Source organism: Limnohabitans sp. Rim28 (genome assembly GCF_000293865.2).
Classification (GTDB): Bacteria; Pseudomonadota; Gammaproteobacteria; order Burkholderiales; family Burkholderiaceae_C; genus Limnohabitans_A.
Genome location: NZ_ALKN02000003.1, coordinates 165,214 through 221,233, shown reverse-complemented (window position 1 = coordinate 221,233; position 56,020 = coordinate 165,214). Strand labels below are relative to the sequence as shown.

General features: G+C 60.4%; 58 protein-coding genes (2 of these 58 running past the window's edge). 23 read left to right on the top strand and 35 right to left on the bottom strand.

Translation table 11 applies throughout. From position 1 onward, the window contains the following. Together B472_RS05505 and B472_RS05500 are read right to left on the bottom strand one after the other, a co-directional pair. On the bottom strand, nt 1–851 hold the 5' portion of the coding sequence (locus B472_RS05505) for an ABC transporter permease (protein ID WP_019425970.1). 103 nt of this gene lie to the left of the window's left edge; the window shows 851 of its 954 coding nt (coding positions 1–851); the start codon lies at nt 849–851; the stop codon falls past the left edge of the window. Between the two features lie 96 nt (nt 852–947). Continuing rightward, nucleotides 948–2,564: an ABC transporter substrate-binding protein gene (locus B472_RS05500; protein WP_116798596.1), complete on the bottom strand. Its 1,617-nt coding sequence runs from the start codon at nt 2,562–2,564 to the stop codon at nt 948–950. Between the two features lie 509 nt (nt 2,565–3,073). Here B472_RS05500 and B472_RS05495 point away from each other — a divergent pair. Beyond that, entirely contained in the window at nt 3,074–3,835 is a 762-nt protein-coding gene (locus B472_RS05495) for an aspartate/glutamate racemase family protein (protein WP_019425966.1), read from the top strand. A gap of 685 nt (nt 3,836–4,520) precedes the next feature. Then, entirely contained in the window at nt 4,521–4,814 is a 294-nt protein-coding gene (locus B472_RS05485) for an RNA-binding protein (protein WP_019425964.1), read from the top strand. Nucleotides 4,815–5,028: 214 nt separating this feature from the next. Here B472_RS05485 and B472_RS05480 read toward each other — a convergent pair whose 3' ends face one another. The 18 genes from B472_RS05480 to B472_RS05395 all read right to left on the bottom strand — a co-directional run bounded on the left by B472_RS05480 (nt 5,029) and on the right by B472_RS05395 (nt 21,224). Further along, a complete protein-coding gene (locus tag B472_RS05480) occupies nt 5,029–6,411 on the bottom strand; it encodes a PucC family protein (protein ID WP_019425963.1) in 1,383 nt (460 codons plus the stop codon). Nucleotides 6,412–6,462: 51 nt separating this feature from the next. Beyond that, nucleotides 6,463–6,654, bottom strand: a complete 192-nt coding sequence (locus tag B472_RS05475; protein ID WP_019425962.1) for a light-harvesting protein — start codon at nt 6,652–6,654, stop codon at nt 6,463–6,465. A gap of 12 nt (nt 6,655–6,666) precedes the next feature. Then, the gene (pufB, locus tag B472_RS05470) at nt 6,667–6,819 is read right to left on the bottom strand and encodes a light-harvesting antenna LH1, beta subunit (RefSeq protein ID WP_026039355.1); all 153 of its coding nucleotides are present in this window, start codon (nt 6,817–6,819) and stop codon (nt 6,667–6,669) included. 104 nt (nt 6,820–6,923) lie between these two features. Further along, nucleotides 6,924–7,787 (bottom strand): carotenoid 1,2-hydratase, encoded by an 864-nt coding sequence (locus B472_RS05465; RefSeq protein ID WP_019425960.1) that lies wholly within the window; start codon nt 7,785–7,787, stop codon nt 6,924–6,926. Continuing rightward, nucleotides 7,784–9,316: a 1-hydroxycarotenoid 3,4-desaturase CrtD gene (gene crtD / locus B472_RS05460; protein WP_019425959.1), complete on the bottom strand. Its 1,533-nt coding sequence runs from the start codon at nt 9,314–9,316 to the stop codon at nt 7,784–7,786. Before crtD ends, B472_RS05465 begins: the two co-directional genes overlap by 4 nt. Then, the gene (locus B472_RS05455) at nt 9,309–10,121 is read right to left on the bottom strand and encodes a hypothetical protein (protein ID WP_019425958.1); all 813 of its coding nucleotides are present in this window, start codon (nt 10,119–10,121) and stop codon (nt 9,309–9,311) included. Before B472_RS05455 ends, crtD begins: the two co-directional genes overlap by 8 nt. A gap of 29 nt (nt 10,122–10,150) precedes the next feature. Further along, the gene (gene pufC, locus B472_RS05450) at nt 10,151–11,212 is read right to left on the bottom strand and encodes a photosynthetic reaction center cytochrome PufC (RefSeq protein WP_026039354.1); all 1,062 of its coding nucleotides are present in this window, start codon (nt 11,210–11,212) and stop codon (nt 10,151–10,153) included. Further along, nucleotides 11,209–12,186 (bottom strand): photosynthetic reaction center subunit M, encoded by a 978-nt coding sequence (gene pufM / locus B472_RS05445; RefSeq protein ID WP_019425956.1) that lies wholly within the window; start codon nt 12,184–12,186, stop codon nt 11,209–11,211. The genes pufC and pufM overlap by 4 nt, the downstream gene beginning before the upstream one ends. A 51-nt stretch (nt 12,187–12,237) precedes the next feature. After that, complete coding sequence (gene pufL / locus B472_RS05440; protein WP_019425955.1) at nt 12,238–13,074, bottom strand: photosynthetic reaction center subunit L; 837 nt, start codon at nt 13,072–13,074, stop codon at nt 12,238–12,240. 84 nt (nt 13,075–13,158) lie between these two features. Then, nucleotides 13,159–13,368 (bottom strand): light-harvesting antenna LH1, alpha subunit, encoded by a 210-nt coding sequence (gene pufA, locus B472_RS05435; RefSeq protein ID WP_019425954.1) that lies wholly within the window; start codon nt 13,366–13,368, stop codon nt 13,159–13,161. A 10-nt stretch (nt 13,369–13,378) separates the two neighbouring features. Beyond that, complete coding sequence (locus B472_RS05430) at nt 13,379–13,603, bottom strand: hypothetical protein (RefSeq protein ID WP_019425953.1); 225 nt, start codon at nt 13,601–13,603, stop codon at nt 13,379–13,381. 44 nt (nt 13,604–13,647) lie between these two features. Further along, nucleotides 13,648–13,791: a light-harvesting antenna LH1, beta subunit gene (pufB, locus tag B472_RS05425; protein ID WP_019425952.1), complete on the bottom strand. Its 144-nt coding sequence runs from the start codon at nt 13,789–13,791 to the stop codon at nt 13,648–13,650. Nucleotides 13,792–13,931: 140 nt separating this feature from the next. Further along, nucleotides 13,932–15,458: a chlorophyllide a reductase subunit Z gene (gene bchZ / locus B472_RS05420; RefSeq protein ID WP_019425951.1), complete on the bottom strand. Its 1,527-nt coding sequence runs from the start codon at nt 15,456–15,458 to the stop codon at nt 13,932–13,934. After that, nucleotides 15,455–17,017 carry a chlorophyllide a reductase subunit Y gene (bchY, locus tag B472_RS05415; protein WP_019425950.1) on the bottom strand — a complete coding sequence of 521 codons (1,563 nt, stop codon included), beginning with the start codon at nt 17,015–17,017 and terminating at the stop codon, nt 15,455–15,457. The genes bchZ and bchY overlap by 4 nt, the downstream gene beginning before the upstream one ends. Before the next feature lie 53 nt (nt 17,018–17,070). After that, entirely contained in the window at nt 17,071–18,075 is a 1,005-nt protein-coding gene (locus B472_RS05410; protein ID WP_019425949.1) for a chlorophyllide a reductase iron protein subunit X, read from the bottom strand. Beyond that, nucleotides 18,072–19,025, bottom strand: a complete 954-nt coding sequence (gene bchC, locus B472_RS05405; protein WP_019425948.1) for a chlorophyll synthesis pathway protein BchC — start codon at nt 19,023–19,025, stop codon at nt 18,072–18,074. Before bchC ends, B472_RS05410 begins: the two co-directional genes overlap by 4 nt. 37 nt (nt 19,026–19,062) lie before the next feature. Beyond that, nucleotides 19,063–20,277: a methyltransferase gene (locus tag B472_RS05400; RefSeq protein ID WP_019425947.1), complete on the bottom strand. Its 1,215-nt coding sequence runs from the start codon at nt 20,275–20,277 to the stop codon at nt 19,063–19,065. A gap of 32 nt (nt 20,278–20,309) precedes the next feature. After that, the gene (locus B472_RS05395) at nt 20,310–21,224 is read right to left on the bottom strand and encodes a polyprenyl synthetase family protein (protein WP_019425946.1); all 915 of its coding nucleotides are present in this window, start codon (nt 21,222–21,224) and stop codon (nt 20,310–20,312) included. Nucleotides 21,225–21,338: 114 nt separating this feature from the next. On the opposite strand from B472_RS05395, the gene B472_RS05390 reads away from it, so the two are divergent. Both B472_RS05390 and B472_RS05385 read left to right on the top strand, forming a co-directional pair. Beyond that, on the top strand, nt 21,339–21,536 hold the full coding sequence (locus B472_RS05390; RefSeq protein ID WP_019425945.1) for a hypothetical protein: 198 nt from the start codon (nt 21,339–21,341) through the stop codon (nt 21,534–21,536). Between the two features lie 325 nt (nt 21,537–21,861). Next, entirely contained in the window at nt 21,862–22,239 is a 378-nt protein-coding gene (locus B472_RS05385) for a transposase (protein WP_202862773.1), read from the top strand. Between the two features lie 139 nt (nt 22,240–22,378). On the opposite strand, the gene B472_RS05380 is transcribed toward B472_RS05385, so the two are convergent. After that, nucleotides 22,379–24,130 carry an ABC transporter transmembrane domain-containing protein gene (locus B472_RS05380; RefSeq protein WP_019425943.1) on the bottom strand — a complete coding sequence of 584 codons (1,752 nt, stop codon included), beginning with the start codon at nt 24,128–24,130 and terminating at the stop codon, nt 22,379–22,381. Between the two features lie 112 nt (nt 24,131–24,242). Next, entirely contained in the window at nt 24,243–25,229 is a 987-nt protein-coding gene (locus B472_RS05375; protein ID WP_026039351.1) for an NADPH:quinone reductase, read from the bottom strand. 182 nt (nt 25,230–25,411) lie between these two features. Here B472_RS05375 and B472_RS05370 point away from each other — a divergent pair, with 182 nt between their 5' ends. Further along, nucleotides 25,412–25,786: a DUF2237 family protein gene (locus B472_RS05370; RefSeq protein WP_019425941.1), complete on the top strand. Its 375-nt coding sequence runs from the start codon at nt 25,412–25,414 to the stop codon at nt 25,784–25,786. A 12-nt stretch (nt 25,787–25,798) separates the two neighbouring features. Here B472_RS05370 and B472_RS05365 read toward each other — a convergent pair whose 3' ends face one another. Continuing rightward, nucleotides 25,799–26,293, bottom strand: a complete 495-nt coding sequence (locus B472_RS05365; protein ID WP_040505812.1) for an Rrf2 family transcriptional regulator — start codon at nt 26,291–26,293, stop codon at nt 25,799–25,801. A 159-nt stretch (nt 26,294–26,452) separates the two neighbouring features. On the opposite strand from B472_RS05365, the gene B472_RS05360 reads away from it, so the two are divergent. The 8 genes from B472_RS05360 to B472_RS05325 all read left to right on the top strand — a co-directional run bounded on the left by B472_RS05360 (nt 26,453) and on the right by B472_RS05325 (nt 34,912). Beyond that, the gene (locus B472_RS05360) at nt 26,453–27,019 is read left to right on the top strand and encodes a hypothetical protein (protein WP_019425939.1); all 567 of its coding nucleotides are present in this window, start codon (nt 26,453–26,455) and stop codon (nt 27,017–27,019) included. Next, entirely contained in the window at nt 27,016–28,614 is a 1,599-nt protein-coding gene (locus tag B472_RS05355; protein WP_019425938.1) for an FAD-binding domain-containing protein, read from the top strand. Before B472_RS05360 ends, B472_RS05355 begins: the two co-directional genes overlap by 4 nt. A gap of 3 nt (nt 28,615–28,617) precedes the next feature. Then, entirely contained in the window at nt 28,618–29,949 is a 1,332-nt protein-coding gene (locus B472_RS05350; RefSeq protein WP_019425937.1) for a DASH family cryptochrome, read from the top strand. A gap of 98 nt (nt 29,950–30,047) precedes the next feature. Then, a complete protein-coding gene (locus tag B472_RS05345; protein WP_019425936.1) occupies nt 30,048–31,001 on the top strand; it encodes a DMT family transporter in 954 nt (317 codons plus the stop codon). A 231-nt stretch (nt 31,002–31,232) separates the two neighbouring features. Then, nucleotides 31,233–32,267, top strand: coding sequence for an ABC transporter substrate-binding protein (locus B472_RS05340; RefSeq protein ID WP_019425935.1), 1,035 nt, complete (start codon nt 31,233–31,235; stop codon nt 32,265–32,267). A 159-nt stretch (nt 32,268–32,426) separates the two neighbouring features. Next, nucleotides 32,427–33,245, top strand: a complete 819-nt coding sequence (locus tag B472_RS05335) for an ABC transporter ATP-binding protein (RefSeq protein ID WP_019425934.1) — start codon at nt 32,427–32,429, stop codon at nt 33,243–33,245. A gap of 13 nt (nt 33,246–33,258) precedes the next feature. After that, the gene (locus B472_RS05330; protein WP_019425933.1) at nt 33,259–34,026 is read left to right on the top strand and encodes an ABC transporter permease; all 768 of its coding nucleotides are present in this window, start codon (nt 33,259–33,261) and stop codon (nt 34,024–34,026) included. Between the two features lie 43 nt (nt 34,027–34,069). Further along, nucleotides 34,070–34,912 (top strand): urease accessory protein UreD, encoded by an 843-nt coding sequence (locus tag B472_RS05325; RefSeq protein WP_026039350.1) that lies wholly within the window; start codon nt 34,070–34,072, stop codon nt 34,910–34,912. Here the strand turns inward: B472_RS05325 and B472_RS05320 are convergent. The 4 genes from B472_RS05320 to B472_RS05305 are packed head-to-tail and all read right to left on the bottom strand — an operon-like array spanning nt 34,909 to nt 38,920. Beyond that, nucleotides 34,909–35,892, bottom strand: coding sequence for an FAD:protein FMN transferase (locus B472_RS05320; RefSeq protein WP_026039349.1), 984 nt, complete (start codon nt 35,890–35,892; stop codon nt 34,909–34,911). The two genes, B472_RS05325 and B472_RS05320, sit on opposite strands and share 4 nt — an antisense overlap. Continuing rightward, nucleotides 35,873–38,080, bottom strand: coding sequence for a PepSY domain-containing protein (locus B472_RS05315; RefSeq protein WP_019425930.1), 2,208 nt, complete (start codon nt 38,078–38,080; stop codon nt 35,873–35,875). Before B472_RS05315 ends, B472_RS05320 begins: the two co-directional genes overlap by 20 nt. A gap of 10 nt (nt 38,081–38,090) precedes the next feature. Continuing rightward, nucleotides 38,091–38,567, bottom strand: a complete 477-nt coding sequence (locus B472_RS05310; RefSeq protein WP_026039348.1) for a DUF2271 domain-containing protein — start codon at nt 38,565–38,567, stop codon at nt 38,091–38,093. Between the two features lie 35 nt (nt 38,568–38,602). Further along, nucleotides 38,603–38,920 carry a PepSY domain-containing protein gene (locus tag B472_RS05305; RefSeq protein ID WP_050995416.1) on the bottom strand — a complete coding sequence of 106 codons (318 nt, stop codon included), beginning with the start codon at nt 38,918–38,920 and terminating at the stop codon, nt 38,603–38,605. Between the two features lie 205 nt (nt 38,921–39,125). On the opposite strand from B472_RS05305, the gene B472_RS05300 reads away from it, so the two are divergent. From B472_RS05300 to B472_RS05285, 4 genes are all read left to right on the top strand, one after another. Continuing rightward, the gene (locus tag B472_RS05300) at nt 39,126–40,352 is read left to right on the top strand and encodes an MgtC/SapB family protein (RefSeq protein ID WP_019425927.1); all 1,227 of its coding nucleotides are present in this window, start codon (nt 39,126–39,128) and stop codon (nt 40,350–40,352) included. A gap of 268 nt (nt 40,353–40,620) precedes the next feature. After that, nucleotides 40,621–42,066, top strand: coding sequence for a permease (locus B472_RS05295; protein ID WP_019425926.1), 1,446 nt, complete (start codon nt 40,621–40,623; stop codon nt 42,064–42,066). 27 nt (nt 42,067–42,093) lie between these two features. Further along, nucleotides 42,094–42,330 (top strand): thioredoxin family protein, encoded by a 237-nt coding sequence (locus B472_RS05290; RefSeq protein ID WP_019425925.1) that lies wholly within the window; start codon nt 42,094–42,096, stop codon nt 42,328–42,330. A 267-nt stretch (nt 42,331–42,597) separates the two neighbouring features. Further along, nucleotides 42,598–43,185, top strand: a complete 588-nt coding sequence (locus B472_RS05285; RefSeq protein WP_026039346.1) for a Spy/CpxP family protein refolding chaperone — start codon at nt 42,598–42,600, stop codon at nt 43,183–43,185. A 232-nt stretch (nt 43,186–43,417) separates the two neighbouring features. On the opposite strand, the gene B472_RS05280 is transcribed toward B472_RS05285, so the two are convergent. From B472_RS05280 to B472_RS05265, 4 genes are read right to left on the bottom strand one after another with little or no spacing between them, the layout of a single operon-like run. Further along, a complete protein-coding gene (locus B472_RS05280; protein WP_019425923.1) occupies nt 43,418–44,731 on the bottom strand; it encodes a sulfatase in 1,314 nt (437 codons plus the stop codon). Between the two features lie 13 nt (nt 44,732–44,744). Beyond that, nucleotides 44,745–45,119, bottom strand: coding sequence for a nuclear transport factor 2 family protein (locus B472_RS05275; RefSeq protein ID WP_026039345.1), 375 nt, complete (start codon nt 45,117–45,119; stop codon nt 44,745–44,747). A 5-nt stretch (nt 45,120–45,124) separates the two neighbouring features. After that, nucleotides 45,125–46,096 (bottom strand): tripartite tricarboxylate transporter substrate binding protein, encoded by a 972-nt coding sequence (locus tag B472_RS05270; RefSeq protein WP_019425921.1) that lies wholly within the window; start codon nt 46,094–46,096, stop codon nt 45,125–45,127. 3 nt (nt 46,097–46,099) lie between these two features. Continuing rightward, nucleotides 46,100–47,080, bottom strand: a complete 981-nt coding sequence (locus tag B472_RS05265) for a tripartite tricarboxylate transporter substrate binding protein (protein ID WP_040505810.1) — start codon at nt 47,078–47,080, stop codon at nt 46,100–46,102. 143 nt (nt 47,081–47,223) lie between these two features. Between B472_RS05265 and B472_RS05260 the strand changes: the two genes are divergently transcribed. From B472_RS05260 to B472_RS05235, 6 genes are read left to right on the top strand one after another with little or no spacing between them, the layout of a single operon-like run. After that, a complete protein-coding gene (locus tag B472_RS05260) occupies nt 47,224–47,790 on the top strand; it encodes a VOC family protein (RefSeq protein WP_019425919.1) in 567 nt (188 codons plus the stop codon). Continuing rightward, nucleotides 47,787–49,298, top strand: coding sequence for a bifunctional 3-(3-hydroxy-phenyl)propionate/3-hydroxycinnamic acid hydroxylase (locus tag B472_RS05255; RefSeq protein WP_019425918.1), 1,512 nt, complete (start codon nt 47,787–47,789; stop codon nt 49,296–49,298). Before B472_RS05260 ends, B472_RS05255 begins: the two co-directional genes overlap by 4 nt. A 12-nt stretch (nt 49,299–49,310) precedes the next feature. Beyond that, nucleotides 49,311–50,063, top strand: a complete 753-nt coding sequence (locus B472_RS05250; protein WP_019425917.1) for an IclR family transcriptional regulator — start codon at nt 49,311–49,313, stop codon at nt 50,061–50,063. 36 nt (nt 50,064–50,099) lie between these two features. Then, nucleotides 50,100–50,951 carry a fumarylacetoacetate hydrolase family protein gene (locus tag B472_RS05245; protein WP_019425916.1) on the top strand — a complete coding sequence of 284 codons (852 nt, stop codon included), beginning with the start codon at nt 50,100–50,102 and terminating at the stop codon, nt 50,949–50,951. After that, nucleotides 50,948–51,391 (top strand): PaaI family thioesterase, encoded by a 444-nt coding sequence (locus B472_RS05240; RefSeq protein ID WP_019425915.1) that lies wholly within the window; start codon nt 50,948–50,950, stop codon nt 51,389–51,391. The genes B472_RS05245 and B472_RS05240 overlap by 4 nt, the downstream gene beginning before the upstream one ends. A gap of 24 nt (nt 51,392–51,415) precedes the next feature. Then, nucleotides 51,416–52,390, top strand: a complete 975-nt coding sequence (locus B472_RS05235) for a tripartite tricarboxylate transporter substrate binding protein (protein ID WP_019425914.1) — start codon at nt 51,416–51,418, stop codon at nt 52,388–52,390. 236 nt (nt 52,391–52,626) lie between these two features. Here B472_RS05235 and urtE read toward each other — a convergent pair whose 3' ends face one another. The 4 genes in view from urtE to urtB are tightly spaced (at most 2 nt apart) and all read right to left on the bottom strand, a layout consistent with a single transcriptional unit that may run on beyond the window. Continuing rightward, complete coding sequence (gene urtE, locus B472_RS05230; protein WP_019425913.1) at nt 52,627–53,331, bottom strand: urea ABC transporter ATP-binding subunit UrtE; 705 nt, start codon at nt 53,329–53,331, stop codon at nt 52,627–52,629. A 2-nt stretch (nt 53,332–53,333) separates the two neighbouring features. Then, entirely contained in the window at nt 53,334–54,209 is an 876-nt protein-coding gene (gene urtD, locus B472_RS05225) for an urea ABC transporter ATP-binding protein UrtD (protein ID WP_019425912.1), read from the bottom strand. After that, entirely contained in the window at nt 54,206–55,369 is a 1,164-nt protein-coding gene (gene urtC / locus B472_RS05220; RefSeq protein ID WP_019425911.1) for an urea ABC transporter permease subunit UrtC, read from the bottom strand. Before urtC ends, urtD begins: the two co-directional genes overlap by 4 nt. Before the next feature lie 2 nt (nt 55,370–55,371). Then, nucleotides 55,372–56,020 carry the 3' portion of an urea ABC transporter permease subunit UrtB gene (gene urtB / locus B472_RS05215; protein ID WP_116798594.1) on the bottom strand. Its footprint extends 935 nt past the window's final position, so 649 of the gene's 1,584 nt are visible here — the last part of the coding sequence; its start codon lies off the right edge, out of view; its stop codon occupies nt 55,372–55,374.

Here is a 56,020-nt window from a genome sequence, read left to right as displayed (position 1 = left end):
AAAGGCAAGTCGCGCTGGAAGATGGCCGAGTTCAGCAAGAAGCCCGTGCCTGGCCAGGAAAACACCGTCTCGATCAGGATCGAGCCCCCGAGCAAGTAACCCAGCTGCAAGCCCATCACCGCCAAGGCCGTGGGGGCGGCGTTTTTGACCACATGCCAAAAAATACCCAAATTGGTCAATCCCTTGGCGCGCAAACCCACAATGAACTCCTGCGCCAAGATGTCGGCCACCAAGGCCCGCACCGTGCGCGCAATGATGCCCATCGGGATCACGCTCATGGTGATGGCAGGCAAGAGCATGTGCTTGACGTGCTCCCAGTCCCAAACCCACTGGCTGGAACCCCCCGGCCCAGCGCCACCCGGCGGCAGCCACATCAGGATCGAAGAAAACACAATCACCAAGACCATGCCCAGCCAGTAGTGCGGGACGCTGACGCCCAGCACTGAGAGCAAAGAAGCGAACTTGTCCAGCCAGGAGTTCTGGAAGTACCCAGCGACAAAACCAAAGAAACAACCCAGCACAAAGCCGATCAACGTGGCCAGCATGGCCAATCGCAGGGTGTTGCCCACGGCGGTCATGACCTCGGTCGCCACCGGTCGGTTGCTGGCAATCGATGTCCCCAGATCACCCTGCAAGGCACGCCAAACCCAAGTCACAAATTGCTCAGGATAGGAACGGTTGAAGCCGTACAACTCGATCAACTGCGCCTGCAAGTCGGCCGATGCGTCCGGCGGCAAAATCGACACCAGAGGATCACCCGGTGCCAAGTGCACCAAGCCAAAACACACCAGCGCCACCCCCAACATGATGGGCAAGGAATAAATCAGACGCCGCAACAAAAAGCCGAGCATGCCATCACTCCAAAACTGCAATCAAAACGATGCGCAGCCAAGCATGGCCTGGCTGCGCACCCTGGGGTGTGGGCCTGAAGGCCCACACCGGGACCATCAGTCCATCGACACGGGCGCCAAATCGACAAACCAGCTGCGGGGTTGCACGAAGCCTTTGACTTTGGCGCTCATGGCGCGGGGACCCACGTCATGGGCGATCCAGACAAAAGGTGCCTCTTCGACAATGCGCGCGTGCAACCTGGCCAGCGCATCGTCGCGCCGCTTGTCGTCAAACTGTGTGCGGGCATCGGCAATCAGCTTTTCAAACTCTGGGTTGCCAAAGTAACCCCAGTTGTTGGACACCGGTGGGAAGGTGCCTGTGCTGGTGAAGCGCACCATGCCAAAGAAGGGGTCCATGGCCGAGTAACTCACGTTGATGGCGTCAGCACCGTTGGCTGTTGGGTCTTTGGCGCCACGACGCCAGTTGGTGAACAAGGTGTTCCATTCGATCACGTCGAACTGCACATCAAAGAAGCACTGTTTGAGCGACTGCTGAACAAACTCGTTCATGGGCAAAGGCTGCATCTGGCCTGAACCCGACGCCGAAATTTGCACCTTGACTTTGAGGGGTTTGGCGGCGCTGTGGCCCGCTTGCGTCATCAAGGCCTTGGCCGCGTTCACGTCGTACTTGATGTCAAATTTGGGGTTGCCCCACCAAGGGTGACCCGGAGGCACGGTGCCTTTGGGGGCCGCCATCATGCCGCCCAAGAGGGTTTTCAGACCTTCCCGGTCAACACACAGGTTGGCCGCATGGCGTACCCGTCTGTCCAACCAGGGTGAGCCTTCTGCAAAGGACAACTGCCAAGGCCAGACATGGGGCTGGGCATTGCTTTCAATCCTGAAACCACGCTGGCGAATTTGCGGCATGGCATCGGGGGCGGGGGCCTCGATCCAGTCGACCTGACCCCCGAGCAAAGCAGCGGTGCGGGCATTGGCCTCAGGAATGGGGACCAGCACCACGCGGTCGACCTTGGGCATGCGCTTGGGATCCCAATAGGTCTTATTGGCCACCATTTCCAAACGCTCACGCGGCACGAATCGGGCCATCTTGAAGGGGCCGGAGCCAGAGGCATCTGCGGCAAATGCAGTCCAGGCTGCCCTGGATTTGTCGGCAGGCGTGGCGCCCGCAGCGGCATCAAATTTCTTTTGCCAATGGCTGGGGGAAGCAATGAACAAATTGGTCAAGTTGATGGGCAAGAAAGCATCGGGCTCACTGGTGGTCAGTTCCACCGTCAGGTCGTCGATTTTTCGAGCGCTGCGCAGTGTGGGCATGCGCGAAGCGGTCACGCCCACCTGGCTGGCGTCAAAGTGGACGGCGTCTTTGTCCAAGACCTTGCGCACGTTCCAAACAATGGCATCGGCGTTGACCGCCGAGCCATCGTGGAACTTGATGTTAGGGCGCAGTTTGAAGGTCCATTTGGTTTTGTCGGTCGCACCCACCGTCCATGAGGTGGCCAAGCCTGGTCCGACCACACTGGGCGCATCGGCTTTGGACAAGTCCCAGTGGGTCAAGGCGTCGTACATCGGGATGCCGGTGAACCGGTTGCCCTCAAAGCCTTGGTCAGGCTGCCCCAGCGTTCGGGGAATGTCCGCCGCCGTCATGGCAATGCGCAAGACTTTTTCTTGCGCCTGAACGGCCATGGAGATGGCGCTGAGCCCCATCCCGACAGCCATGGTGAACGCCCAAGATGTGGGCAAACGAGTGGAAAGGATAGACCGCTTCATCATCAAGACTCCAGAAAAAAGTGCGTTGAAAAATTGAGCACCAGACCTAAGGAACCAACAGATCGGTCCCGTAAACTAACATAAGCTTCAAAAGTCTGGCAAGCACTTTTTGTATGCAATCGCCGTGCCCGTTATGACGGTCAAACCATCCGTCTGTCGAATGAAGCCAAAGCATTCAAAGGTCCATTTAGCTGTGAAAATAAAGCACAAAAATGGTGTTTTCTGGCACCATTCTGGTTTGCACCTATGGAGTCACACCCCAATTTGGTGTTTTCTTTGTATGCAATGAAACCCGCTTCCATCGTCCAAACGCCAGCACCATGACCCATCATCCATCGGCCCCATACCCCTGGCATACGGACTTCAGGCAGGGTGAATGGTTTGACCCCGAGCCTTTGCGGACACCACACCCAAAGGCCGCCAACCCTGCGCACGGGCAGTGAAAAGGAATATGCACCATGGACACCACCGCACAACGCCGTTTTTTGTTGATCAACCCCAACACCAACCCCTTGACCACCCAACGTCTGCAGGAGGTCTTACAACCGCTGCTGCCTTTGAACGTTCAGCTGCGAGTGCAGACGGCCCGATTTGGCGCGCCCTACATTGCCTGTGAAGCCAGCCATGCGGTGGCGGCTCATGCTTGCCTGGATGTGTGGACCACGGAACGGGGTTCGCCACAGGCGCCCTTGAACGGCGTGCTGATTGGCTGCTTTGGCGACCCGGGTTTGTTCGCCCTGCGCGAGGTCAGTGCTTGTCCGGTCACCGGCCTGGCCGAAGCCTCTTTCATTCAGGCCGCTGCGCTTGGGCCCTTTGCCATCGTCACTGGCGGCGAACGCTGGAAGCCCATGCTGCAGCGGCTGGCCAACGGGCTGGGTTATGGTGACTTGCTGCGGCACATTGAAACCGTGGCCCCCACCGGAGCAGCGCTGCAGGCCGACCCAGACATGGCACTTCGCTGCCTCGGACAAGCTTGCCAAAACGCGGCGCAGACTGGCGTGTCCAGCATCATTTTGGGTGGCGCAGGTCTTGCCGGTTACGCCCGGTTGCTGCAAGACCACTGCACGCTGCCCCTGATCGACAGCGCCCAAGCCGGTTGGGAGGTCTTGCTGCAGCAGCAGCAAGTCATCGCTGGGCCGACAGCCCATGATGGTTTTTACGCCCCATGGGTGGGCCTGCCCGAAGCCTTTTCGCAGGTGCCACCCAAGGGCCATGGGTGAGCCAAAACGGCACAATTCCCCCTGTCGAATTCTTTCGCGCTTTGAAGCGCCCACCGCATGCGTGTGCTGTCAACAGTTGGAGATGCTCCAACCTCCTTCAAACTGATTGAAATAAAAAATTTGACTTTTATTTCATTTTGGAATATAGTCACCGTTTGTTCTGCACCACCCGCATGAACAACACGCAGAAGGCTCACAAGGCGTCTGCATTGGCATCGATTGACTTCGAACACCGTCTCCTGTTGAGCTGCAGGCCTCGGCATTTTTCTCACAGCTCTGCGCAAGCCCCTGGATGGTTTGCGATCCAATTGATTTTGATCTCCCCGATAAACACCCGCACGGGCTCCCCGGTCGCTTCGCCCTCGACACACCCTTTTTGCACCGGCCTTGGCCGAACCACAACTGCCAGGGCTTTGCGCCAGGCCCGCCCTGCTCTGCAAGGCCTGGACCTGACAGCCGCCCAGCATCGCTCGGCTTGTGCTTTCACCCAACATGCTGCGCGCCGTGTCCTCGACACCACGCGCGACTGGCTGCAAAACAGCCCCTGCCCCGAACAAATGCGCTAAGGCCTCAAGGTCTCCGGCGCGTTTCCCTGCGGCTTCTGGGCATCTGCCAAGAATCCGCTTTTTCCTGCATGTCGGCTTCGTTTTGAAACCGCCACGCCACCTCTCTGAAAGGCTCAACCATGAGCAGCAAAATTTACGTGGGCAACTTGCCCTACACCATCGACGACGCCAGCTTGCGTCAAAACTTTTCTGAATTTGGCGGCGTCTTGTCGGCCAAAGTCATGATGGACCGCGACACTGGCCGCTCCAAAGGTTTCGCCTTTGTGGAAATGTCCAGCGCCGAAGAAGCCCAAGCCGCTATCACCGGCCTGAACGGCATGTCGGTCAGCGGTCGCTCGATCGTGGTGAACATCTCCAAGCCCAAAGAGCCGAGCACCGGCTATGGCAGCGGTTACCGCGACACGCGCAACTGAACCGATTCAGTCGCCCACAAAAAAGCCACCGCAAGGTGGCTTTTTTTTGGGGGAATCACCCCGTGACCGAGGCGGGGTTTACTTGCGGGGGCGGTTGAACCAGTTGGCCAGCATGAACAGGCAGAAAACCGCGAACATGATGATGAGGATGTGTTTGATTTCCATGGTGAGTCCTTGGGTGGTGGGTCGAGGTGAGGGATTGAAAAGAAGTTGATTATGCAGAGTTGGGTTGGGGTCGCACAGCAGAGCGCATCAAAGGTCCCATCGCCCACAAGGTCAGCGCCAGCAACACGATTTCAATCAGGTACACCGCCGAGTAACCCATGACCGGGCTGCTGACCATGGCCACGGCGTCGCGCACGATGCCGCCAATGGCCATGCCCACGCCCGCGGCCGTCGCTTGCACGGCGCCCCAAGCCCCCATGGCCAAACCGACCTGACCGGGTGGCGCCAACTGCATGCTGGCTGTGAGGGTGCCGTGCGCGAACAAGCCGCCACCCAAGCCAATCAAAAAGATGCCCAACACAAACACCGTGGGAGAGGCCAAGGGGGCCGCGCCGATGACAGCCACAAAAGCCGGCAAGCCGATCCAAGCACCCCAACCCGACATGCGGTAGGCATCGCCTCCCCGTCCCAACACACGAGAGGCCCAGGCAAATCCCAGCAAACCGCCCAAGGCCAGCGTGGCCGACAGCAAGGTGGTGCTGGACACGCTCATGTGCAAAATCTCACCGCCATAAGGTTCGAGCAACACATCTTCCATGGTGAAGGCCATGGTGCCCAGGCCCACCGCGAGCAATCGCCGGACGGTGTTGGGGCCTTGGCAAAACAACTGCCAGGCTTGGGCGAAGGTGTGCTCGATGGGCGTGCCAGGTTTGCGCAAGCGGCTGCGCGGCTCTTGCTTCCACAGCGCGATCACGTTCAAGACCAGTGTGGTCACCGCCACAGCCTGCACCACACGAATGAGTTGGCCGGGACTGTAGTCGTGCAGCAAATAGCCCAGCATCAAGGCGCTGCCAATCATGCCGATCAGTTGCATGACGTACATCAGGCCCACCACTTGGGGTTGACGCTCTGGCGGGGCCAAGTCGGTGGCCAGCGCCAGACCGGCGGTTTGTACGGTGTGCATGCCCAGGCCCACCAAAAGGAAGGCCCCTGCCGCACCCACTTGGCCCACCCACGCCGGGGCCTGGCTGGACTGACCCGCACCCGCCAGGACCAAGAGGGCAAAAGGCATGATGGAGAACCCACCAAACTGCAGCAAGCTGCCCATCCATATATAGGGCACCCGGCGCCAACCCAGCTGCGAGCGGTGGTTGTCAGAGCGAAAGCCGATCAGCGCACGCAAGGGGGCAATGAGCAGGGGCAGCGCCACCATGAAGGACACCAGCGTGGCGGAGACTTTGAGCTCCACAATCATCACGCGGTTGAGGGTGCCCACGAGCATGACCATGGCCATGCCCACAGAAATTTGAAACAGCGACAGACGCAGCAAACGCGACAGTGGCAAATCTTCACTGGCGGCGTCGGCAAAAGGCAAAAAGCGTGGCCCCAAATTGGCCAGCGATTGCGTCCACGATGTGTTGGTTTTGTTCATAAAGGAAGGACCAGGCGCTCGCGCGCCTGGCCTTTCGGCGGGGCAAGCCCCTTACTTTTTCGCCGCAGCATCCGCCGGAGCGGTTGCAACGACTTTGGCGCCGCCATTGAGGAAGCCCTTCACCCACGTGGTGTTCATGGTCAAAGCCAGGTGCACGCTGAACGAGGCAATTGCCACGGCCGCAATGAACACTGGAATGCCCACAGAAGGTTTCACCACCAACCACATTTTCGAATAGATCATGAGTTGTCCCCTTTACTTGAGCCAGGGTGAATAGATGTAGGCCAACAGGTGAGCAAATGCGGCAATCATGCCGAAAATCTGCGTACCCTGGATGAGATTACGGTGAATCTCTTCCGATTCGGCCTGGGTCAGTCCCGTTGGCCAGACTTTGTCTGAGTTAGACATAGTTTTCTCCTTGCAGAAGACGTGCACGGCCCGCACGAGGGCTATTCTTGGCCACCACGGCCAGGAATGGGGTTGCCTTGACATCACGTTCAAGGGTGTTCATCTCAAGCCCGCCTTGGCATGCGAAAGGGCAGCATGGCTTGAACCACCGGTGACACCAAACGTGGCACCGACAGGGTTTCGTGGAAGGCAAGCAAAGGCTCACCCGCGTGATCAAATTGCAGCAAGGCACGCTGGTAAAACGGCGTGTCTTCGAGTTGTTCGTGCACGCGCACGGCTTGCGTGCTGCGCATGCGGCGATCGATGCGCCAACCGGTCTTGGACAAGTTCTGCACGGGCGGCGTGGCCATGGGCTCGACCGTGCCCTTGGGGCTAAAACGCAGCGACAGCACACGGTCTTCGGTGCCAGGTGCTTGCATGTCGTAGAACACCACCGTGCTGCCATCGCGCATGCGGGCACGTGACCAATCCCAAGTGTGAAAGCCCTGCTCTACAGGTTCATCGCCCTCGTTGGAGTCCAGATAAGCATGGCCTTGCCACTTCAGATCGGGGGCACTCAAATTGACCTCGATGCGAGAGGATGGCGCCAAAGGCCCCCAGCGGTGGCGACCACCCACGTCCAGCGGTGTCGAATAGGCAAACAACTGCTGAGGCCACAATTTGATGCGGCCCCGAATGCGTCGCGGAATGGGCACACAGACTTCGTCGATGTCAATGTTCAGGCAATCACCGTCCCAGCTCATTTGACTGGGACCGATCGTGAACTGGCGCTCGGTGCGCGAACAGTGGCGTTTACCCCGCTCTGTCATGGCCCAACGGCCTTGGCCTTTGCTGTAGATGGCCACATTCAGGGCGCAGTGGTTGTCGGGATTGGCCCGGCCACGTCGACGCGCCCAGGCGTAGTAAGGCGAAAACACACTGCCGACAAAGGCAATGAGGGTGATGCCGTGTTGACCGTCGTCACTCATGGCGTCGACATACCACCAAAGGTAGCCCCCGTCTGGAACGTTTTGGTTGAAGCGAGGCTCGCCATCACAGCCTCGGCCGCCCGTTGCCCGGACAAGGCTGCCATCGGCACGCCCGGCCCCGGATGCACGCTGCCCCCCGCCAGATACAGGCCCTGCAGGGGTGTGGTGGAGCCAGGTCTGCTGAAGATGCTGGTCCAGCCGTGCGTCGCCTGCCCGTACAGCGCCCCCCCGCTCGCCGGAAAACGCCGATGGAAATCCTGCGGTGTCGTCCGAAGGCTGTTGGCCGGCGTGGGCTGCAGTGACAGACCCAGCTGCTGAAGGTGCTGAAAGGTGCGGGTTTGGCATTGTTCAATGGCCTCCTCGGTGATGCCGTTGCCATCACCGCAGGCGGGGGCGTTGACCAAACAAAAAATACGCTCGGCCAGGCCGGGCGCCAGCTGCGCGGGCCGGTCTTGCGCGCACACATAGACCGTGGGGCTGTGCGGCAGGCGCTGGCGTTCGAAGATGTCCTCGAACTCGCTGGCGTAGGTGCTTTGAAAAAACACGTTGTGGCGGTCCAGCTTGACGCCCTCAGTGGGGGTGTGCATGGACCATGTCAGCGCCGACAAAGAACGCGGCGGGGCGTCCCGAGGGACAGCCCTGCGGACATCTTCACCCAAGAGACCTTGGCGCAAAGCACCGGCATCGCCATTGAAAATCACACGGTCTGCAGGCAAAAACTCACCCGACTGCAAGTGCACACCCGACACCCTGCCCTGGCGCTGTTCGATGCGCTGACAAGTGCTTTGGTAGCGGAACACCGCACCGTGACGTCGGGCGACACGGGCCAGCGCTTGGGCCATGCCATGCATGCCACCCTCCACCGACCAAACGCCGTCCATCTCCACTTGCGCAATCAGCATCAAGGTCGCTGGCGACTCCCAGGGCGATGAGCCGCAATAGGTGGCGTAGCGTGCAAACAATTGACGCAAACGCGGATCGGAAAATTGTTGGCCCAGTTGCTGCCACAGGCTGCGCATGGGACCGAGTTGGGCCAGAACACCCAAGCCTTTGAACCCCAAGTCGCCCATGAAACCGCCCATGCTGGGGCGCTGGGCGCGGATCATGGGGCCTTCCAGCGTGGCGTAAAGCTGGCGCGTGGTTTTGCAAAAATCTCGGAAACGGCGGGCCTCGTCGCCACTTGACCATGCGGCAATGGCCGCTTCGCTCTCGCGCGCGTCAGCCGACAAATCGAGTTGGCTGCCATCGGGCCAAAAGTGGCGTGCCAGGACCTGCAGCGGCTTGATGCGCATCTCAGACTCGACGCTCGTGCCCACACTGCGCAGCAAGGCGTCGAACACCCAGCGCATGGTGAACACGGTGGGGCCGCTGTCAATGTGGGCGCCATTGACTTCGCGGCTGTGCACCTTGCCACCGGGGGCATCAGCAGCCTCCACCACGGTGACATGCAAACCTTGGTAAGCCAGGGCAATGGCACTGGACAAGCCGCCCATACCGGCACCGACGATGACCACCCGTTGCTCAGACATGGCTGGGCTCCAAGGCCGACGCCTTCAAATCGACAGGGGGAGCGGCCGAGAGTTTGAGCACCTGCGGTTCATAACTGCGGCCCATCCAGACGCCCGCCATTTGCAAAACCTGCATGCGAACAAAAAGAGATTCCGAGAAAAACTGGTGTTTGTAAGCGGCCGCACTGGCCACTTGATGCGCCCCCTGCTGGGCGTACTGCAGCATGCTGCCCGTGTCTTTCCAAAGGCTGAAAGTGCATTGACGCACCAAAGGGGCCTCCCCCAAACCCATGGCCAACAAGCAACCTGGGGCTTGCGACAAATCGGCTTGTGCAGCGGGTGCATAGCGCCAAAACGCCATGGCCTTGGTGGGCACAATGCTCGCCCGTGTCAGCACCGCAAAAGGGGCACGCTGGGCTTCTTCGCTGCCTGTGTGCTGGCCCAAAGCCTCTGGACTGGTGGATTGCCAAGCTTGCTTGTCCCAATGGCCCCTGGCCGATTGCACCGACATCACGCCAGTCCACCACTCACGGGCGCGACTGCGGTAAGCCTGCACGGCCGGACTGTCCAAAAACCGCAGTGCCAAATCGAGGTGGCTGAAGTTGCAGATCAGGCCTTGGTGCGTGGCACTGGGCCTGAGGCTAAAACCCCCGCCGTGACCACTGCCCATGACCTTGATCATGGTCAGGCCGGGCACTTCTTTGTAGGGCGTCGCACCGGCGACCAAGCGCAACCAACCCCATCCTTGGTGCTGCCGCAAAAAGTCGGCCAACAGCACCACCACCACACCGGACAGTGGGTCATGAAGTGAGGTGCTGGCTTCCATGACGGGTGTCCGGTATGGCGCTGCTGAGACTACTTGGCCGCCACTTTGGCAGCAGCCAATGCGGGTTTGAGCAACTCAGGGAAGTCCTTGGCCATCGGTGCGCCATTCAGTGGCTTGTAAGCACCTTGGTGGCAAGTCGCGCAGTTCATCTTGGCCACGTCACCCAAAGGCCCCTTTCGGTGCGCCGGGAACACCTCGGTCAAAGGCTCCATATAGGTCAGGTTCAGGTCACGCGCCATGCGGATCCCATGCCAAGCCGTCGTGCGTTGTGGGGGACTGATTTCCCAGTTCTGGAACGACTGCGTGTTGTGGCAATAGGTGCAATTGACACCCAATGCGGTCGACATGTGGGTCATCAAGCCATACGTCCACTCGCCCTGCTTGATCGACTGGCGGTTGCCCGATGGCAGCGCTGTCGGACCATTCAGACGGATGTTTTCATTGCCCAGCAAAAACGGTGTGAACGGATCGTTGGGCAAAGAGGACAAATTGACCACTGGAGAAGGCTCGTTTTGGCCCGCCTTGTCACCCATGAAGTTGGAGCCATAAGGCTGGTGGTTGGCTTTGAACCAGATGGCATTGGGCACAGGCTCGCCACGGTGGCAGGTGTAGCAAGTCACCCCGGTTTGGGCGACGTGCGGCTGCCAATCCGAGTTGATGTGTTGCGTCATCTCGACCATGCGACGGGCCACCACTTTGGTGTACTTGCTGTCGTCTTCAAAGTTGGGCAAGGCGTGGCAGTAGGCGCAGCCTTCGTTGGGGGCCACCCAGCTGGTCATCGAGACCATGAGCCGGTTGAACTCACCCACACTCAAGTTGCCCAGCACCTTGACGTTTTTGTAAACCTGCGAAGCCTTGGGGCCTTCCGATCCAGGTGATGGAATGACTGCGGGCGGTTGGTTGAGGTCGGTTTTGACCTCGAGCAAGCGGGCGTTGTAGATCTGCGCCATACCGGTGCCCCGGTAGCCGCTTTGTACGGATTCGGGAATCGGGCGCTCACAGCCCGCCAACACCAAACCCGCCAGTGTCAGTCCCAAAGCTTTGACCATGCGGCCGGTCCAGCCTGTTGTGGAAGAAATAGTCATGTTCATGGCTTGGCTCCAGTGCTCAGCGCAGGGTCAACCATCCCTGGGAAAATTTCGGGGTATGGCGGTGCCACACCATGTTTGATGGCCCACAGGTACCAGTTGTCCACCACCGTGCCGGTGAGCAAGATGCCAATGCCGCCTGTAATGGGGCACAGCACCGCAAACCACCAAGCCCAGCGGTGAATCGATTCCATCGTGGCGTTGAAGCCCATGGTCCAGCGCCAGAACAACGCGGCGCGCTCTGAGGCCGTGCCGCGATCGGTGATTTGCTCGATCTCGCGCTCACCACCGAAACGGGTCACCGCCAAAATCGTGGCACCGTGCATGGCAAACAACAGGGCTGAGCCGTACAAGAACACGATGGACAAAGCGTGGAAGGGGTTGTAGAACAGGTTGCCGTAGCGCAGCGAGAAAGCTGCCGTCCAGTCCAGGTGAGAGAAGATGCCGTAAGGCACAGCCTCACCCCATGAACCCATCAAGATGGGGCGGAACAAACCGAGCACCAGGAACAACCAAATGGCTGCAGCGAAAGCCCAGGCGATGTGCGTGCCCATGCCCAACTCCACCGCGCGGCGGTAGGTGCGGGCCCACCAGAACAACACCGATGCGGTGAGGAACAGGCCGACAATCAGAAACCAGCCGCCTTGGTTGAGGGGCGGCATGCTCAGGCCGTAACTGGGTGCAGGTGGCTCCAGTGAGAGCCAAAACAGTTGGCGCACAAACTGAATCGGGTCGTAATTGACCGAAGCCAGCATGTTCATGCCAATCAGGGTGAAGGCGATCAGGCCCAGGATCAGCGAGATCAGGCCCAAACCGCCCAAGTAAATCGGACCCAGCTGCGCATTGCCCAGCTTGCCCACCCAGTAGTTGATCAGGGGCTGCCCCGTGCGAGGGCTGTTGCCGGGTCCGAGTGGCACCCCTTGGTGTACCGGACCCACAGCTTGCACCGTGGTGAACAGGTTTTGATAGTCGGCCATTTGCTTAACTCCTCAATTCTTTGGATTCAGTCTGTGTGTGTTCAGACCGTCTCAGACGGGCCACTGTGACCAGATCGGCATGTTCAGCCACCAGCTCCACCACTCGGGCCAGCCACGGCTCCAGAAGGGGCCGCTGAGCACGATGCACAGGGCGCTGAACAGCACGGCGGCCAAGGCCAAGAACAAACCCAAACGGTGGATGCCCAAGGTGCCAATCGAGTAGCCGATGATGTCGCGGAAGAAGGTGTCTTCGTGCTCGGGTGTCTTGACCACGGTGCCCGGTGCGGGGTTGGTGGAAGACAAAATCAAACCACCGTGCAAGGACAATGCAAACACGCTGGCGAAGAAGAAACTCACGGCGATCATGTGCGCCGGGTTGTAGTGAAAGTGCAGGTACTGGTAGCCCACGTTGGAGACCCAGTCCAAGTGGCTGTAGATGCCGTACGGGAAACCGTGACCCCATGCACCCATGAGCACAGGACGGATCACCACCAAAGTGAAGTACGCAGAGATCGCCACACCAAAAGCCACGGGCACATGAAAGCCCATGCCCAGCTTGCGGCAGATCTCGACCTCGCGCATCATCCACGAGCCAAAGGCGCCCAGGGCACACACCGTGATGAGCTGCCACAGGCCGCCTTCCATCAGGGGTGCAAAGCGCAGGCCGTACGACAAATCAGGCGGTGCGATGCTGATTTGCCAAAGGTTCCAGGTCGGGCCTTGTGAGGCTCCCCACAAAATGAGCGCCGTGCCCAGGAACGAAAAGAAGAGGGTTGTGACGCCGAAAAATCCGACGTAAAACGGGCCGACCCAAAAGTCGAACAAATCACCACCCAGCAGGGTACCACCGCGAACACGGTACTTTTTCTCAAAATTCAGCATGGCCATGGTTGGGTCCTCCTGCTTTCAGTGGATGAACAGGTGCTGCATTGAGCGGGGTTCAATGGCAGCACCTGGACGGCAAGTCCTGGATCAGGACTTGGGCGCTGGGAGCGAAGCCACAGCAGCGGGCAGCGGCGAGTTTTGCGCCGATGCTGCTACGGGTTTTTTCGCGCCGTCGAGCCAGTTGAATTTGTTGGTGCTGAGCAAGATGAGGTGAATCATCGCGGCCAGGCCAAACAAGAAAATACCCTGCAGCACCATGGCACGCAAAGGGTCGTAAAGTCGCCAAATTCTCCACATGGTGAATCTCCTAAATGATGTGGGACATGAAGGTGTACACAGCAGCTTTGACCCCCTGACTCATGCTCTTGGCATCTTCAGCACCGGGCAACAAATCCCGCCAGTGAACGCCGACCAGTTTGGCCAGAACGACGACCACAAACAGGCATCCGAATCCGATGAGGAAAATGGACCAGTAAGCAGGAGACTCATCCGCACGCGAATGGGTCTCGTTGAGGTGGGTGGTGTTTTGCATGACCGTGACTCCGTCAATCTATGGTTGAAAAATCAGGCTCTGAATCAGAACCAGGGACGCCACGCCCAGACCAGGATGTGGGCCAACACAGCAACTGCTGTGAAGCCTACGGTGCCCTGCATCCAGTAGTGGTGGAACTCCTGGGCTTCCTCATCGGTGAGTCCGGATATTGATGTCTTGGTGGACATGTTTTGCTCCTTCTAAAGAGGCCTTGCGACCCGGGTTGCGCACAGCCCGCGCAGATGGGCATCCGCAGCCAAAGGCCACGACATCGGGGTCAAGGCACCGAACATGTCGGCCCCTGCTGTTGTGTTGATCCGGGTGTGGCTCATGCCGCTACCCCCAAGCCCAGTTCGCGGCTGGCCGCGTTCACATGGGCTTCAGTCACCTCGTTTTGGCCTTGCGCTTGCGACAGCTGCTCGGCTTGATCGCGCAAGCGTTTGGCCGCAGAGATCTGCACCAACACCGGTTGGCTTTGCACCACATCGCGCAGGCGTTGCTGAGCCTGGTCTTGCCAACTGGCGTTGGGGGGCGCCACGCCACGCGCTTGTGTGGCCGGGGCCTTGTCCATGTCGGTGCCCAAGGGCAGGATGTGGAACAGCGCATCAAACAACGCGTTGCACACCTCTTGAATCAGGTAGCTCGCGCCGCTGTAACCCATGAAGGGGGTCCCAGTGTGGCGGCGGATGATGGCGCCCGGAAACGATGCGGGAATGAAAGCCGCGCGCATCGGACTGCCGCCCGAAATCTCGCTCAGGTACATGCGTTCGTTGTAACTGCCAAACATGATCAATGGCGTTTGGGTTTTGACCAAATCACGCACACTGGCGTTGTCTGTTTTGTTGCCTGCAGTGCGCGACACGCTGAAGCGACAGGGCAAGCCCATTTCTTTTTCAAGGAAGTTTTTCAGGCCCCGCGAATAAGTCTCGCCTGCCACCACCGCAAAGCTCGCGGTGGCAAAGAAATCTTGCGTGACCGAGCGCCACAGGTCCCACATGGGCTTGAGGGTGGTGTGCTTTTCGCGCTCAATGAAAGGCTCAGGGTCCAGGTGCAGCAACTCGCCCAGCTTGCGCAGAAAGTGGGTGGTGCTGTGCAGCCCGATGGGCGCTTGCAGGTAGGGGCGCTCCAGCGCCTCACACAACATGCGGCCGAACTCGCGGTACATGCAAATGTTCACATCGGCTTCCACCAAGCGTGACACATCGGCCAGGTGGCTGCCCAGCGGGAACACCATGTTGACCTCGGCCCCGATGCCTTGCACCAAGCGGCGGATTTCGGCCAGGTCGCTGGCACTGTTGAAGGTGCCGTAGCATGGGCCGATGATGTTGACGCGGGGCTTTTCGCCCACGGGGCGTTCTTCAAAGGGTTTGCGCGCAGGCACTTTGCGCAGACCGTATTCGCTCCAGAGCCAATACATGGCGCGGTTGGCGCATTGCCACTGGTCTTCGTCGATGGTGCGCGGTAAAAAGCGCGCGATGTTGGTGCCTTCGGGCGTCACGCCACCACCGATCATCTCGGCGATCGAGCCGGTCACCACCACGGCAGGAAGTTCGGGGTCCAGGGTGGCATGGGCACGCTTCATGGCGCCTTCGGTGCCTTCGCGACCCAGCTGTTCTTCAGCCAAGCCCGTCACCACAATGGGCAACTCGTGTGGGGGCAATGCGTCGGTGTAGTGCAGCACAGAGGTCACGGGCAGGTTTTCGCAACCCACAGGGCCGTCGATCACGACTTGCAAGCCCTTGATGGCGGTGAACACGTACACCGCACCCCAGTAACCGCCTGCGCGGTCGTGGTCCAAGATGAGGGGCGATTTGGGCTTGGCCACCGAGCTGGGGGGTGGAGACACTTGGTTCATGAGCCCATCTCCTCGGCTTTGCGCTTTTTCAAGAGCTTTTCAATTTGGCGGCGCGTTTCAGCCTTGAACTCGGGGCGGTCTTTGGGTACGGACTCCCACACGCCTGCGGCGTGGCCTGCCCCTACATCGCCAAAGAAATCCTTCATGGCGTCAAAGCGGGCCTGGTTGCCCATGGCCGCTTGCACCACCTGCACCAGCGAACCCGCGCCGGCCACACCCATCAGGGGCCTGGCCGAAATCAGGTTGGTGAAGTACAGCGAAGGCACGCTGTTTTGTTTGGCGATCTGCACCACCGGTGTGGTGCCAATGGCCAACTGCGGCCGGTACTCGTACATGGCATTGAGGTCTTGCTCGAGCGAGGCGCGCATTTGCACCTGCACGCCTTTGGCTTTGAGCCACTCGATGTCGTGTGCGTTCCACTCGGTGGCGGGGCACGCTGAGCCCACATAGCGCACATCGGCACCGCATTCGATGAGCAAGCGGCCGACCAACAACTCAGAGCCTTCGTAGCCACTCAGGGTGATGCGGCCCGAAATCGGCTTTTGCATCAACAAACCGCGCATTTGCGCGAGGGCTTGGTTGCGCGCCACATCGATTTGCGCCTGCGCGATGCCTGCCGCCTGGCCGATGTTTTGCAACCAGTCTTGTGTGCCCTCCAAACCTACAGGGGCCGAACCCACCACGGGGCGACCCGCCGCTTTGAATTCGCGCACGCTGGCGGTGTAAAACGGGTGGATGGCGGCAGCCACCGAGCAGTCGAGCGCGGCGTACAACTCGCGCCATTCGCGGGTGGGCACCACGGGGCCTGCGGCCAGGCCCATGGGGGCGAGCATCTGGCCGATGATGACCGGATCGGCCGGGAACATCTCGCCGAGCAGGGCCACCGTGGGCAAGTCGCCACGACCGGCACGGGGCGCGGCCACCGGGCCACTCATGATTTCTTCGCGGGCGTATTTGAGCATCGCACCGGCCAGCACGTCCTTGGCTTCGGCATGGGTGGGTACGCCAAAACCGGGCACGTCGATGCCGATGATGCGCACGCCATTGATCTCTTTGGGCAAGAGCTGGAGCGGCACACCACTGGCGGTGGGTACGCACAGGTTGATGATGACGATGGTGTCCACCTGCTCAGGGTCAGCCTCGGCGTGCACCGCATCGCGGATGTCTTCGAACAACTTGCCCGTGACCAGCGACTCGGAGTTGAAGGGCACATAGCCCACGCTGCGACGCGCACCGTAAAAGTGCGAAGTGAAGGTCAGGCCATACACGCAGCAGGCCGAACCCGACAAAATCGTGGCCGTGCGTTTCATGCGCAAACCCACGCGCAGCGAACCAAACGCCGGGCACATGCTTTGCGGCTGGTCGTGTGGTCCGGCATCGGGCTGGCGCGGGTAGTCGCGGGCGTATTGGTCGAGCACCTCGGACTTGCCCGCTTCTTTGGCTGCGGCCACCATGGCCTCTGTCCCAGCGTGGCAACCCATGCCGTCGCCTTGCAGCCCCGCCGGGTTGGCAGGATCAGCAGCTTTGGGGCTGGGGTGAATCGGGATGGTGCGTGTCATGGCCGTGTCCTGGATGTGTCAGCGTGTTTTTCAGCGGGGGGGTGCAACAAGGCTCAAGCCGCGTCGTAGACGACTTCCAGCGAGGGTTTGATGTCTTCGTGCTTGCCCACCATGTCGAACACGGTGGCGGGCTCGAGCACCACGTTGCGACCGACCACGTCGGCGCTGAACAGGCCCAGCAATTGGTCTTGGGTCTGGGGCTTGGGGCGCTGGGGCGGTGCCTCGGCCACGTTCTTGGCCAATTCGGCGAACAACGGGCCCCACTCGCCATCAGGACGGCCAATGATTTCGTAGCTGGCGCTCTTGCGGCGGATGTCTTCGTTGGCAGGGATCGCGGCCAGCACGGGGATGCCGGCGTTGGTGGCAAAAGCCTGGGCCTCGCCTGTACCGTCGTCCTTGTTGATGACCATGCCGGCCACGCCCACGTTGCCGCCGAGCTTGCGGAAGTATTCGACCGCGCTGCACACGTTGTTGGCCACATACAGCGACTGCAAGTCGTTGCTGGCGACCACGATGACTTTTTGGCACATGTCACGGGCGATCGGCAGGCCGAAACCGCCGCACACCACGTCGCCCAAAAAGTCGAGCAGCACATAGTCAAAACCCCAGTCGTGGAAACCGAGTTTTTCGAGGGTTTCAAAGCCGTGGATGATGCCCCGGCCGCCGCAACCGCGACCGACTTCTGGGCCACCGAGTTCCATGGCGAACACGCCATCGCGCTTGAAGCACACATCGCCAATGCTCACGGCCTGGCCAGAGAGCTTGAGGCGCGAGGAGGTCTCGATGATGGTGGGGCAAGCCTTGCCACCAAACAGCAAGCTGGTGGTGTCGCTCTTGGGGTCGCAGCCGATCAGCAGCACTTTTTTGCCTTGCTGGGCCATCATGTAAGACAGGTTGGCCAGCGTGAAGCTTTTGCCAATACCGCCTTTGCCATAAATGGCAATGATCTGGGTTTCTTTGGTCACTTCGCTGGTGCTGACGGCGTCGGGTTCGACGTCGGCCTCGCGGCGCAACACTTCAACAAATTTAATGGGCTGAACAGTGGTGTCGGTAGTCATGCGTTGGCACTCCAATCAAGGATCATCTTGAGACAGCTCGCATCTCCGAAGGCTGTCTCGTAGGCTGAACCAGCTTGTGTCGATGGCTGGGTATGGGTGATCAAACCGTCGAGCGACAAGCGACCGGTGTGCACCAGTTCGTTGACGGCCAACAGGTCGGGGCGCTTCCACTCGGCGGCGATGCGCATGCGTGCTTCGCGCATGAAGGCCGGGGCGTAGGCGAATTTCAAATCTTGTTTGTAAAAACCGGCCAACACCAACTCGCCACCGGGGCGCAGGCGTTGGATCAGGCTGTCGAGCAGGCTGCCGTCGCCGCTCACGTCATAGATGGTGTTGTAGTCACGGCGTGGGTCGTCTTGCGGCTGCATGACGGTGTAGCCCTCTGCCCCCGAGAATCGGTCGGTCTGGGTTTCCCACACGGTCGGGGCAGGCAAGCCAGCAGCCACCGTGAGGCGCGCCAGCAGGCGGCCCATGACACCGTGGCCAATGATGAGTTCAGGTGCCTCAAATGGCGCTTGTTGACCACCACCTGAAACGGCGTGGTAAGCCGTGGCGGCCAGCGCCAGCAGCACGGCTTGCGCACCCAAATGATCCGCAACAGGCACCACTTTTTGCTCGGTGACCATCAAATGCGAGGCCGCACCACCGAACAGGCTTTTGACGCCCGTGAAACAGTTGGCACCCGGCACAAACACGCGTTGCCCCACTTGCACACCCTTGTCTGAGGCGCTGCGGACCACACGGCCCACCGTCTCGTAACCGGGCACCAAGGGGTAACCCATGCCTGGGAAGGGGGGCATGCTGCCGTCCCAGAGCATGCGCTCTGTGCCGGTGCTGATGCCACTGAACTCCACGGCCACTTCGATCTGTCCCGCTTGCAGCGAGGGCAAATCCAGCGCCTGCAAGCTCAGTTGCTTGGGGCTGTTGAAAACGACGGCTTGGGATTTCATGGTTGTATTTTTTGTCTTACATCAAGATATGTCAATGTTAACTGACACTATCTTGATGAATTAAGGGTAAACACTGAGATTTACGCCCCACAAGGATGCGTGCGTGGATCGGCATGGCATTGGGAACCTGCTCGATGTGGGTGAAACCGGCCTCTTGCATCATGGTTTGCAGCTCTTGCGGCGTGCGCAGCCGCCCTGCACCCATGGCCAGCAGATAAAAGTGGAAATAAGCATCGACCGAGGCCTCGGGCTGCCCTGCTTCTTCGTCGGGTTGCGCCATGGGTTCGGCGAGCAACAAGACGCCGCCCAAAGGCAATGCCGCAAAGGCCTTTTGCAAAATTTGCCGCACCACCGCATCGGGGTGGTCGTGCGCCACGCGCACCAAGGTGATGAGGTCGGCCCCTTCGGGCAAGGGGTCGTCCAGAAAACTGCCGGGGTGCAAGGCCACGCGATCGCCCAAGCCTTTGGCTTGCAGGCCTTCACGGGCCAGCGCCAACACAGGGGGCAAATCGAACATCTTGAACGTCAGGTGAGGGGCGTGCGCAGCCAACTCACTGACAAAACGGCCCTTGCCCGCCCCGACGTCGAGGACGCAGCGGTGCTCGTCAAAAAAGTAGGACGACAAGATCTCTTGCACCACAAAACCTTGCGATGCGGCCATGAGGTGTGAATAACGGGTGAACTTGTCCACTTCCGACGCAGGCATGGCAACGGCCGGTTTTTCGTGGGCATAAGGCCAATACTCGGCCATGCCGCCACTCCAGGCGTTGTTCAAAAACTGCACGGGGTCTTGCATGTCCTGGTAGAGCAGGTGGTTGTGCTCGATCATCTGCGCAATGCCCTCGTGCTGCGCCAAGGGCACACCCAAGGGGCCCAAGCCAAAACGGCCCTGGCTGCGGTGCTCCAGCAGCCCCAGCGCCACGGCGGAGAGCAGCAAGCGCTGCAAAACCGCAGGCGCCAAGCCTGTGCGCTGTGCCAGACTGGTCAAATCGGCGGGGGCTTGGTGCAAAGTGCGAAACAGGTCCAAGCGCACGCAACCCAACAGGACTTGGCTGTGCACAAAGCCCGCCATCAAATCGAACAACTTACGGGTACGCCGTTGCGTCAACCAACGCGTGAAGGGGTTGCCCAGTGACCAGCGGTAGAGGCCAGGGTGTGCATACCAGCGCTCTAAGCGGGCTTGCCACGCATCTTTGAAAGAGGTGGCAGAAGAAGGGGCCTGCAGGGCGGCCAGATCCAGCGGTTGGGACATGGGGGTTCCTTCGCTTTTGTCGGTCTGAGCGCTCAATGCGGGGCACTGACGCGGCGCGTGGCCACCTCAGGATGGGACTTGAAATAACCGTCGCACAGGGCTTTGGGTACCAAACGCTCGGCTTCGACCTGCACCAACTGGCGCAACATGTCACGGCATGAGCAAGGTGGAATCGAAGAAGCGGCTTGGTCAATCAGGTGGTCAAAGTGGGCAATGGCCCCTTCCAACCCCAGCGCCTGCGCTGAACTGGGGCGGGCATGCAGCGCATCTTGGCCTGAAGGCTTGCCCAAGGTGGCGGCATCGGCGATCACGTCGCGGATGTCATCGGCCACTTGGTAGGCCTCACCCAGGTAATTGCCCAAATGCGCCCATGGCTCGGGCTCTGCACCGCAACTCAGGGCCCCTGCACAAGTGGCTGACACGAACAAAGCCCCGGTCTTGGCGCGTTGGTATTGCCCCAAATCGGCGCTGGTTTCACACTCCCACGCTTGTCCGGCGACGATGCCATTCGGCAAACCCACACCGGCGGTCATGTTGTCCATCAAGCGAATCAAGCGGTCGGGGTTGGGCGCGCCAGCTAGCAGCAAAACACGGTAGGCCATGACGATCAGGCCATCGCCGGCCAACAGCGCCAGCGGCTCGCTGAACGCCTTGTGCACCGTGGGGCGACCGCGACGGGTGTCGGCGTTGTCGAAAGCCGGCATGTCGTCGTGCACCAAAGAAGCGCAGTGCATCAACTCCAGGGCCACAGCGGCGGCATTGGTGAGTTGGGGCGCGTTGTCGCCGCAAGCGGTGGCCACAGCCATGCACAGCTGCGGGCGGATGCGGGCCCCACCCGAAAAGACCGCATGCCGCATGGCCGCCACCAGCCGAGGCGGAGCGCCCACACCGGCGGCCAGCTCAAAATGCGTGCTCAAGGCTTGTTCAGCGCGTGTCAACAGACTCATGGGACCTCCGACAGAAAAACCTGTCAACTTAACCTGACGGGCATGAGTGTCAATATAACCCGATAATTGAAGCTGTCAACCTTTATTGACACACCCGCAATTGGAGGCAACGCCATGGGAATCTGGTTGGAATTGGGGATTTTTGGTTTGGTGTTCGTGTTCGCTTTTTGGCAAATGCACGATGTGCGCAAGGCGCAAGAACAAACACGTCAACAACGGGCGCGGGAAAAAGCGGCCCAAGAAGCGCGTGATGCGCTGGATCAGGAAACGGCTGCCCAGCAAGCAACCGACCCCACAGACAAAAAGTCGTGAGTCAAGCGCTCCTCTTGGTCTGAAGACCAGAAGGTTCAGGGGCAGTTTGGGCGCGCACGCCACGCCTATCGCCCACGGGGTGGGCTCCTACAAAGCATGGATTTGCCACATCGTCCAAAGGCGTCTGGGGGTTTGTAGGAGCCCACCCCGTGGGCGATGGCATATGGACCAACGATGCTTTCCGCCCTGCAGCGCATGCAATCAGTGTTCACAAGGCCTGCAGTATGGCTTAGGCTGCACCTGCAGGGAGAGAAAAATGACACGCATCACAGCCAACTCGCACCGTTTGCGATCGGGCCGCTATTCACAAAGTGGGCAGGTTTACATGATCACCGTGGTCACGGCTGAGCGGCGGCGGATTTTTGAGCATTTTTCAGCCGCCAGGACCTTGATCGGTCACCTGAAAACAGAAAACGATTTACAACGGGCCAGCACATTGGCTTTTGTCGTCATGCCGGACCACCTGCATTGGCTGATGCAATTGGGCGAGGGCGCAACACTTTCTCAAGTTGTGCGTGGTGTGAAATCGCTCACTTCTCACCGCCTTGGTTATCCGATCTGGCAGCGCGGATACCACGACCGTGCCGTGAGGCATGAAGAAGACCTCAAAGCCATGTCGCGTTACATCATTGCCAATCCAATCCGCGCCGGATTGGTGTCATCTGTTGGCGATTACCCCCATTGGGATGCAGTTTGGCTTTGATCGCTAAAGACCCGCAAGCCCCACAGGGCTGCGCCTTTCGGGGCGTGTGCCACGCCCATCGCTGAGGACCCGCAAGCAAGCCCCACAGGGGTGAGAATTTCAGGGCGTTTACCACGCACATCGCCCACGGGGTGGGCTACTACACAGGGCTGAACTGCAGGGCGGCCAGGCTGGCGTAGAGGCCGCCTTTGGCTTGCAGCTGGGCGTGTGTGCCCTGCTCCATCAAGCGGCCGCGCTCCAGCACCCAGATCACATCGGCGCGCTGCACCGTGGCCAGGCGGTGGGCAATGACCAAGGTGGTGCGGCCCACCATGGCTTTGTCGAGGGCGGCTTGCACCATTTTTTCACTTTGCGCATCCAAAGCGCTGGTGGCTTCGTCCAGCAACAAAAGCGGCGGATTTTTGAGGATCGCCCGCGCAATCGCGATGCGCTGGCGCTGACCACCCGACAGGCGCACACCCCGGTCACCCAGATAGGTGTCAAAGCCCTCGGGCAACTCGCGAATGAACTCCTGCGCATAAGCGGCTTCGGCGGCAGCATGGACGTCTTCGAGACTGGCGTCGGGTCTGCCGTAGCGGATGTTCTCGATCACGGTGCCCGAAAAGATCACGGGTTCCTGCGGCACGATGGCCATGCGCTCGCGCAGATCGTGCAGTTCCATCTGATCGATCGACACGCCATCCAGCACAATGCGGCCCGATTGCGGGTCGTGAAAGCGCATCAGCAAATCAAACAAGGTGGTTTTGCCCGCGCCGCTTGGGCCCACCACGGCCACGGTCTGTCCAGGGTGGATCTGGCCTGTCAACTGGTCCAGCGCCCAAGTGTCGGGCCGCGAAGGGTAATGAAAGCGGACCGACTCCAGCTGCAAGGCAGATCCGCCTTGCGGCCAGAGCGCTTTTTGAGGCTGCGCAGCGATTTTCAGATTCGACTCGGTGTGCAGCAATTCCATCAAGCGCTCGGTGGCACCGGCAGCTCTCAGCATGTCCCCGTACACCTCGCCCAAAACCGCAAAGGCACTGGCCAACAAGATGACATAAAACACCGTCTCGCCCAACTGGCCAGCGGTGCTGGTGCCCGCGCGCACAGCCAGTGTGCCCATGTACAAGCCCCACAGCAACACAGCACTCGAGGCCATGATGATGAAGCCGACCAGCACAGCGCGTGCGCGGATGCGGCCCAAAGCGGAGCTCAGGGCGCGCAGCGTGGAGTCAATGAAGCGGCGGGTTTCGCGACCTTCGGCGGTGTAGCTTTGCACCACGCTGATGGCGTTGAGCACCTCGGAAGCGATGGCACTTGAATCGGCCACCCGGTCTTGGTTGGTGCGGGAAAGGCGGCGCACACGGCGGCCCAAATAAACGCTCGGAAATATCACCGCCACCAGCACCGCCACGACCTGGAGCATCAGCACCGGGTTGGTCCACACCAGCATGATCAGCGCCCCGGCGCCCATGACCAAGTTGCGCAAGCCCATCGAAAACGAAGAGCCCACCACGGTTTGCACCAGTGTGGTGTCGTTGGTGAGGCGCGAGAGCACCTCGCCCGATTGTGTGGTTTCAAAGAAGGCCGGACTTTGTTGAAGAACATGGCCGTACACCGCGTTGCGCAGATCGGCCGTGATGCGCTCGCCCAGCCAACTCACGGTGTAGTAACGCCCCGCCGAAAAGACCGCCAAAGCCGCCGCCACACCAAAAAGCTGCAAAAAGTTGCCCGACAGCTGGTCGGCGGGTGCGCCACTGGCCAGGCCTTGGTCAATCAGCTGACGCAAGACCCAGGGGAAGGCCAGCGTGGTGCCCGCGGCCAACAAGAGAAACAAGGCTGCCACGCCCAAGGCCACGCGGTAGGGCTTGAAAAAAGGGGCCAGGCCCGAGAGCGATTTGGGAGAAGTAGCCATGAACGATCAAAAAAACCAATGCAACAACAAGGTGCCATCAAAGCCCTTCAAGCATAACGGCAAACCTTGCGCCCGACAGCCTGGCCGATCCAGGCACGGTCCGTGGCCCGACTCACACATCGATCACCACATTGCCCACGATCTGCCCTGACTCGACGCTCAGGTGCGCCTGGGCCACTTGGTCCAGCGCCAAGCGTTGGCCAATGCTGTGCTGCAATTGGTCCTGGGCCAACATGTGCGACAAACGGGCCACAGCCCTGAGTCTGTCAGCGGCGGTCAGGTCGTACACCAAGAAAAACTTGACGCCCATGGACTGGAACAGCCAAGGGCGAAAAGGCATCTGCACCTCTAAAGCATTGGAGCCGAAGCAAATCACCTGGCCGTGCGCCGCCAAAGCACCTTCAGCAGCCCAGCGAGCGGTGGTCGAAAAATCCATGTCGATGATCACATCGGCACCACGCCCGTGGGTGAGGGCCTTGACGCGATCGGGCACCGATTCGGTCTTGTAAAAAATCGCTTCTTGCATGCCCGCAGCGCGGGCGTGCGCAGCCTTGGCTTCAGAGCCCACGGTACCCACCACACGGCCTCCGGCCAGCGTCACCATTTGCGTGATGTAGTGGCCCACCGCCGATGACGCGCCGGTGACTAAAACGGTTTGCCCCTGCAAATCGCCCGCCATCCGTTCGGCCAGGATCACCGACTGCACCGCCGTCAAGCCCGGAATGCCCATGCAGGCACCGGCCGCAAAGTCTGTGCCCTCGGGCAAAAGCACCGCTTGCGCCGCAGGCAAGGTGATGTATTGCGCACACGTTCCAAAGGGCCGCTGCCACTGGCCGTTCCACACCCAGACACGCTCACCCACGCGGGCAGCCGGCACACCAGAGCCCACGGCCTCGATCACACCGGCACCATCGCTGTGGGGCACGATCAAGGGGTCTGACAAGGGGCGGGCTCGGCGCGACTTGACGTCCGAGGGATTCACACCCGAAGTCGCCAAACGCACCAACACCTCTCCGGCTTGTGGGCTGGGGGTGGGCAACTCGCCGACCTGCATCACATCTTGCGCTTCACCGTTGGCGCTGTACCAAGCTGCTTTCATGCGGCACTTTCTTTTGAAATCTTGAGCCATCCGGCCGATGCACTTCACGTGCACAACCGATCCAAAACGTCAATCATGATGCCAGAAACCCCTGGCTCTGAAGTCGTATTTGGCGCCTAGAAGACAGCACCGGCAAGGGACCACACAATACGCATCCCTTCACCCACTGATCTTGGATTCTCATGACCCACTCTGGCTTGAACGTTCTCGGTGGCGAATTGATCCCCTGCTCTTATGACCCGCTCACGGGGTATCACAGGGACGGTTGCTGCAACACCAGCGATGAAGATGTGGGCACGCATGTGGTTTGCGCCAAAGTGACCCAAGATTTTTTGAACTACTCACGCTCGCGGGGCAATGATTTGATGACGCCCCGACCCGAACACCGCTTTGCGGGTTTGAAGGCAGGCGACCGTTGGTGCCTGTGTGCCATGCGCTGGTTAGAGGCTTTTCAAGCAGGCGTTGCGCCCCGTGTGGTGTTGGAGAGCACGCACCAAAAGGCGCTGCAATACGTGACCTTGGAGCAATTGCGCGAGTTTGCCTGGGAGCCGCACTGAGCGCGGCGTCGCTCACATCATCATGCTGAGCTGAAACACCGAATTCGGTGCACGGGGCATGACCGGAGGTGGCAGTGGCTTCAAACGGAACTGCCCCATCATCGAGGTGACCCGCGCATCGCGCGGCATGAAGGGCACCGCCACATCGGACAAGGTTTGGGCTTGCAACAAGGCCTGCATGTTGTCTTGGATGCCCGTCTCGAGCGCTTTCATCGGGTGATTGGCATCGGGGTACAGCGCGTCAAAGCTGTGCACTTCTTCAAAGTGCTGCACCACATCCCAAAGGCTGATGTCTTCGGGGTTGCCACGGATTTGGTAACCGCCACCTGGACCGCGGTGGGCGCGGATCAGACCCGCTTCGCGCAGTTCTTTGAGGATGGATTCGGTGTACGAAGAAGACAGAGACAAGCCATTGGCGATCTCTTCGGTGGTCACTGGCTTGTTGACCGAACGGGACGTGATGAACACAGCGATGTCAAGGGCTTTGACGGTTTTCTTCTGGATCATGGTCTTCTCCATTAACGATGAGATATTCTATGACCATACAGTCACAAAACAACCAATTATTTTCGAAATAACTTTTCATTAACCCATGATGTTTCTTTTTGTACTACAAAAAAACAAGCAGCCAGCTGGGACAGAGGCCCCCGTTCAAGGCCTGCAGTCATGAAACGGCATGTGGCCGCCATTTTGGTTTTGCTCACCACGGCCGTGGTGATCGACAGCCATGTGGACTGGGAAAGCCTGGATGGCCGCCGTGTGTTGACCGTCAGCGGCCAACCTTTTGATGTTGAGGGTTGGGCCGCTGAACAGGCCCTCCTTTGGCGCCGAGATTGCAGCGCGCTCAAGCCACTGCCAATGGACAAGCCCACTGTTAACACATGGTTGCAGGTCATTCAGCAGCACAGCTTGCCCGATTCGGAAAGTGCCAGGGGATTGCAAATGCGCCAGTTGGGCGACTGGGGCGTGGCCGAAGTGGCTTTTGAAAAACTCAAGCCCGCCTTGGTGGTCTTGCGCCTGCAAGAGGGCCAGTGGCGCGTCCAAGACCAAGCGGTGTGGAGCGGTTCGACCGCGCCGTGGAACAGTGCCCACTTTGTACGCCGCTACCTGCGCCAGCAAGCACCCCAATTGCCGCAGGCTTTGCTGCAGTGCATCGACATCGACCCCCAGCGTTACGGACCAGGGCCCGGTGGGCTTGGGCCCGTGCCAGCCAGCGTCACACGTCAACCATGAGCTACCGCGTCGTTTGGTTCAAACGTGACCTGCGCCTGCAAGACCATGCGCCATTGGTGCACGCTGCAAACCAAGGTCCGGTGCTGTGCCTGTACATCGTCGAGCCAGATCTGTGGGCACAACCCGACATGGCTTTGCAGCACTTTGAATTCGTGCGCGAATCTTTGACCGAGCTGCACCAAGCATTACAAGCACGGGGCGGCAGCTTGCAGGTGCGCGTGGGGCCTGCGGTGCAGGTGTTGGCCGCACTGCACGCGCAAGCGCCGTTCGCCGAACTGGTGGCGCACGAAGAAACCGGCAACGCTTTTACCTATGAACGGGACCTGCAAGTGGGCGCATGGTGCCGCAGCGCGGGCGTGGGCTGGACCGAGTTTGCGCAGTTTGGCGTGGTGCGGCGCCTGAAAAGCCGCAACACCTGGCAAGCCCGCTGGGAAGCACACATGGCAGCGCCGCAAGCCGTTTTGCCCGACTTGCGATTTTTCACCCCCCCGCCAAACCAGGGGCTTGAGGTGATGATTGCCCCCACCGGCTTGCAGCACAACCCCGCTGAGCGCCAACGCGGAGGCCGCAGCCACGCCCTTGAAACCTTGCACAGTTTTTTGGATGCAAGGGCACTGGCTTACCGGGGCGGTATCTCCTCGCCACTGACATCGCCCACGGCGTGTTCGCGCATTTCGACCTACCTGGCCTATGGCTGCATCAGCCTGCGCGAGGTGGTGCAAAGCACCCGCGCCGCGCTCGATGCCCTGCCGCCGCAAGCCAACAGGCACAAGGCCGGTTTGATCGGTTTCATCAGCCGCTTGTACTGGCATTGCCACTTCATTCAAAAACTCGAAAGCGAGCCCGAAATCGAGTGGCGCAACATGCACCGGGGTTACGACGGTCTGCGCGAAGACGGCTGGAACGATGCCCACTTTGCGGCCCTGACCGCGGCCCGCACCGGCTGGCCCATGGTGGACGCGTGCGTGGTCATGCTCTACCAAACCGGCTGGCTCAACTTCCGCATGCGGGCCATGCTGGTGTCGGTGGCGGCCTACCCGCTGTGGCTCGACTGGCGGCCGGTGGGCCATTGGCTGGCCACGCAGTTTCTCGATTACGAACCCGGCATCCACTGGAGCCAGTTGCAAATGCAGTCGGGCACCACCGGCATCAACACCACGCGGGTGTACAACCCCATCAAACAAGCGCAAGACCACGACCCCAAAGGCATTTTTGTGCGCCGCTGGTTGCCCCACATGCGCCGCGTGCCCGACACTTGGTTGTTCGAACCTTGGCTCATGCCGCCCGAGGTGCAGCGCCACTGCGGCCTGACCGTGGGCAGCGGGCCAGAAGATGCGATCCCACTGCCCGTGGTGGATTTGGCCGAAGCCACGCGCCAATCCAAAGCCGCGCTGCATGCGCGCCGGGCCGAACCGGGTGTGAAAGCGGGCAAAAAAGCCATCGTCGACAAACACGCTTCGCGCAAACATGGCATTGGCCACCAACGCGACGTGTTCACACGCGACAGCGACACCCCCAAAACCTCCCGCCGAAAAGCGGCAAAGACGACTTCACCCGATACACCACCCAGCCAGCAGCTGGGCTTTGACTTTTAATCCATGCGCTCCACCCTTTTCTGGTTTCGAAACGACTTGCGCCTGCACGACCAACGCGCACTGCAGCAAGCCATCGCCCACGCCCAAGCGAACCAGCAAGCCCTGATGCTGGTCTATGTGCACGAACCCGTGCAAGACGAGCCCACCGCCTGGGGCTTTCGCCGCATGGGCGCGCACCGCAGGCGTTTCATGGCCGACACGCTGCAAGACCTGCAAAACGCGTTGCAGGCACTGGGCCAGCGTCTGGTGTTGCTGCACGGCCCCGTGGCCGAGGTGTTGCCCGCCTGTGCACGTCTGGTGCAAGCCGACACCGTGTTTTGCGAAGACATTGCCGCGCCCGAAGAAGAAGCGCAGGTGCAAGCGCTGATCAACGCGGGACTCACCGTCCAGACCTTGTGGCAGTCCAGCTTGATCGAACCCGACGCCCTGCCCTTTGCGGCCGAAAACATGCCGCAGGTTTTCACAGAATTTCGCCAACGCATCGAATCGGCGCGGCTCCAACCTTTGGCACCGCTGCCCGCGCCCGCCCAGTTGCCTGCGCCTCCGAGTGAGCCCGCCATCGCATGGCACAGCTGGCCCGGCTGGACAGACAACGCTTTCACGCTGCTGCAAGCGCACACGGAAGATGACGCGCACCCACGCTCCAACTTCCCGTACACCCAAACGGCTTACCAGGGCGGAGAAGCCAGCGCTTTGGCGCACCTGCAAAGCTACCTCACGCCGCCTTGGCCCGACCGCTACAAACAAACCCGCAACGCCCTGCAAGGCCAGCACACCAGCAGCCACTGGTCGCCTTGGTTGGCCACGGGCGCGGTGTCGGCCCGGCGCATTTGGGCCGAGCTCCATGCTTATGAACAAGGGCACGGCAGCAACGACGGCACATACTGGCTGTGGTTTGAATTGCTGTGGCGCGACAACTTCCGCATGCTGCACCTGCAACACGGCCCGCAACTGTATGCGGCACGGGGCTTGTCGAACTTGCCCAAGCCCTCGCACTTTCCCAAAGACTTCCAGCGCTGGTGCAACGGTCAAACGGGCGAGCCCATCGTAGACGCGGGCATGCGCGAGCTGGCCGCCACGGGTTTCACCTCCAACCGCATGCGCCAGATCGTGGCGAGCTTTCTGGTGCACGACCTGTCTTGCGACTGGCGCGCGGGTGCGGCCTGGTTCGAATCGCAGCTGGTGGACTTTGATGTGAGCAGCAACCAAGGCAACTGGTTGTACGTGAGCGGGCGGGGCACCGACCCGCGTGTGGGCAGGCGCTTCAACCCCGTCAAGCAAGCGCAAGACCACGACCCACAGGCCCGGTTTCAAAAGGCCTGGCTTTCGCCCTGACACTGGCCCCAATCTGCCGGGGGTGCAAGGATAATGCGCACCATGTTGTCATCGATGCGCCCCCTTAAGCTTAAGAACCACACGCTCAGTGCCCTGGCATGCTGAGCGGTGTGCTGTTCGCTTTGGCCGCAGGCCTGATGTGGGGCCTGGTGTTTGTGGGGCCCCTGCTGCTGCCCGACTACCCCGCCGCACTGCACACCTTCGGCCGCTATCTGGCCTTCGGGCTGATCGCCCTGCCCCTGGCCTTTGTGGACCGCGCCGAAATCCGGCGCCTGACCCGTGCCGATTGGTGGGTGGCGCTGAAACTCGCCGCCATCGGCAATGTGCTGTATTACCTGTTCCTCTCGAGCGCCATCCAGCGTGCGGGCGGTGCGCTCCCCACCATGGTCATCGGCACGCTGCCGGTGGTCATTGCGGTGGCCGCGAATGTGCTCAACCACCAGCGCGACGGGCGTTTTCCGTGGCGCCAACTGGCTCCACCTTTGGCGCTGATTTTGCTCGGCATCGCGTGCGTGCACCACGTGGAATGGACCACCCTGCTGCAAAACCCGCAAGCCGACACAGCCCGTTACATCACCGGGGCCGCGTTGGCCGTGTGCGCGATGGTTTGCTGGACGTGGTACCCCCTTAAAAATGCCGATTGGCTGCGCGGCCACCCCGACCGCAACCCGCGTGTCTGGGCCACGGCGCAAGGCATCGCCACGCTGCCCCTGGCCTTGCTGGGTTATGCCGCGTTCTGGCTTTGGTCCAGCGCCACACAGGACTCACTGCCCATGCCCCTGGGACCCCGCCCGTTCGAATTTTTGGGCCTCATGATGACCATTGCCCTGTTGGCCTCTTGGCTGGGCACGCTGTGCTGGAATGCCGCCAGCCAAAGGCTGCCCACCGCCCTGGCGGGCCAGCTGATCGTCTTTGAAACCTTGGCCGCCTTGGGCTATGCCTTTTGGCTGCGCGGCCAATGGCCCGAGCCGTTGACCTTGGCAGGCATTGCGCTGCTGGTGCTGGGCGTCATCGGCGGTGTCCGGGTCAAAGCCGTTGAGGCCAAGCCCTGAAAGCTTCAGGGTTTTCACCGATCCCACCCAGATTCAATGTGTATACAGTTGAGAACACAAAAAAGGAGCGCACTCTCTGGGGAACCTTTTTGGTGCGGCATGACCGGCTCAGCGGCACCACAAACGGGCATTTCTAGGGGATCAACCTGACAAACCTTGTCAGGAGAGTGCTTGATAATGGCACCGATATTGCTAATTACAAATCACCGTTTATTTGAACCTGGAGTCCCCATGAACAAGCGTTTCCTCATCAAGGCCACGGCCGCTTTGGCCGCAGTCGCCGCCTTTGGTACTGCGCACGCGCAAACCACACCCATCAAGTTCCAAATGGACTGGCGTTTTGAAGGCCCATCGGCTTTCTTCTTGCTGCCTGCTGCCAAGGGCCACTTCAAAGACGCCAAGTTGGACGTGACGGTGGACTCCGGCAACGGCTCTGGTGGTGCCGTCACCCGTGTGGCCTCGGGCACTTATGACTTGGGCTTCGCTGACCTGGCCGCCTTGATGGAATTCCACGCCAACAACCCCGATGCGCCCAACAAGCCAGTGGCCATCATGATGGTCTACAACAACACACCCGCTTCGGTGATGGCTTTGAAGAAGTCCGGCATCAAAACCCCGGCTGACCTGGCTGGCAAGAAGCTGGGCGCGCCCGTGTTTGACGCCGGTCGCCGCGCATTCCCGATCTTCCAAAAGTCCAACAACATCGGCAACGTGACCTGGACCGCCATGGACCCACCATTGCGCGAAACCATGTTGGTTCGCGGTGACGTGGACGCCATCACCGGCTTCACCTTCACCTCGCTGCTCAACATCGAAGCGCGTGGCGTGAAAGCCGAAGACGTGGTCGTCATGCAGTACCCTGACTTTGGCGTCAAGCTGTATGGCAACGCCATCATCGCTTCGCCCAAGATCTTGAAAGAAAATCCAGCCGCTGTGAAAGCTTTCTTGACGGCTTTTGCCAAGGGCGCCAAAGAAGTGATGGACAACCCCGCCGCGGCGATTGAAACCGTCAAGGCCCGCGACGGCATCATCAACACCGCGCTCGAGACACGCCGTTTGCAGTTGGCCATCGACACCGTGATCAACAGCCCATCGGCCCGCGCTGAAGGCTTCGGCCAGGTTAACGGCCCTCGCCTGTCCTTGATGGCCTCGCAAGTGTCTGACGCTTTCAACACCAAGACCCGCGTCAAGGCCGATGACATCTGGAACGGTTCGTTCTTGCCCACGGCCAAAGAACTGGACATCTTGCCCAAAGCCAAAAAATAAGCCCCCTGGGTTTCGGTCGGCCCAGTGCCTGCCGAAACCTGGGTCATCTCCGGGTGTGTCAATGCCCTGGCTTGAGCCCACTTCAACTCTCCCGAGTCAGTGGGCTTTTCAAGGGGATGTTTTGTATACACTTTCGAACACCATTTCAGAGTCCGCACCATGACCCAAGAATCATTTGTTGATTTTCAAAACGTCTGGCTGGCCTACAACGACGAGTTGTTGGCGCAGAACCATTTCGCCGTTGAAGACATCAACCTGCAAGTCAAACAAGGCGAGTTCATCGCCATCGTCGGGCCCTCAGGCTGCGGCAAGTCCACCTTCATGAAGCTCACCACCGGTCTGAAGATGCCCAGCAAAGGCCGCATCCTGGTCGATGGCCAGCCTGTGACCGGCCCGCTCAAGATCAGCGGCATGGCGTTTCAGGCCTCGTCCTTGTTGCCCTGGCGCACCACGCTCGACAACGTGTTGTTGCCCCTCGAAATCGTGGAACCCTACCGCTCCAATTTCAAGGAAAAGAAAGAAGAGTACGCAGAGCGCGCTCGCAAACTGCTGAACACAGTGGGCTTGGGCGGCTACGAAGACAAATTCCCTTGGCAACTGTCGGGCGGCATGCAGCAGCGCGCCAGCATCTGCCGCGCCTTGATTCATGAGCCCAAAATGCTGCTGCTCGACGAGCCCTTTGGCGCGCTCGACGCCTTCACGCGTGAAGAGCTGTGGTGCATCTTGCGCGACCTGTGGACCGAGCAAAAGTTCAACGTCATTTTGGTCACGCACGACCTGCGCGAATCGGTCTTTTTGGCCGACACGGTGTACGTGATGAGCAAGAGCCCCGGCCGCTTTGTGGTGAAAAAAGAAATCGACTTGCCACGCCCGCGCGACCTTGAGATCACCTACACCCCTGAATTCACCAACATCGTGCACGAGCTGCGCGGCCACATCGGTGCCATGCGCAAGACCGGTGCAGCCATCAACCAATGATCGGGAGCCTCTCATGAATAAAAAATCCCTCGAAAGCTGGTCCCCCTGGATCTTGTTGGTGCTGAGCATCCTGATTTGGGAAGGCCTGTGCCGCGCCTTCAACGTGTCGGAATTCGTGTTCCCCAGCCCCTCGCGCATCGCACAGCAGACCATCGAATTCCGCGACGTGATCGCGGGCCACGCCTGGCGCACTTTCTGGGTGACCATGGTCGGCTTTGGCATCGCCATCGTGGTGGGCGTGCTGCTCGGCTTCATCATCGGCAGCTCACGCTTGGCCTATGCCGCCGTGTACCCGCTCATGACCGCCTTCAACGCCCTGCCCAAAGCGGCCTTTGTGCCCATCTTGGTGGTGTGGTTTGGCATCGGCATCGGCCCCGCCATCTTGACGGCCTTCCTCATCAGCTTCTTCCCCATCATGGTGAACATCGCCACCGGTCTGGCCACACTGGAGCCTGAACTGGAAGACGTGTTGCGCGTGCTGGGTGCCAAGCGCTGGGACGTGTTGGTCAAAGTCGGCCTGCCACGCTCCATGCCTTACTTTTATGGCTCGCTCAAAGTGGCCATCACGCTGGCCTTTGTGGGCACCACGGTCTCCGAGATGACCGCCTCGAACGAAGGCATTGGCTACTTGCTGATCTCTGCCGGTTCGGCCATGCAGATGGGCTTGGCGTTTTCTGGTTTGGTGGTGGTGGGTGCGATGGCCATGGCCATGTACGAACTGTTCAGCGCCATCGAAAAGCGCACCACCGGCTGGGCACACCGCGGCTCGCAAGGCGAGTAAGGTGCATGAGGTGAGCCAGGTCAGTGGGGGGCATGCAGCAGACGTGTCCGGACGCTCGACTTGGCACGCCAGCCTGCAGCTCGACTACACGCTGGCGTCCAAGCGCAGCGTCGCCCGCTACCTGCACCAGGGCCCGCTGCGCATCTTGCAAAGCCTCTACCCCGAAGGCGATGCGGTCTGCCACAACGTGCTGGTGCACCCGCCCAGCGGCTTGGTGGGTGGCGACACGCTCGACATGCAAGTCACTGTCGCATCAGGGGCGCATGGTCTGGTGACCACACCCGGTGCCACGCGCTTTTACCGGTCTGAAGCAGGCCTGGCCACACAACAGGTGCACGCGCGGGTTGAAACAGGGGCGCGTCTGGAATGGTTGCCTTTGGAAGCCATTGCCTACAACCAATGCGATGCCCTCAACCACGCCGTGTTTGACCTGGCCCCGGGTGCAGAAATGATGGCTTGGGACATCACCGCCTTTGGGTTGCCTGCGGCCGACTTGCCCTATGTGCAAGGCAGGTTTCGCCAACACTTGGAAATCCCCGGCGTGTGGCTGGAACGCGGCACCCTGAACGCTGAGGACACCCGCCTGATGGACAGCCCGCTGGGCCTGGCAGGCCAGCGCTGCATGGCCACCCTGGTGTTTGCAGCAGGCAGCGCATTGGCCGATGAGCGCATCGAGCGGGCTTTGGCCTGCGCCCGCGATGGGCTCGAAGCGTCTGAACTGCGCCTGACCGCCGGGGCCACCTCACCGCACCAACAAGTCATCGTGCTGCGGGCGCTGGCACCCGTGACCGAGCCTGCCATGCACTTGCTCAGAAAAGTATGGGCAGCGTGGCGGCAAGAGATGTGGGGCTTGCAAGGCACCTACCCTCGGCTTTGGCATGTCTAAGCCTTGAGCTTTGCGGCTCGGCCAAACCGTCCTAAGCCCAGCTCGATCAGGCCTTCACCACGGCGCATCAAGAACAACACATCCATCCCCATGCGCTGGGCCATGGCCAAACCTTCATCGGGGCCTGCCACCAACAAGGCTGTAGTCCAAGCATCTGCTTGCATGCAGCTTGAAGCCAGCACAGTGACCGATGCCACGCCATTGTTCACCGGCGCCCAGCGACGTGGGTCCATGGTGTGCGCAAGGCGCGCGCCGCCAACTTCCAGACAGCGTCGGTAGTCGCCCGAGGTGGCCACCGCCAGATCCTCCAGTTCGATCACGCCGCGCACCGCACGGCGATCCAACTCGGGGCTTTCGAGCGCCACCGACCAAGAGGCGCCGCTGGACTGTGCGCCCACAGCACGCAACTCGCCATCCAGCCCTGCCAGTGCATGCCGAACGCCGTGTTCTTGCAGCACATGGGCCATGCGGTCCACCGCGAAGCCCTTGGCAATGCCGCACAGGTCAAGTTGCAAGGGCGCCCGCTTGCAAACTTTGCCCGCGATGCTGTCCAGCTCCACACAGGCGCGGGCAGCAGACGGCTGGGATTGGCGTGCGATGGGAATGGCGTGCGCGTTGGGCACATCGCCCTGCGCACCAAAACCCCAGGCATTGACCAGCCGACCTACGCAGGGGTCAAAGGCGCCCGCGCTCTGTTGGTGAACATCCAGCGCACAGGCCAAGACCTCCAGCATCTCTGCGGGCACCTCCACCCAAGCGTTTACAGGCGCCCGGTTCACGCGCATGAGGTCGCTGTTCGGCTTCCAAGGCGACATCTGTTGGTCCACCTGATCGACCGCTGTGGCCAGGTCATGCTGCAAGGCATTCATGTCCAGGCTGTCGTCGGCATCCAAGGTGGCCGACCAGCGCGTGCCCATGCTCGGGCCGTGTAAGGTGATGCGTTGACACTGTGCAGCAGCTTCAGAAAACATCTTCGGCATAGCGTTCTTTGGCTTTGAGTTTGGCGACGCTGAGCTTCAGGGGGGCCAGCACCGCATCGAGCGCATTGGTCACGCCCTGCGCCATGGCGCGGCTGCCGCAGACCCGCACGATGGCGCCTTGGCTGACCCAGTGGCGCACGCGCTCGGCATCGCGGCGCAGCGCGTCCTGCACATAGCCGCCCCCTTGGGGCACGCGCGAGAAAACCGTCTGCAAGCTGGCCAAGCGCCCTTCACCCAACCAGCGCTCGATCTCGGCGCCGAAGTAAAAATCTTGCGTCGGATCGCGCCCGCCAAAGTACAGGTGCATGGGCCGCATGCGCTCGTTGCGGCGGATGAAACCCGCCAGCGGTGCCACCCCCGTGCCCGCACCGATCAGCAACACCGGCTTGCGCGTCTGGGGCAGCGCAAACCCCGGGTTGGGCCGGATGAAGGCCTGGATGGCGTCATGGGTTTGCAACCCCAGCAGGTGCGTGGAACATTGACCACCGGGCATCTGGCGCACGCAAATTTCAAGAAAGCCGTCCTGCCAGCCCGACGCCAGCGAGTAAAAACGCGGCACGCTGGAGCCGGGTGGCACGATGCCCACCAGATCACCCGCCGAAAACCGCGCCAAACCATGCGTGCCCAGACAAGTGCGCAAGCCATCTGTCGGCCATGCAAAGCGCAATATGGCGGTCGGTTGGCCGCCTGCAGCGGCGAAGTTTTGACGCCCGATCAAGGTCAGTACCGTGGTCGGTGGTCGTCGCGGCACATGCGATAACACCAACGGTTCGTTCAGCGCCTGGGCCAAGGCCAGGCCCCAACGTGCGAACTGCTGCGCGGATTGTTGGTGGATGCATTCGAGCGGCAGCAGCGTGAGCCAGCCTTGCCCGCGCAGCGTCTGATCCAGCGCCTCGGCAAAGGCGCAAAACGCCGGATACTGCCGATCACCAAAACCCAACACCGACACCGGTACCTTGTTGGCCTTGAGTTTGAAAATCAGCGCAAGCGCACCACTGGCATGGGTCGGAGCCTGCCCTTCACCATAGGTGGCCGCCAGCACCAACACCTGTCGCGTGGCGGTGGTGGTTTGAAAATTCTCCAAAGCACTGGTGTGCACGCGGTGGCCGCACAGGCTCAGTGCGTCTTGCAGTGTTTGGGCAAAACCCCAGGAGCTGCCCCCCTCGCTGGCCACGAAGATGAGCACATCGGCCTGCGCCATGGGGACGTTGCCGGTGATCTGGGGGGTCTGGTTGCGCGCTTGCCACCAAATGAAAAAACCCGACAGCCAAAACAACAGCACGCTGGCACCCGCAAGAGCCAGCACCAAGGCCCACAGCCAAGCCGATTCGCCCGTGTGCAACACCACGGCCAGCGCGTACACGCGCTGCGCCAAGCTGGCTTCTTGCCAAGCCAGCATCTGACCCGAGTACCGGTCAATCCAGCCCTGACCCTGGGCGGTGGTGAGCTTCCAGGTGTCTTCGGGGTCGGTGGCACCTGGCACATTCAACTTGCGCAAATCTTGGACCAGCAGGCTTTGCAGCGGGGCCAGCTGCGCACCGGACAAGGCAGGCTGGCCGGACACCACCGAAAGCACCTCCGGCTCAGTCCCCGCATCCAGCGCCACCCACCCCAAGGTCGAGGCGCTCATGGTCAGCGCGGTGACCGACGTGAGCCACAGAACCAGCAGCACCACTCGGCCGGTGAGCACATGGATGCGTTGCGCCAGCGTGCCGCGCACTTTCTTGGTCACTCGCTGCCAGCCACCCATGCGCCGCAGTAGCAGCACCAGCGCCGATGCACACAGCAGCGTCATGACCAGCGCAATGCCCGCTGCCAGCCAGCGCCCGGCGTCCCCCAGCAGCCCAGAGCGGTGCAGGTTCTTCACCCAGCGCGGCAGCGCCGAGGCTTGCCAAGGGCCCAGCACCCGGCCATCGGTTGGGTCGATATAAGCCGCTTGCGGCTGCTCGCCAGCAAAGCTGAACACCACGATGGCACCCGAGGGCAGATGCCGGATTTCTTCGGCGTACGGCACCGTGCGTGTCACGCGCTCGACCAAGGTGGCCACAGTCAAGTCGCCAGGCGCTGCGCTGGCCTGCCAAGCCTGCTGCACCGGGTCGATCGCCAGAATGGCACCACTGATGCCCAGCACCACAGCCAGCGTGCCCACGGTCAAGCCCAACCAGCGATGCATCGCTTTCCAGCTCATGCCCTTTGCTTCATTGAAGTTGGAAGGTCGCCGACTGGATGTAGGGCTTGCCGGTCTGCGGCTTGCCCGCATTCGCTTTGGTCAGCGGGATGCGAACCTCTGAGGGGCTGTCGCGCATGTCTTCGGCGGCGGCATCGATGCGGATTTCATAGCCCGCGTCGATCAGTGCATCCGCCAGATCGGCCGTGACCTTGAGGGTGCGCCCCGCGCCCACGCTGGCACCGGTGACGCCCTCCAAACGTTTGGCATCACCGGCCGAGAGTCGGTACCAATCCGATAAATGCTTGTGGTACTTGGCCTTGCCACCGGCCACCCAGAGGGTGCGCACATAGGCACCCTTGGCATCGGTGAGGTAAGCCGCCAGGTAGGCACCGTCACCGCCGTAATTTTTGAGCTGCGCGGTCAGCGTGACCGGGCGGCTGTGTGCCAGGGCGGGAAAGGTCAGCGCACAGGCCGTGGCCACAAGGGATGAAAGAGGTTTGGACATGGTGGTATTTCCGTGAAGCCTGTTGAATGAAGAACCTATGACGCTTCGCGTTCACGTTGAAGCTCGCGTTGGTGCCCGTCCTGCTTGAGCTTCAAGACCTTGAGCGTTTCCGGGTCGATCTTGGCTTTGAATCTGCGGCCCTGCGCATCGGTGAACCGAATTTCATAACAGCCGTCATCGATCTTCAGCCGCTCGATCTGCCAGCCTTGGGCTGCGGCCATCTGCCGCACGGCATCGCGTGATTGCCAGCGGTTGAGCGGCGCATCGCAATCCACCTCGGCCAAAGCGGGCATGGCGGTCAGGCCCAGAGACAACACCAGCAGCCCCTGGCTCCAAGCGCGATTGCATTTCATGGGAGGCTCCTGCAAGCCGGGTTGAGCATCAGGCTTTGGGTTGAGGGCATGGTGAAAAAACCATGGGCATTCAGACCTGTTGGCGCGCTCACAGTCGATGCGCCTCAGAAGTGAATGATCAAGGTTCTTGTTCGAATCCAAGTTGATCAAAGTCAATGCTTGTCGCCAACCCTCATGCTCAGATGCGGATGATGTTTCTTTTGTCATGAACACCTCCGCACATTGGATCGGTTTGCTGACCGCCTTGGGGGTGGGCTTGCTGATCGGCGTGGTGCGTGAGCGCCGGCACGAGCCAACCAGGACCAAGGCGGGCACGCGAACGCACGCGCTGGTGGCGATGCTCGGCTATGTGAGTTGGGGTTTGGGCACTGGGCCATTTGTGGCCACGGTCTTGGTGATCGGCGCGCTGGTGATCGGGGGTTATCAGGCCACCGCCCGAAGCGATCCTGGCCAGACGGGCGAAGTGGCTTTGCTGGCGACACTGATGCTGTCGGCGCTGGCGCAGCAAAACCCGAGCTTGTCTGCCGCTCTGGGCGTGCTGGCTGCGGCGCTGCTGCATGCCAAGCAAGCTTCGCAGCGCATCAGCCGTGTGCTCATCACCGATCAAGAATTGCAAGACGCCCTGATCCTGGCCGCCGCAGCACTGGTGGTGATGCCGCTGCTGTCGGACCAAGCGATGGACCCCTGGGGCGTGCTGCAAGCCACCACGCTGTGGCGCATCGTGGTGTTGGTCATGGCAGTCGGCATGCTGGGCCATGTCGCGCAGCGGGCGCTGGGGGGGCGTTGGGGCATGCCACTGGCGGCCTTCTTTTCGGGTTTTGTGTCTTCCACCGCCGTGGTCGTCAGCACGGGTCAGCGCGTGCAGGCAGGCCACAGTGATGCGCTGCCCGCAGCGGCTTGTGCCCTGCTGGCCAATCTGGCGTCGTTGGTGCTGTTTGCCGGGGTGCTGGGGGCTGCCTCACCGCCCCTGCTGGTGGCCATGCGCTGGCCACTGGTCTTGGCTGGCCTGGGCTTGCTGTTGGTGGTGGTGCTCGCCTTGCGTCGCATCGACGGTGATGGTGCCGAGACCCCAACAGGACACGCTTTCAAACTGACCCATGCCTTGGGCATGGCCAGCATCATTGCCTTGATGTCATTGCTTGCCGCCTGGCTGCAACATGTTTTTGGCGATGTGGGTGTGCTGGTGGCTGCGCTGTGTGTGGCCTGGGTGGAGGTGCATGCTGCTGCCGCCAGCATTGCGCAACTGATACAGACAGGCGGCATGACGCCTGAGTTTGCGCAATGGTCACTGGTGGCCGTGCTGGCCTCCAGCGGGTTGGCCAAAACCGCCTTGGCGATGGTCAGCGGCGGGATTCGCTACGGATTGACAATAGGTCTGGGATTGGTGGCCATGGTGGCGGGTGGCGCGGTGGGTGTGGTGTGGTTTACCTGAGTTGATGCAGCAGGCTTTTGAGGGATGAGTGTCTGCGAAAGGCTGGTAGCGGACTACGACAAGCTGGCACGAAGGGCAGGAACCGACCCATTGCAGTCGGTCGTGTCTTCTAAGACGTTGACTTGCTTACAGCGGTATCAGTCGTAGGAATCCCCTCATCGACCACAGCACCTGCTGCAAAGAGAACCAGCTTCGGTTTAACTTGACAAAGGTCAAGCTGACGCAGTGGTCACGTGTCTAAACTCAAAAGACATAAAAAGAGGTACCCATGGACGATGCATTGCATTTGCTGGGTGGCGGCGTTGGTAACTTGGCTGCCTACTTGGCAGCTCACGTGTTGCTGTGTCTTGTGCCTGCGTTTTTCATTGCGGGTGCCATGGCGGCACTCATTCCCAAAGCCAGCATTACCCGCTGGTTGGGACGTAATACGCCGGCCTATGTGTCCTACCCAGCAGCCGCTGCGGCAGGCTCATTGCTTGCGGTGTGTTCTTGCACCATCGTGCCACTGTTCGGCGGTATTTACCGCAAAGGTGCGGGTGTGGGGCCGGCCATCACCTTCCTGTTTTTCGCGCCTGCCGGCAACATCATGGCACTGGCCTACACAGGCAGTGTTTTGGGCATAGAGTTCGCGATGGCCCGTTTTCTGTTGTGCCTTCTCTTCGGTATGGGCATTGGTTTGTTGATGGCCATGTTGTTCTGGCGTGATGACGCTACCCACGACGCCCAGACCGATGCGCTGTTTGCAGAAAAAGCCAGCGTTGGGCCAGCGGCCACTGGCTTGTTGCTGTCTATGGTGGCGCTGCTGATTGCGGGCACGCTCAAACTCTGGCCACTGACCATCACTGTGGCGACGCTGACCCTGCCCCTGGGCTGGGCAGAAGCTTGGCAGGCCACACTTTTCGGCTGGGTACCGTTTGATGCGGCCAAGGGCGAAGAAGGCGTGACTTTCCAAGGCTCCATGCTCATCTTGCTGCTGCTCACCATAGCGATGACTGCCTGGAAGGGCTTGGAAGACATCATTGAGGGGGCCAACCGCTGGACATGGGTGACTTTGGGCTTGACTGCATCCACCTTGCTTGTGGCCGCCTTGCGTTTCACCCCGCAGCCAGGCGGGCTGGAGTTGGCCATCACGGGTCGCTTTTTTGGTGTTGCGGCCGGCCTATGGGCGGTTTGGTATTACGCAAACGCCTTGGATGTCAATGACCGCCAAGCCTGGTTGTGGGAAGCGTGGCGTTTTGTGAAGCAAATTTTTGGTCTGCTTGTGGTGGGCGTGTTCATCGTGGGCGTGGTACGCCAGCTCATCCGCCCCGAATGGATTGAGACCCTGGCTGGCACCAACAGTGTGACGGCCAACATGGTCGCCGTGGTGTTCGGCGTGTTCATGTATTTCCCCACCTTGATCGAAGTGCCAGTGGCCAAGATGTTTTTGGACCTGGGCATGCATCCCGGCCCCTTGTTGGCCTACCTGATGGCTGACCCTGAGCTGAGCCTGCAAAGCATTCTGATGGTCATCGCCGTGATTGGGCGCAAGAAGACCTTCTCCTACGTCGGCCTGGTGGCACTGTTCAGCGTGACGGCGGGTTTGCTCTACGGTTCATGGGTGGACGGGATGTCTGCCACACGGCTGGTGATGAGCATGGGTGTATTCGTTGCGGCGCTGGGTACTTTGCTTTTTGCCCTACACCGGCGCCAATCGTCCGCTCTAGGCTCTTGATGGTGTGTGATTGACCAAGGAAAACCCATGCTGAAAATCAAAATTCTGGGCTCGGGCTGCGCCAACTGCAAAAAGCTGGAAGCGGTCGCGCGCGATGCTGCCACTACCGCTGGCCTGCAGGCAGACTTCGAGAAGATCACCGACATGAACGCCATCATGGCTTACGACATCTTATCTACCCCCGCGCTGGTCATCAACGACAAGGTGGTGGCCAGCGGTCGCATCCCTACCAAGGCCGAAATTCAGCAGTGGCTGACGTCCTGAGTCTGATTCATCCATCTCGGCTCCCCAGCGCCTGGCTTTGTGAGGAGCTTTGCGTCTCCATTCAGCAAGAATTGATGAGACCGAGGCTGGACGCAGACGGGAGCGGGACGGCCCGAATTGGCGCCATTGAGACCAATGACTAAGGGATCAAGATGGTCGATAACTTTACTTCGTGGTGCATGGTTCGGGTGTTGCCATCTTCACCGCTCGGCACGATAGCCTTCTTGATAAGCACACTGAGTTCTCACATTTGATTTGGAAAAAACCATGAAAAAAAACACTTTGCTTTTTGCGCTCGCCATATGTCTGCCTTTTTCAACCCTGGCGCAGCACAACCACGGGGCACAGACGCCCTATGCCGGGATGCAAAACCGAGCCATCAAATCGCTGTCCGACAACGACATCAATGAACTTCGGCGTGGTGGCGGTTGGGGCCTGGCCCTTTCCGCTGAACTCAACGGTATGCCCGGCCCAGCGCATCTTCTGGAACTCAAGGATCAGATTCCATTGAATTCCGACCAAGTGACCAAGACCCAGGTCCTCTTGGATGAAATGCGCAAAGCCGCCATCCCCACAGGCGAGCGCCTGATCGCAGCAGAGAAAGCCCTGGAAGCCGCTTTTGCAGCCGGGAAAGTGGATGAGCCATCCCTGCGCCGCTTGCTGGCCGAGACCGAATCGGCAAGGTCCGAACTGCGCTTCATCCATCTTTCACAGCACTACAAGACTGTGCAGTTCCTCACACCAGAACAGATCAAGCGGTACAACGTTCTTCGCGGCTATGTCGACGATCCGTGTAAGAACATTCCCGCTGGTCATAACCCCGAGATGTACAAGAAACACATGGGATGCAGTTGACGGCTTCTGGCCGACAGATGCAGTTCAGCTTGTGAGGATCGATGGCCACAATCGCTGCAATTCAGACCCTCGCCCTTGTAAGTTGCCTAAAGGCTGGTAGCGGACCATCACGGCGAACATGTGACCAGCACCAGCTGGCTCTTGTTGGACATTTGAAAGCGAGTGAACCCTTATTCCCCCCCAAGTTGTGTCAAAGCAGCAAGGCCTTGAAAGACAAAGACTTGTTCCCATATCACCGGGCGGGCATTTCGCGCAATGTATAGACCACATGCACCCGAGCATCTTCAGGCACAGGGGGCACTTGGGCATTCCATTGGAGCCAGGCGGCCCTCATGGTCCTGAACTTGTCCTGATGACGGTGTGCCTGATTGGCCCTCTCCCGGGCATCTTCAGACAGGTTAAAGAGGTATTCGTTATCGTCGACCTGGAGGTATTTCCAATCACCGTCCCGGTGCGCCCGCTGCTGCTTGTATTTCATCCGCCAGAACATCGGTCGCTCAAAGGTCTTTTGAACATTGTGCATGGTCGGTTGCATCGACACACCATCCAGCACATGGCCTGCAGGCAGCTGCGCTTGGGCAATGTCCAGCACGGTGGCGGTCCAGTCCATGGTCATGCAGTGTTGTGTGCAGACGCTGCCGGGCTGGACAATCCCCTGGGGCCAATGCACGATGTAGGGAACACGGATGCCCCCCTCCGTCAAGTCCATTTTGCCGCCCACCAAGGGCCAGTTGTCAGAGAAGCGCTCACCACCGTTGTCGCTGGTGAAAATGATCAGCGTATCGTCCAGTTGCCCGGTCTCGCGCAAGGCATCCACCACCCATCCGATGCCCTCGTCCATTTCGCGGATCATCGTGCGGTAGGTCTCCACATTGCCACCATCGAGGTGCATGATGTCTTTGACGATCTCAGGGTTGATTTGTCCCTGAGCGCGCGTCTCCCAGGGCCAATGGGGCGCGGTGTAATGCAAGCTCAGAAAGAATTTCTGGCCATCGGCTGCACGGTCACGCACATACTGCGCGGCTCGCCTGGAGATCAGGTCGGTCAGGTAACCGGGCTCATCGTAGGGCTGGCCATCCAGCTCCAGATCCGAGTCAGTCCCACGCGCGTTGTGACCGTAATAGCTCACGCCGCCCGACATGGGGCCGAAGTGGTGCATGTAGCCCGATTTCTCAGGACCAAAATGAGGCCTGAATCCAAGATGCCACTTGCCAATCAAGGCTGTGTGATAACCCTTTGCCTTGAGCATGGACGGCAAGGTCGGCAAGTCGGCGTGCAGCCCCATTTCAGGATGACCACGCGTGGCCCCCAGCAAGGGCTCTTCACTCGCCCCCCGGACCCAATACTGGTAGCGACCGGTCATCAATGCAAACCGTGTGGGAGAGCACACCGGCGAGTTCGAATACCCATTCACATACTTCAGACCATGCGCCGCCAGACGGTCCAGCACCGGTGACACGGGCCCAAACCCGGCCTCGCGTCCGCCATAGCAACCCAAGTCAGCGTAACCCAGATCGTCGGCGACGATGAAAATGAAGTTGGTCATAGGCCCCAAACAATCAGACGGGATAAGGCGCGCCTTGGTACGCCAGCATGCGCATGACTTGCTGCCCATCGGCACCAGGCTCGGGCATCCACACCGTCAGAAACAAGCTGCGGATCGCTTTGGACTGGCCACCGATGATCACCTCGGCCGACATGCGTCCAGTCACCATTTCGCCCGGGCCTGCCGCATGCACCTGCAAGTCTTCAAAAGACAACGTCAGGTACTTCAGGCTGCCGCTGGCCAATTTTTTCAAGTAGGTGGTCTTGGTATCGCGCCCCCCGGTGGAATGCACATAAACCAGCCCCTCCGACAGCAAGGCTTCGAGTGCCGCAATGTCCCCGCCCAGCATGGCTTGGCGGCGTTGCTCTTCTGCGATCAATGCGCTCATGTTTTTCATTCCATTTTGATGTTCGAGCGACGCGCCACGTCCGCCCATTTGGGGATTTCTTTTTTCACCAACTCGCCAAATCCAGTCACCGTGCTGGTCTGCAGATACACCCCCATCTGGGAGAATCTTTGCTCAAGACCTGCTTCCGACAGTGCCTTGCCCACCTCAACATTGAGCCGCTCGACCACAGATGACGGCAATGCAGCAGGACCCACCAGACCGGCCCAGTCCCGGACATCAAACTGGGGAAATCCAGCTTGGGTAAAAGTCGGTACACCGGGCAGCGCTTCCAGTGGTTCTGCCGCCGTCACCGCAATGGCCCGCAAACGACCGCTCTTGATGTGGGGCAGCGCGGCGGCCAGCGAAGCGAACATCATGTCCACCTGCTCGCCCATCAGGTCTTGCAAGGCCGCCACCGGTCCTCGGTAGGGCACATGCAAGATGAAAGTGCCGGTCAGCTGCTTGAAATACTCGCCCATCAAATGCGCGGGTGAGCCTGCACCACCGGAGCTGTAAATCAGCTTGCCTGGACTTTTACGGGCCAATGCCATCAAACCGCTCACATCCCGCACAGGCATGTTGCTGCGGACCACGAGCACGTTGTAGGTCCACTGCGTCTGGCTGATGGGCACGATGTCTTTCAAGGTGTCGTAAGGCATCTTGGCGACCAGCGCGGGCAATACCGTGTGCGGCATGAACATGATGCCCAAGGTGTGGGCGTCACTGCTTTTGGCCACCTGGTCCATGCCGATGAGCCCGGTGCCCCCGGACCGGTTTTCAACAATGAAGGGCTGCCCAAAAACTTTGGACAAGCGGTCTGCCAAATGTCTGGCCATGGGGTCCCAAGGGCTGCCTGCAGCCGATGGCACCACGATGCGCACCGGTTTGGCGGGCCAAGCCTGGGCGCGGCCGACACAAGTAAGGGACGCCAGACTCGCCGCCCCGATCGTTTGAATGAGTTGCCGACGGGTTTTCATGGGTCAGTCCAGCTTCACGCCAGCCTTGCGAATGGCAGGGCCCCACAGGGCGTCATCTTGTTTGAGGAAGGCTGAAAATTCGGCCGGGGTCTGAGCCTTCAGATCACCGCCATAAGAGCGCCATTTGGCAATCAGCTCAGGGTTTTGGGCTGTGGCTTTTTGCATGGCATCGCCCAGTTTGGCCACCACAGCAGCAGGTGTGCCCGCAGGGGCAAACAAGCCTATCCAGGCGGTGGGGCTGAAGTCTTGCAAACCCGACTCGGCAAAAGTGGGCACATCCGGGAAGTTGGGATGCCGCGTCTTGCCCGTCAACGCCAGAATTTTGAGCTTGCCTGCCTTGACGTTGCCAATGGCTGCGGGCAAGGCGTCGAAAATCACATTCACCTGCCCTGCCACCAGATCCGCATAAGGGCTCGACGTGTTGTAGGGGACAAAATTGATCTTGACCCCGGCGTTCGAGGCAAACCACTCACCAGCCAGATGGGAGTAGCTGCCCACACCCGATGTGGCCGATGTCAAGGAGCCGGGCTGTTTTTTCAGGCGCTCGATCAGTTCCTTTGCATTTTTCTCGGGCACGCTCGGGTGGGCGGTCAAAGCGGTGTTGAGCAAACCCACAACGCTTATGGGTACAAAGTCCCGCTCCACCTTGTAAGGCACTTTGGCACCATAGGTGTAGGGCAGCACAGACATCGAGGTGGTCGAGCCCATCACCAGGGTATAGCCATCGGGTGTGGCCTTGGCCCCCGCTTCCATGCCAATCATGGTGGAGGCACCCGGACGGTTTTCCACCACCACCGACTGCCCCAGCACCTTGGACAACTCCAGCGCAATTTCACGGGTGTTGGCGTCAGGGCCTGTGCCCACGGGGAAAGGGGCAATGATCTTGATCGGCTTGTTCGGATAGTCCTGAGCCATGGCGGGGAAAGCACTGAACAAAGCCAAGGCCAAAGTGGCCAGGCCCATGCGGCGGGTGGTGCGGTTCATACGGGTGTCTCCTGATTTGTTGAGGGTCACGACCTGGAGGTCTGCCAGCATTCTTTCAAACACTTAAAATTATCACCATGGGATAAACCATTAGTTTTTTATCGGTGAATCAAAATATAATTCATGAAATTTTTGCAAAAGGAATGATCATGTCCAAGCCACTTGCCCAGTCCAATTCGCTGGTCTTCAGCCACATGGGTATTTATGTGCGCGACCTCGAACGCATGGCCCGCTTTTACAAAGACGTGATGTGCTTCTTCGAAACCGATCGCGGCGATCTGGGGCCTGTGCAACTGGTCTTCCTCAGCCGCGACCCGTCAGAACACCACCAGATCGTGCTGGCCACAGGCCGCCCTGCGGACTTGTCGTTCAGCGTGATCAACCAGATTTCGCTGCGCGTGCCCGACTTGGCCTCTTTACGCGCGGTGCGTGACCGCGTTCAGGCCGATCCCGATGCGAGCGACTTGGTCTGCACCAGCCATGGCAACGCGGTGTCGATCTACTTTCGCGACCCCGAAGGCAACCGTCTGGAGGTGTTCCTGGACATGCCTTGGTACTGCGAGCAACCGCTGCGCGAACCGATCGACCTGGACCAAAGCGACGAAGCCGTGATGGCCGCTACGGAAGCACTGGCGCGTAGCCGTCCCAAATTCCGCAGCCGCGCCGAATGGTTGAAAGAGATGCAGCAACTCATGGGCTACGTGGCATGAACCAGACGGTGTTTGACGTCGCCATCATTGGCTACGGCCCGGCGGGCGCCACGCTGGCAAACTTGCTGGGCCAATATGGCCTGTCGGTGCTGGTGCTCGAGCGCGAGGGCGAGATCTACCCCCTGCCGCGCGCCATCCATTTCGACGGCGAAACCATGCGCGTGTTCGAGACCGCCGGTTTGCGCCCACAGGTCGAGAGCATCTCGCGCCCGGGCCTCAAAGGCATGTACTTCAACAACGCCACTGGGGAAACCTTGCTGATCCGCGCCGGCACCCAGGAACGTGGCCCGCACGGCTGCGCCACCAACCACTACTTTCACCAACCCGAGCTCGAAGCCGTGTTGCGGTCTGGCTTGCAACGCTACCCGCAGGTGCAAGTGCGCATCCGTCACGAAGTCACCGCCATCAAAGACGGCGCTGACGCCGCCACTCTGCAGGTCACCGACCTGCAAACACAACAAAATCATGCGGTGCAGGCACGCTACGTGATCGGCTGCGACGGCGCTCGCTCGCTGGTTCGCAAAGTGCTGGGTACCCGCATGCGCGATCTGGGCCTGCACCAGCCTTGGCTGGTGTTCGATGTGCGGCTCAAAACCAATGTCCCCACCCTGCCCGACCACACCGTGCAGCACTGCGACCCGGCACGCCCCATGACGTATTGCAACGTGACCGGCAACCGCAGGCGCTGGGAAATCATGCTCATGCCCGGTGACCAAGAAGATCAAATGGTCCAGCCTGAAACTTTATGGAAACTGGTGAGCAAATGGATCACGCCCGAGCAAGCCGACATCGAACGTGCCGTGATTTACACCTTCCACTCGGTGATCGCCGAAGGCTGGCGCCAAGGCCGCTTGATGCTGGCCGGTGACGCGGCACACCAGACACCACCCTTCCTGGGCCAGGGCATGTGCGCGGCCATCCGCGATGTGTCCAATTTGGCCTGGAAGCTTGACGCCGTGCTGCGCGGTTGTGCAGACGATGCGCTGCTGGACACTTATGAAAGCGAGCGTTCACCGCATGTGCAGGCCTTCATCGACTTGGCCGTGAAGCTGGGCGACATCATCCAGACCACCGACCCGCAAGCAGCACGCGAACGCGATGCCAAATTCAAAGCTGGGCAGCCCGAGATATTCCAATTCCCGACGCCACGCTTAGGTCCTGGCATCTGGTTGGGCGAGCAGGCTCCGGTGGCCCAAGTATTCCCGCAACCCACACTGGCCAATGGCCATCTGCTGGACACGCTGCTGGGCTTGAACTTTGCCGTCCTGGGTGAGGACTCTGTGTTGGCGCAAGTCAGCGAAGACACCCGTGAGCGCTGGCTGGCGCAAGGCGTGGTCACCGTAGCTGCGCGCGACCCCGAGGTCAAAGCCTGGCTGGACCAGCAGGGCGTACGCGCCGTGCTGCTGCGCCCGGACCGCTACATTCTGGGCCTAGCTCAAAACAGTGCCGACCTTGATCGCATCAGCGCCTTGCTGCCCGTTGCGGGTGCCTTGGCCCATGGATGTTGAACAGAACTCACCATGATCGATAAAGCCGATACCAGCCTTGCCCGCATGCTCAGCGTGCTCGAGCTGTTCTCTGACCAGCGCCTGCACTGGAGCGCCGAAGATATCAGCGAAGCACTGGGGGTGTCCTTGCCCACCAGCTACCGATACCTCAAGACCCTGAGCGATGCGGGTCTTCTGCGGCGCGGCAGTGATGCCCAATTCGCACTAGGGCCTCGCATCGTCATCCTGGACCACTTGATCCGCCAAGCCGACCCGGTCCTGCAATGTGGCATCCCGTTCATGAAAGAGCTGGTGGCCCAGACAGGTTTTGACTGTGTTGTGTCCAGCTTGCATGGCGACCAATTGCTCGACACCCACCGCGAACTGGGCTCCATGCCAGCCAACCTGAGTTATGGCCGTGGACGGCCGCGCCCTTTGTTTCAAGGCGCTGCGCCCAAAGTCATCCTGGCAAACTGGACGCCTACCGCGTTGCACAAATTGTTCGACCGTCACACCGAAGACATTGCCGCATCGGGCTTACCGAGCGATTGGTCGGCGTTTCGCCGCTACTACAGCCAAATTCGTAAAAATGGCCACTACTTTTCAGATGGCGAACTCGAATCCAATCTGGCAGCCGTGGCCGTGCCTCTTTACCAAGCCGATGGCAACGTGATCGCCGCCCTCTCCCTCGTCACCAGCGTGCAACGCATGGCTGTGATCGACCGCAGCAAACTCACCCCCCTCATCCAGCGGGCCGCGCAGGAAATTTCTGCGCGGCTGAGCTGAGCTTTTACTTTTTTAACCTCACCTGAAAGCCAGAACATGAAACTCATCAGCTTCCTGAACCAGGGCCTGCCCTCCTACGGCGTCGTGACCGGCGACGACGTGCTCGACCTGAGCCCCATCCTGGGCGCACAAGCGCCCGACCTGAAAACCCTGATCGCCAAAAACCTGTTCAGTGCAGCAGCTGATGCAGCCAAGGCGCACAAGCCCACGCTCCAGTTCTCGCAACTTCAGCTGCTGCCGGTGATCCCCAACCCGGGTCAGATCTTTTGCATCGGATTGAACTACGCCGAACACGTGCTCGAAACCGGCCGCGAAGTGACCGAAACGCCAGTGATCTTTTTGCGCTTGGCCGACTCACAGGTCGCGCACGGTCAAGACATCCTGCGTCCACCGGAGTCGCACCGCCTCGACTACGAAGCCGAGATTGCCGTGATCATCGGCAAAGGCGGCCGCCGCATCCCGGAAGCTGAGGCCTGGGACCACATTGCAGGCTACAGTTGCTACAACGATGGCTCGGTGCGCGACTGGCAAATCGCCACCTCTCAGTGGACACCTGGCAAGAACTTCTACAAGACCGGCGGCTTTGGCCCCTGGATGGTCACCAGCGACGAGATCGCGCCTGCGCAAGTGATGCGCCTGCAAACCGTGCTCAACGGCCAGGTGCTGCAAGACACCACCACCGACAAGATGATCCACAGCATCCCGCGCCAGATCGCCTACATCTCGACCTTCATCCCACTGTCGCCGGGTGACGTGATCGTGACCGGCACCCCTGGCGGCGTGGGTAACAAGCGCAACCCGCAGATATTCATGAAGCCCGGTGACGTGTGCGAGATCGTGGTGGATGCCATCGGCACGCTGCGTAACGGCATCCGCGACGACGCATGAGTTTGAATTACAACACTGCCGATGCCCAGAGCTACTTTAGCCGCATGTTAAGCGGCGAGGTCGCTCGTCCGCCCGTGCTCACCTTGCTGGGCAGCCGCATCGACGCGGTAGACGCGGCGGCAGGCATGCTGAGCGCCACCTACGAAGCACCGCCCGACTTTCGCAACCCGGCTGGCACGGTGCAAGGTGGCATGCTAAGCGCTATGCTGGATGACCTGACCGCCAGCCTGGTAGATGCCACGCTGGCCGCAGGGCAAGGCGTGGCCACACTCAATCTGAACGTGTCCTTCTTACGCGTCGCGCAGGTGGGTACGCTGCAGGGCGAAGCGCGCTTGCTGCGCCGTGGGCGCGATGTGTGCCACGTCATGGGCTCGCTACTGCAGGACGGAAAAGAAGTAGCCACCGCTGTGGCTGTGTGTAAAGTTGTGCCCGTTACCTGAACTCTTTTTTCGGAGATCCGCCATATGAAACACTTGTTGATCCGTCTCGGCCAGATACTGGTTGCTTCGCTGGCTTTGACCACTGTCCTGGCGCAAGCCCAGGACGCCTGGCCTGCTCGTCCCATCAAACTGCTGGTGGGCTTTGCGCCAGGCGGCAGTAGCGACATGGTGGCACGCCTTATCGCCACACCACTCGGTGAGCGACTCGGTCAGCCTGTCGTGGTCGAAAACCGTGCGGGTGCAGGCGGCAACATCGCGGCAGACGCAGTGGCCAAAGCTGCATCTGACGGCTATACGCTGGTGCTGCTGCCCAGCGGGCATTCGAGCAATGCTGCCATGAAGAAGAATCTGCCCTTCGATGCAGTCAATGATTTTGCTTGGATTTCCACAGTCACGACCTACCCACTCACGCTGTCCGTGCGCCCCGATTCACCGATCTCCTCATTCAAGGATTTCATCGACCGCGTCAAAAACGAGCCCAACCGCTACACCTACACTTCGGTCGGCGTGGGCACAGCCATGCACCTGTTTGGCGAATGGCTGATGGCTGAGAGCGGCGGCGCGGCTACACATGTGCCTTTCAGAGGTGGCACTGCCCCCATGATGGAACTGCTGGCAGGGCGCGTGGACGTCATGATCGACACCATGACCACCACCGCACCGCTGTTCAAGGACAAACGCGTGCGCGTGCTCGCCACCACGGTTCCCGCTGGGCAACAGGCCCTGCCAGGCGTGCCTGCTGTGGCCGACAGCTTTGCAGGCGTGGTGTTCGATTCATGGTTGGGAGTGGCTGCGACCAAAGGCACGCCGCCCGCCGTCGTGGAACGGCTCAATCGAGAACTGCGGGCCGTTCTGGACCAACCCGCCATCAAGCAAAGGCTGATTGACTGGGGCGGTAGCCCACGAGCCAGTACTCCCACTGAGTTTCGCAACCGCGTAGAAGGTGAGATCCGTCAGCTCAGCAAAATCGTGACGGAGCGCAAGATTGAGGCACAGTGAGCGACAGTGAATCAATGGGCTTGTGATGTGTGCCATGTTGTGCCACATCGAGCCCGAAGGATGCTCTCAGCTTGAATGACCGATATCGGCCAAGGTCTAATTCAACGAAGGACTGCTTACGGAGATGACCTCAACTGACCGCTCTTGACCGATTGCAGGCCCACACGGCTAAGGGCTGACTGGCAGGAAACGCTGCTTAGCCGACCTACACCATCAACACTTCAACATCCGGCTCCTCAAATCGCCACCAACTGCTGAATGTTCTTGTCCTTCATCTCACTCCCCGGCCCGCTTGCGATCACTTCGCCCCGCTCCATCACCAAGTACTGATCGGCCAGTTCTTCGGCAAAGTCGTAGTACTGCTCGCACAGCAGCACCGCCATGCGCTGGCCTTGCAGACCCACATCGGCCAGTTGGCGGATCACGCGGCCGATGTCTTTGATGATGCTGGGCTGGATGCCTTCGGTGGGTTCGTCCAAGATCAATAAACGCGGTTTGGCAGCCAGGGCGCGGGCAATGGCCAGTTGTTGTTGCTGACCGCCCGACAAATCACCACCCCTGCGGTGCAACATTTGCTTGAGCACCGGAAACAATTCAAACAACTCAGGCGGGATGGGCGTGCTGCCGGGCTGTGTGGCCAAGCCCATGCGCAGGTTGTCTTCGACCGTCAGGCACGCAAAGATTTCGCGGCCTTGGGGCACATAGCCCACACCCGCTGCAGCCCGTTCATAAGGTTGGGCACTGCTCAGGTCTTTGCCGTCCAGCACCACGCTGCCGCTCTTGATCGCCACCAAGCCCATGAGCGATTTGAGCAGCGTGGTTTTGCCCACGCCGTTACGCCCCAACAGCACCGTGACTTGGCCTTGTTCGGCGCTTAGGCTCACATCGCGCAAGATATGAGAGCCGCCGTAGTACTGATGAATGTTCTTGACTTCCAGCATGTTCAGCGCCCCAAATAAACTTCGATCACCCGCTCGTCGGCCTGCACTTGGTCGAGCGTGCCTTGGGCCAGCACGGATCCGTCGCACAGCACGGTGACGATGTCCGAGATGGTGCGGATGAAGCCCATGTCGTGCTCCACCACCATGAGCGAGTGCTTGCCTTTGAGTGTCAAGAACAGCTCGGCGGTGCGCTCGGTCTCGTGGTCGGTCATGCCCGCTACCGGTTCATCGAGCAGCAGCAACTTGGGGTCTTGCATGAGCAGCATGCCAATCTCCAGCCACTGCTTTTGGCCGTGGCTGAGCGTGCCCGCCTGCACCCTAACGCTGTCCGCCAAGTGGATGGTGTGCAGCACTTCGGCCAAGCGGTCGCTTTGGCGTGAATCGAGCTTGAAGAACATCGAGGCTTTCACGCCCTTGGGGGTTTTCAAAGCCAGTTCGAGGTTTTCAAACACGCTCAGGTGCTCAAACACGGTGGGCTTTTGGAACTTGCGGCCAATGCCCAGCTGCGCGATGGCGGGTTCGTTGTGGCGCAGCAAGTCGATGGTGCTGCCAAAGAACACGCGGCCTTCGTCGGGGCGGGTTTTGCCGGTGATGATGTCCATCATCGTGGTCTTGCCTGCGCCGTTGGGGCCAATGATGCAGCGCAGCTCGCCGGGTGCGATGTCGAGCGACAGCTTGTTGATGGCCTTGAAGCCGTCAAAGCTCACACTCACGTCTTCCAGATACAGGATGCGGCCATGGGTCACATCGACTTGGTTGGCGTCTTGCACCACGCGGCCATAGCCCGCGCTGCGGCCACCGGATTCTGTGGCTTGGACGCGTTGTTGGGCCACGCGGGCCACGCGCTCAGCGCCTTTTTGCAGCAGATCAGGCGTCATGCGGCACCGCCTTTTTTGCCCTGCGCGTCCGACACGGGTTCTGATGGCGTTTGCGCGGTCTCGCGTTTGCGCCACACTTTGCGCACCAGGCCCACCACGCCTTGGGGCATGTACAAGGTCACGCCAATGAACAGCGCGCCCAAAAAGTACAGCCAAAACTCAGGCGCACTCACGGTGAGCCAGCTCTTGGCACCGTTGACCAAAAACGCACCCACAATCGGCCCGATCAAGGTGCCGCGCCCGCCCACCGCCGCCCACACCGCGATCTCGATCGAGTTGGCCGCGCTCATCTCGCCGGGGTTGATGATGCCCACTTGCGGCACGTACAAAGCCCCGGCAATGCCGCACATCACGGCCGAGATGACCCAAATGCTGAGCTTGTAAGGCAAGGGCGAATAGCCCGAGAACATGACCCGCGTTTCGGCATCGCGAATCGCCATCAACACGCGGCCGTACTTGCTGCCCACCAGCCAGCGCGAGAACAGATAAAAACCCAACAAGGTCAGGCCAGTGATGACAAACAGCGTCATGCGCATGCCCGGGGTGGCAATGGGCAAATCAAGAATGCGCTTGAAATCGGTGAAGCCATTGTTGCCGCCCAGCCCGGTTTCGTTGCGGAAAAACAAGAGCATGGCCGCAAAGGTCAGGGCCTGGGTGATGATGGAAAAATACACGCCCTTGATGCGCGAGCGAAAGGCAAAGTAGCCGAACACAAAAGCGATCACACCCGGCACCAACACCACCAGCGCCAGCGTGGCCACAAAGCTGTCTGACAGCATCCAGTGCCAGGGCAGCTCTTTCCAATCCAGAAACACCATGAAGTCGGGCAAATCGCTTTTGTAGTTGCCGTCTTGGCCAATCTGGCGCATGAGGTACATGCCCATGACGTAGCCGCCCAAGGCGAAGAACAAACCGTGGCCCAGCGACAAAATACCGGTGTAGCCCCAGATCAAGTCCATGGCCAGCGCGCAGATGGCGTAGCACATGATCTTGCCGATCAGGGCGATGGCGTAGTCGCTCAAATGGAAGGGGCTGCTCTCGGGGACCCACAAGTTGAAGACCGGGGCCAGCACGCCGACTACGATCAGCGCCAGCAAAAACGCCGACCAGGCTTGGCGGCCCATCAATGGGGCGGGGCTGGGGAGTTCAAATTTTTTCATCTTTATGCCTCCGCGCTGCGTCCCTTCATCGCAAAGATGCCCTGCGGGCGCTTCTGGATGAAGATGATGATGAACACCAGCACGGCAATCTTGGCGAGCACCGCGCCCGTCCAGCCTTCCAGCAACTTGTTGACCAGGCCCAGGCCCAACGCGGCATACACCGTGCCTGCCAGCTGCCCCACACCGCCGAGCACCACCACCATGAACGCGTCCACGATGTAGCTTTGGCCCAGATCAGGGCCCACATTGCCCACCTGGCTGAGCGCGCAGCCCGCCAGGCCCGCAATGCCTGAACCCAATGCAAAGGCATAGGTGTCGATGCGGGCCGTGTTCACGCCCATGCACGAGGCCATAGGGCGGTTTTGCGTGACGCCACGCACAAACAAACCCAGCCGTGTTTTGCCAATCAAGAGCGCCACCCCGACCAACACCGCCAGCGCAAACACGATGATCAGCACCCGGTTCCAGGGCAGCTGCAAATTGGGCAGCAGCTGCAGCGAGCCGCTCATCCAGGAAGGGTTTTCCACACCCACGTTTTGCGCGCCAAACAGGCTGCGCACGCTTTGCATCAGCACCAAGCTGATGCCCCAGGTGGCCAGCAAAGTCTCAAGCGGGCGGCCATACAAATGCCGCAGCACCGTGCGCTCCATC

Bases quoted from the DNA above. Each gene is read 5' to 3' on its own strand.
- B472_RS05235 (WP_019425914.1), top strand. From the start codon at position 51,416: ATGAAACACTTGTTGATCCGTCTCGGCCAGATACTGGTTGCTTCGCTG.
- B472_RS05345 (WP_019425936.1), top strand. From the start codon at position 30,048: ATGCTGAGCGGTGTGCTGTTCGCTTTGGCCGCAGGCCTGATGTGGGGC.
- pufA (WP_019425954.1), bottom strand. From the start codon at position 13,368: ATGTGGAGAATTTGGCGACTTTACGACCCTTTGCGTGCCATGGTGCTG.
- B472_RS05350 (WP_019425937.1), top strand. From the start codon at position 28,618: ATGCGCTCCACCCTTTTCTGGTTTCGAAACGACTTGCGCCTGCACGAC.
- B472_RS05410 (WP_019425949.1), bottom strand. From the start codon at position 18,075: ATGACTACCGACACCACTGTTCAGCCCATTAAATTTGTTGAAGTGTTG.
- pufM (WP_019425956.1), bottom strand. From the start codon at position 12,186: ATGGCCGACTATCAAAACCTGTTCACCACGGTGCAAGCTGTGGGTCCG.
- B472_RS05465 (WP_019425960.1), bottom strand. From the start codon at position 7,787: ATGAGTGACGACGGTCAACACGGCATCACCCTCATTGCCTTTGTCGGC.
- B472_RS05455 (WP_019425958.1), bottom strand. From the start codon at position 10,121: ATGGAAGCCAGCACCTCACTTCATGACCCACTGTCCGGTGTGGTGGTG.
- B472_RS05300 (WP_019425927.1), top strand. From the start codon at position 39,126: ATGAACACCTCCGCACATTGGATCGGTTTGCTGACCGCCTTGGGGGTG.
- B472_RS05265 (WP_040505810.1), bottom strand. From the start codon at position 47,080: ATGAACCGCACCACCCGCCGCATGGGCCTGGCCACTTTGGCCTTGGCT.
- B472_RS05355 (WP_019425938.1), top strand. From the start codon at position 27,016: ATGAGCTACCGCGTCGTTTGGTTCAAACGTGACCTGCGCCTGCAAGAC.
- B472_RS05255 (WP_019425918.1), top strand. From the start codon at position 47,787: ATGAACCAGACGGTGTTTGACGTCGCCATCATTGGCTACGGCCCGGCG.
- B472_RS05430 (WP_019425953.1), bottom strand. From the start codon at position 13,603: ATGCAAAACACCACCCACCTCAACGAGACCCATTCGCGTGCGGATGAG.
- B472_RS05380 (WP_019425943.1), bottom strand. From the start codon at position 24,130: ATGGCTACTTCTCCCAAATCGCTCTCGGGCCTGGCCCCTTTTTTCAAG.
- B472_RS05320 (WP_026039349.1), bottom strand. From the start codon at position 35,892: ATGCCGAAGATGTTTTCTGAAGCTGCTGCACAGTGTCAACGCATCACC.
- B472_RS05335 (WP_019425934.1), top strand. From the start codon at position 32,427: ATGACCCAAGAATCATTTGTTGATTTTCAAAACGTCTGGCTGGCCTAC.
- B472_RS05495 (WP_019425966.1), top strand. From the start codon at position 3,074: ATGGACACCACCGCACAACGCCGTTTTTTGTTGATCAACCCCAACACC.
- B472_RS05250 (WP_019425917.1), top strand. From the start codon at position 49,311: ATGATCGATAAAGCCGATACCAGCCTTGCCCGCATGCTCAGCGTGCTC.
- bchC (WP_019425948.1), bottom strand. From the start codon at position 19,025: ATGAAATCCCAAGCCGTCGTTTTCAACAGCCCCAAGCAACTGAGCTTG.
- B472_RS05385 (WP_202862773.1), top strand. From the start codon at position 21,862: ATGATCACCGTGGTCACGGCTGAGCGGCGGCGGATTTTTGAGCATTTT.
- B472_RS05270 (WP_019425921.1), bottom strand. From the start codon at position 46,096: ATGAAAACCCGTCGGCAACTCATTCAAACGATCGGGGCGGCGAGTCTG.
- pufC (WP_026039354.1), bottom strand. From the start codon at position 11,212: ATGAACATGACTATTTCTTCCACAACAGGCTGGACCGGCCGCATGGTC.
- B472_RS05260 (WP_019425919.1), top strand. From the start codon at position 47,224: ATGATCATGTCCAAGCCACTTGCCCAGTCCAATTCGCTGGTCTTCAGC.
- B472_RS05475 (WP_019425962.1), bottom strand. From the start codon at position 6,654: ATGATCTATTCGAAAATGTGGTTGGTGGTGAAACCTTCTGTGGGCATT.
- bchY (WP_019425950.1), bottom strand. From the start codon at position 17,017: ATGACACGCACCATCCCGATTCACCCCAGCCCCAAAGCTGCTGATCCT.
- pufB (WP_026039355.1), bottom strand. From the start codon at position 6,819: ATGTCTAACTCAGACAAAGTCTGGCCAACGGGACTGACCCAGGCCGAA.
- B472_RS05330 (WP_019425933.1), top strand. From the start codon at position 33,259: ATGAATAAAAAATCCCTCGAAAGCTGGTCCCCCTGGATCTTGTTGGTG.
- B472_RS05310 (WP_026039348.1), bottom strand. From the start codon at position 38,567: ATGTCCAAACCTCTTTCATCCCTTGTGGCCACGGCCTGTGCGCTGACC.
- B472_RS05395 (WP_019425946.1), bottom strand. From the start codon at position 21,224: ATGAGTCTGTTGACACGCGCTGAACAAGCCTTGAGCACGCATTTTGAG.
- B472_RS05305 (WP_050995416.1), bottom strand. From the start codon at position 38,920: ATGAAATGCAATCGCGCTTGGAGCCAGGGGCTGCTGGTGTTGTCTCTG.
- B472_RS05295 (WP_019425926.1), top strand. From the start codon at position 40,621: ATGGACGATGCATTGCATTTGCTGGGTGGCGGCGTTGGTAACTTGGCT.
- bchZ (WP_019425951.1), bottom strand. From the start codon at position 15,458: ATGAACCAAGTGTCTCCACCCCCCAGCTCGGTGGCCAAGCCCAAATCG.
- B472_RS05480 (WP_019425963.1), bottom strand. From the start codon at position 6,411: ATGAACAAAACCAACACATCGTGGACGCAATCGCTGGCCAATTTGGGG.
- B472_RS05375 (WP_026039351.1), bottom strand. From the start codon at position 25,229: ATGAAAGCAGCTTGGTACAGCGCCAACGGTGAAGCGCAAGATGTGATG.
- B472_RS05390 (WP_019425945.1), top strand. From the start codon at position 21,339: ATGGGAATCTGGTTGGAATTGGGGATTTTTGGTTTGGTGTTCGTGTTC.
- B472_RS05290 (WP_019425925.1), top strand. From the start codon at position 42,094: ATGCTGAAAATCAAAATTCTGGGCTCGGGCTGCGCCAACTGCAAAAAG.
- B472_RS05400 (WP_019425947.1), bottom strand. From the start codon at position 20,277: ATGTCCCAACCGCTGGATCTGGCCGCCCTGCAGGCCCCTTCTTCTGCC.
- pufB (WP_019425952.1), bottom strand. From the start codon at position 13,791: ATGTCCACCAAGACATCAATATCCGGACTCACCGATGAGGAAGCCCAG.
- B472_RS05340 (WP_019425935.1), top strand. From the start codon at position 31,233: ATGAACAAGCGTTTCCTCATCAAGGCCACGGCCGCTTTGGCCGCAGTC.
- urtC (WP_019425911.1), bottom strand. From the start codon at position 55,369: ATGAAAAAATTTGAACTCCCCAGCCCCGCCCCATTGATGGGCCGCCAA.
- B472_RS05245 (WP_019425916.1), top strand. From the start codon at position 50,100: ATGAAACTCATCAGCTTCCTGAACCAGGGCCTGCCCTCCTACGGCGTC.
- B472_RS05315 (WP_019425930.1), bottom strand. From the start codon at position 38,080: ATGAGCTGGAAAGCGATGCATCGCTGGTTGGGCTTGACCGTGGGCACG.
- B472_RS05280 (WP_019425923.1), bottom strand. From the start codon at position 44,731: ATGACCAACTTCATTTTCATCGTCGCCGACGATCTGGGTTACGCTGAC.
- B472_RS05275 (WP_026039345.1), bottom strand. From the start codon at position 45,119: ATGAGCGCATTGATCGCAGAAGAGCAACGCCGCCAAGCCATGCTGGGC.
- B472_RS05365 (WP_040505812.1), bottom strand. From the start codon at position 26,293: ATGATCCAGAAGAAAACCGTCAAAGCCCTTGACATCGCTGTGTTCATC.
- urtE (WP_019425913.1), bottom strand. From the start codon at position 53,331: ATGCTGGAAGTCAAGAACATTCATCAGTACTACGGCGGCTCTCATATC.
- pufL (WP_019425955.1), bottom strand. From the start codon at position 13,074: ATGGCCATGCTGAATTTTGAGAAAAAGTACCGTGTTCGCGGTGGTACC.
- crtD (WP_019425959.1), bottom strand. From the start codon at position 9,316: ATGTCTGAGCAACGGGTGGTCATCGTCGGTGCCGGTATGGGCGGCTTG.
- B472_RS05285 (WP_026039346.1), top strand. From the start codon at position 42,598: ATGAAAAAAAACACTTTGCTTTTTGCGCTCGCCATATGTCTGCCTTTT.
- B472_RS05370 (WP_019425941.1), top strand. From the start codon at position 25,412: ATGACCCACTCTGGCTTGAACGTTCTCGGTGGCGAATTGATCCCCTGC.
- B472_RS05485 (WP_019425964.1), top strand. From the start codon at position 4,521: ATGAGCAGCAAAATTTACGTGGGCAACTTGCCCTACACCATCGACGAC.
- B472_RS05360 (WP_019425939.1), top strand. From the start codon at position 26,453: ATGAAACGGCATGTGGCCGCCATTTTGGTTTTGCTCACCACGGCCGTG.
- B472_RS05500 (WP_116798596.1), bottom strand. From the start codon at position 2,564: ATGGCTGTCGGGATGGGGCTCAGCGCCATCTCCATGGCCGTTCAGGCG.
- B472_RS05240 (WP_019425915.1), top strand. From the start codon at position 50,948: ATGAGTTTGAATTACAACACTGCCGATGCCCAGAGCTACTTTAGCCGC.
- urtD (WP_019425912.1), bottom strand. From the start codon at position 54,209: ATGACGCCTGATCTGCTGCAAAAAGGCGCTGAGCGCGTGGCCCGCGTG.